General features: G+C 69.7%; 61 protein-coding genes (2 of these 61 only partly in view). 12 read left to right on the forward strand and 49 right to left on the reverse strand.

The window, feature by feature from the left end:
* Nucleotides 1–338, forward strand: partial view of a GNAT family N-acetyltransferase gene (locus tag HNR02_RS02205; RefSeq protein WP_179771558.1) — the 3' portion only. It extends 172 nt beyond the left edge of the window; only the last 338 of its 510 coding nucleotides appear in the window; its start codon lies beyond the left edge, outside the window; its stop codon occupies nucleotides 336–338.
* Here HNR02_RS02205 and HNR02_RS35230 read toward each other — a convergent pair.
* On the reverse strand, nucleotides 335–634 hold the full coding sequence (locus HNR02_RS35230) for an Rv1322 family protein (RefSeq protein WP_312860878.1): 300 nt from the start codon (nucleotides 632–634) through the stop codon (nucleotides 335–337). The genes HNR02_RS02205 and HNR02_RS35230 overlap by 4 nt on opposite strands.
* A 77-nt stretch (nucleotides 635–711) precedes the next feature.
* Between HNR02_RS35230 and HNR02_RS35235 the strand changes: the two genes are divergently transcribed.
* The gene (locus tag HNR02_RS35235; protein ID WP_246338480.1) at nucleotides 712–984 is read left to right on the forward strand and encodes a hypothetical protein; all 273 of its coding nucleotides are present in this window, start codon (nucleotides 712–714) and stop codon (nucleotides 982–984) included.
* A 410-nt stretch (nucleotides 985–1,394) separates the two neighbouring features.
* A complete protein-coding gene (locus tag HNR02_RS02215) occupies nucleotides 1,395–1,598 on the forward strand; it encodes an SbtR family transcriptional regulator (protein ID WP_179771172.1) in 204 nt (67 codons plus the stop codon).
* Nucleotides 1,599–1,606: 8 nt separating this feature from the next.
* Here the strand turns inward: HNR02_RS02215 and HNR02_RS02220 are convergent, their stop codons facing one another.
* Nucleotides 1,607–2,731 carry an alkaline phosphatase family protein gene (locus HNR02_RS02220; RefSeq protein WP_179771559.1) on the reverse strand — a complete coding sequence of 375 codons (1,125 nt, stop codon included), beginning with the start codon at nucleotides 2,729–2,731 and terminating at the stop codon, nucleotides 1,607–1,609.
* A gap of 57 nt (nucleotides 2,732–2,788) precedes the next feature.
* Between HNR02_RS02220 and HNR02_RS02225 the strand changes: the two genes are divergently transcribed.
* Complete coding sequence (locus tag HNR02_RS02225) at nucleotides 2,789–3,004, forward strand: FmdB family zinc ribbon protein (RefSeq protein WP_179771560.1); 216 nt, start codon at nucleotides 2,789–2,791, stop codon at nucleotides 3,002–3,004.
* Here HNR02_RS02225 and HNR02_RS02230 read toward each other — a convergent pair.
* From HNR02_RS02230 to nucS, 9 genes are all read right to left on the reverse strand, one after another.
* Entirely contained in the window at nucleotides 2,989–4,767 is a 1,779-nt protein-coding gene (locus HNR02_RS02230; RefSeq protein ID WP_179771561.1) for a 3-hydroxyacyl-CoA dehydrogenase family protein, read from the reverse strand. The genes HNR02_RS02225 and HNR02_RS02230 overlap by 16 nt on opposite strands.
* 260 nt (nucleotides 4,768–5,027) lie before the next feature.
* On the reverse strand, nucleotides 5,028–5,702 hold the full coding sequence (gene dhaM / locus HNR02_RS02235; RefSeq protein WP_179771562.1) for a dihydroxyacetone kinase phosphoryl donor subunit DhaM: 675 nt from the start codon (nucleotides 5,700–5,702) through the stop codon (nucleotides 5,028–5,030).
* On the reverse strand, nucleotides 5,699–6,322 hold the full coding sequence (dhaL, locus tag HNR02_RS02240; RefSeq protein WP_179771563.1) for a dihydroxyacetone kinase subunit DhaL: 624 nt from the start codon (nucleotides 6,320–6,322) through the stop codon (nucleotides 5,699–5,701). The genes dhaM and dhaL overlap by 4 nt, the downstream gene beginning before the upstream one ends.
* Nucleotides 6,323–6,326: 4 nt before the next feature.
* The gene (gene dhaK / locus HNR02_RS02245; protein ID WP_179771564.1) at nucleotides 6,327–7,328 is read right to left on the reverse strand and encodes a dihydroxyacetone kinase subunit DhaK; all 1,002 of its coding nucleotides are present in this window, start codon (nucleotides 7,326–7,328) and stop codon (nucleotides 6,327–6,329) included.
* A gap of 36 nt (nucleotides 7,329–7,364) precedes the next feature.
* Nucleotides 7,365–8,318, reverse strand: coding sequence for a RodZ family helix-turn-helix domain-containing protein (locus HNR02_RS02250; protein WP_179771565.1), 954 nt, complete (start codon nucleotides 8,316–8,318; stop codon nucleotides 7,365–7,367).
* Between the two features lie 42 nt (nucleotides 8,319–8,360).
* Complete coding sequence (locus tag HNR02_RS02255; protein WP_312860879.1) at nucleotides 8,361–9,344, reverse strand: DUF3558 domain-containing protein; 984 nt, start codon at nucleotides 9,342–9,344, stop codon at nucleotides 8,361–8,363.
* A gap of 47 nt (nucleotides 9,345–9,391) precedes the next feature.
* A complete protein-coding gene (locus HNR02_RS02260) occupies nucleotides 9,392–9,664 on the reverse strand; it encodes a hypothetical protein (RefSeq protein WP_179771566.1) in 273 nt (90 codons plus the stop codon).
* Between the two features lie 13 nt (nucleotides 9,665–9,677).
* On the reverse strand, nucleotides 9,678–11,378 hold the full coding sequence (locus HNR02_RS02265; protein WP_179771567.1) for a sodium:solute symporter family protein: 1,701 nt from the start codon (nucleotides 11,376–11,378) through the stop codon (nucleotides 9,678–9,680).
* A gap of 238 nt (nucleotides 11,379–11,616) precedes the next feature.
* Nucleotides 11,617–12,276 (reverse strand): endonuclease NucS, encoded by a 660-nt coding sequence (gene nucS / locus HNR02_RS02270; protein ID WP_179771568.1) that lies wholly within the window; start codon nucleotides 12,274–12,276, stop codon nucleotides 11,617–11,619.
* Nucleotides 12,277–12,313: 37 nt separating this feature from the next.
* On the opposite strand from nucS, the gene HNR02_RS02275 reads away from it, so the two are divergent.
* Nucleotides 12,314–12,850: an NUDIX domain-containing protein gene (locus tag HNR02_RS02275; RefSeq protein WP_179771569.1), complete on the forward strand. Its 537-nt coding sequence runs from the start codon at nucleotides 12,314–12,316 to the stop codon at nucleotides 12,848–12,850.
* A gap of 407 nt (nucleotides 12,851–13,257) precedes the next feature.
* Here HNR02_RS02275 and HNR02_RS02280 read toward each other — a convergent pair whose 3' ends face one another.
* Entirely contained in the window at nucleotides 13,258–14,031 is a 774-nt protein-coding gene (locus HNR02_RS02280; protein WP_179771570.1) for an enoyl-CoA hydratase-related protein, read from the reverse strand.
* Between the two features lie 10 nt (nucleotides 14,032–14,041).
* Nucleotides 14,042–14,665: a hypothetical protein gene (locus HNR02_RS02285; protein WP_179771571.1), complete on the reverse strand. Its 624-nt coding sequence runs from the start codon at nucleotides 14,663–14,665 to the stop codon at nucleotides 14,042–14,044.
* Between the two features lie 65 nt (nucleotides 14,666–14,730).
* Here HNR02_RS02285 and HNR02_RS02290 point away from each other — a divergent pair, with 65 nt between their 5' ends.
* The gene (locus HNR02_RS02290; RefSeq protein WP_179771572.1) at nucleotides 14,731–15,501 is read left to right on the forward strand and encodes an IclR family transcriptional regulator domain-containing protein; all 771 of its coding nucleotides are present in this window, start codon (nucleotides 14,731–14,733) and stop codon (nucleotides 15,499–15,501) included.
* On the opposite strand, the gene HNR02_RS02295 is transcribed toward HNR02_RS02290, so the two are convergent.
* From HNR02_RS02295 to HNR02_RS02335, 9 genes are all read right to left on the reverse strand, one after another.
* Nucleotides 15,498–16,361, reverse strand: coding sequence for an amidohydrolase family protein (locus HNR02_RS02295; RefSeq protein WP_179771573.1), 864 nt, complete (start codon nucleotides 16,359–16,361; stop codon nucleotides 15,498–15,500). The two genes, HNR02_RS02290 and HNR02_RS02295, sit on opposite strands and share 4 nt — an antisense overlap.
* On the reverse strand, nucleotides 16,361–17,161 hold the full coding sequence (locus tag HNR02_RS02300; protein WP_179771574.1) for an SDR family NAD(P)-dependent oxidoreductase: 801 nt from the start codon (nucleotides 17,159–17,161) through the stop codon (nucleotides 16,361–16,363). The genes HNR02_RS02295 and HNR02_RS02300 overlap by 1 nt, the downstream gene beginning before the upstream one ends.
* Nucleotides 17,158–17,661: a carboxymuconolactone decarboxylase family protein gene (locus tag HNR02_RS02305; protein ID WP_179771575.1), complete on the reverse strand. Its 504-nt coding sequence runs from the start codon at nucleotides 17,659–17,661 to the stop codon at nucleotides 17,158–17,160. The genes HNR02_RS02300 and HNR02_RS02305 overlap by 4 nt, the downstream gene beginning before the upstream one ends.
* Before the next feature lie 11 nt (nucleotides 17,662–17,672).
* Nucleotides 17,673–18,977, reverse strand: a complete 1,305-nt coding sequence (locus HNR02_RS02310; RefSeq protein WP_179771576.1) for a cation:dicarboxylate symporter family transporter — start codon at nucleotides 18,975–18,977, stop codon at nucleotides 17,673–17,675.
* A 512-nt stretch (nucleotides 18,978–19,489) separates the two neighbouring features.
* Nucleotides 19,490–20,254 carry an ectoine/hydroxyectoine ABC transporter ATP-binding protein EhuA gene (gene ehuA, locus HNR02_RS02315; RefSeq protein ID WP_179775659.1) on the reverse strand — a complete coding sequence of 255 codons (765 nt, stop codon included), beginning with the start codon at nucleotides 20,252–20,254 and terminating at the stop codon, nucleotides 19,490–19,492.
* A 1-nt stretch (nucleotide 20,255) separates the two neighbouring features.
* Nucleotides 20,256–20,912 (reverse strand): ectoine/hydroxyectoine ABC transporter permease subunit EhuD, encoded by a 657-nt coding sequence (gene ehuD / locus HNR02_RS02320; RefSeq protein ID WP_179775660.1) that lies wholly within the window; start codon nucleotides 20,910–20,912, stop codon nucleotides 20,256–20,258.
* Entirely contained in the window at nucleotides 20,912–21,619 is a 708-nt protein-coding gene (gene ehuC / locus HNR02_RS02325) for an ectoine/hydroxyectoine ABC transporter permease subunit EhuC (protein WP_179771577.1), read from the reverse strand. The genes ehuD and ehuC overlap by 1 nt, the downstream gene beginning before the upstream one ends.
* Nucleotides 21,620–21,641: 22 nt before the next feature.
* Nucleotides 21,642–22,535 carry an ectoine/hydroxyectoine ABC transporter substrate-binding protein EhuB gene (gene ehuB, locus HNR02_RS02330; protein ID WP_179771578.1) on the reverse strand — a complete coding sequence of 298 codons (894 nt, stop codon included), beginning with the start codon at nucleotides 22,533–22,535 and terminating at the stop codon, nucleotides 21,642–21,644.
* Between the two features lie 141 nt (nucleotides 22,536–22,676).
* Nucleotides 22,677–24,698, reverse strand: a complete 2,022-nt coding sequence (locus HNR02_RS02335) for an ethylmalonyl-CoA mutase (protein WP_179771579.1) — start codon at nucleotides 24,696–24,698, stop codon at nucleotides 22,677–22,679.
* Between the two features lie 115 nt (nucleotides 24,699–24,813).
* On the opposite strand from HNR02_RS02335, the gene HNR02_RS02340 reads away from it, so the two are divergent.
* The gene (locus HNR02_RS02340) at nucleotides 24,814–25,443 is read left to right on the forward strand and encodes a LysE family translocator (RefSeq protein ID WP_179771580.1); all 630 of its coding nucleotides are present in this window, start codon (nucleotides 24,814–24,816) and stop codon (nucleotides 25,441–25,443) included.
* A gap of 1 nt (nucleotide 25,444) precedes the next feature.
* On the opposite strand, the gene HNR02_RS02345 is transcribed toward HNR02_RS02340, so the two are convergent.
* The 3 genes from HNR02_RS02345 to murA form a co-directional block, all read right to left on the reverse strand.
* On the reverse strand, nucleotides 25,445–26,014 hold the full coding sequence (locus HNR02_RS02345; RefSeq protein ID WP_179771581.1) for a Uma2 family endonuclease: 570 nt from the start codon (nucleotides 26,012–26,014) through the stop codon (nucleotides 25,445–25,447).
* A gap of 89 nt (nucleotides 26,015–26,103) precedes the next feature.
* Nucleotides 26,104–26,469 (reverse strand): Uma2 family endonuclease, encoded by a 366-nt coding sequence (locus HNR02_RS02350; RefSeq protein ID WP_312860880.1) that lies wholly within the window; start codon nucleotides 26,467–26,469, stop codon nucleotides 26,104–26,106.
* 39 nt (nucleotides 26,470–26,508) lie between these two features.
* Nucleotides 26,509–27,783 carry a UDP-N-acetylglucosamine 1-carboxyvinyltransferase gene (murA, locus tag HNR02_RS02355; RefSeq protein ID WP_179771582.1) on the reverse strand — a complete coding sequence of 425 codons (1,275 nt, stop codon included), beginning with the start codon at nucleotides 27,781–27,783 and terminating at the stop codon, nucleotides 26,509–26,511.
* Between the two features lie 153 nt (nucleotides 27,784–27,936).
* Here murA and HNR02_RS02360 point away from each other — a divergent pair, with 153 nt between their 5' ends.
* Nucleotides 27,937–29,442, forward strand: a complete 1,506-nt coding sequence (locus HNR02_RS02360) for a M16 family metallopeptidase (protein WP_179771583.1) — start codon at nucleotides 27,937–27,939, stop codon at nucleotides 29,440–29,442.
* Between the two features lie 10 nt (nucleotides 29,443–29,452).
* Nucleotides 29,453–30,028 (forward strand): cob(I)yrinic acid a,c-diamide adenosyltransferase, encoded by a 576-nt coding sequence (locus HNR02_RS02365; RefSeq protein ID WP_179771584.1) that lies wholly within the window; start codon nucleotides 29,453–29,455, stop codon nucleotides 30,026–30,028.
* A 64-nt stretch (nucleotides 30,029–30,092) separates the two neighbouring features.
* Here HNR02_RS02365 and HNR02_RS02370 read toward each other — a convergent pair whose 3' ends face one another.
* The 16 genes from HNR02_RS02370 to HNR02_RS02445 all read right to left on the reverse strand — a co-directional run bounded on the left by HNR02_RS02370 (nucleotide 30,093) and on the right by HNR02_RS02445 (nucleotide 42,301).
* Nucleotides 30,093–30,545, reverse strand: a complete 453-nt coding sequence (locus HNR02_RS02370) for a type II toxin-antitoxin system VapC family toxin (protein ID WP_179771585.1) — start codon at nucleotides 30,543–30,545, stop codon at nucleotides 30,093–30,095.
* Nucleotides 30,532–30,798: a DUF2191 domain-containing protein gene (locus HNR02_RS02375; RefSeq protein WP_179771586.1), complete on the reverse strand. Its 267-nt coding sequence runs from the start codon at nucleotides 30,796–30,798 to the stop codon at nucleotides 30,532–30,534. The genes HNR02_RS02370 and HNR02_RS02375 overlap by 14 nt, the downstream gene beginning before the upstream one ends.
* Nucleotides 30,799–30,874: 76 nt before the next feature.
* Nucleotides 30,875–31,309 carry a DUF2550 domain-containing protein gene (locus tag HNR02_RS02380; RefSeq protein WP_179771587.1) on the reverse strand — a complete coding sequence of 145 codons (435 nt, stop codon included), beginning with the start codon at nucleotides 31,307–31,309 and terminating at the stop codon, nucleotides 30,875–30,877.
* Nucleotides 31,310–31,333: 24 nt separating this feature from the next.
* Nucleotides 31,334–31,699, reverse strand: coding sequence for a F0F1 ATP synthase subunit epsilon (locus HNR02_RS02385; RefSeq protein WP_179771588.1), 366 nt, complete (start codon nucleotides 31,697–31,699; stop codon nucleotides 31,334–31,336).
* 115 nt (nucleotides 31,700–31,814) lie between these two features.
* Nucleotides 31,815–33,239: a F0F1 ATP synthase subunit beta gene (gene atpD / locus HNR02_RS02390; RefSeq protein ID WP_179771589.1), complete on the reverse strand. Its 1,425-nt coding sequence runs from the start codon at nucleotides 33,237–33,239 to the stop codon at nucleotides 31,815–31,817.
* Entirely contained in the window at nucleotides 33,240–34,196 is a 957-nt protein-coding gene (locus HNR02_RS02395; protein WP_179775662.1) for a F0F1 ATP synthase subunit gamma, read from the reverse strand.
* An 8-nt stretch (nucleotides 34,197–34,204) separates the two neighbouring features.
* The gene (gene atpA / locus HNR02_RS02400) at nucleotides 34,205–35,848 is read right to left on the reverse strand and encodes a F0F1 ATP synthase subunit alpha (protein ID WP_179771590.1); all 1,644 of its coding nucleotides are present in this window, start codon (nucleotides 35,846–35,848) and stop codon (nucleotides 34,205–34,207) included.
* A 52-nt stretch (nucleotides 35,849–35,900) separates the two neighbouring features.
* Complete coding sequence (locus HNR02_RS02405; RefSeq protein ID WP_179775663.1) at nucleotides 35,901–36,719, reverse strand: F0F1 ATP synthase subunit delta; 819 nt, start codon at nucleotides 36,717–36,719, stop codon at nucleotides 35,901–35,903.
* 20 nt (nucleotides 36,720–36,739) lie between these two features.
* A complete protein-coding gene (locus tag HNR02_RS02410) occupies nucleotides 36,740–37,294 on the reverse strand; it encodes a F0F1 ATP synthase subunit B (protein ID WP_179771591.1) in 555 nt (184 codons plus the stop codon).
* A gap of 28 nt (nucleotides 37,295–37,322) precedes the next feature.
* Entirely contained in the window at nucleotides 37,323–37,574 is a 252-nt protein-coding gene (locus HNR02_RS02415; protein ID WP_179771592.1) for an ATP synthase subunit C-like protein, read from the reverse strand.
* A gap of 64 nt (nucleotides 37,575–37,638) precedes the next feature.
* Nucleotides 37,639–38,406, reverse strand: coding sequence for a F0F1 ATP synthase subunit A (atpB, locus tag HNR02_RS02420; RefSeq protein ID WP_179775664.1), 768 nt, complete (start codon nucleotides 38,404–38,406; stop codon nucleotides 37,639–37,641).
* 362 nt (nucleotides 38,407–38,768) lie between these two features.
* The gene (locus tag HNR02_RS02425) at nucleotides 38,769–39,200 is read right to left on the reverse strand and encodes a Cg1360 family ATP-synthase-associated protein (RefSeq protein ID WP_179771593.1); all 432 of its coding nucleotides are present in this window, start codon (nucleotides 39,198–39,200) and stop codon (nucleotides 38,769–38,771) included.
* Nucleotides 39,197–40,357: a glycosyltransferase family 4 protein gene (locus HNR02_RS02430; protein WP_179771594.1), complete on the reverse strand. Its 1,161-nt coding sequence runs from the start codon at nucleotides 40,355–40,357 to the stop codon at nucleotides 39,197–39,199. The genes HNR02_RS02425 and HNR02_RS02430 overlap by 4 nt, the downstream gene beginning before the upstream one ends.
* On the reverse strand, nucleotides 40,357–41,007 hold the full coding sequence (locus HNR02_RS02435; protein ID WP_179771595.1) for an L-threonylcarbamoyladenylate synthase: 651 nt from the start codon (nucleotides 41,005–41,007) through the stop codon (nucleotides 40,357–40,359). Before HNR02_RS02435 ends, HNR02_RS02430 begins: the two co-directional genes overlap by 1 nt.
* Nucleotides 41,008–41,067: 60 nt before the next feature.
* Nucleotides 41,068–41,931 (reverse strand): peptide chain release factor N(5)-glutamine methyltransferase, encoded by an 864-nt coding sequence (prmC, locus tag HNR02_RS02440; RefSeq protein WP_179771596.1) that lies wholly within the window; start codon nucleotides 41,929–41,931, stop codon nucleotides 41,068–41,070.
* 22 nt (nucleotides 41,932–41,953) lie between these two features.
* Nucleotides 41,954–42,301, reverse strand: coding sequence for a MerR family transcriptional regulator (locus HNR02_RS02445; RefSeq protein ID WP_179771597.1), 348 nt, complete (start codon nucleotides 42,299–42,301; stop codon nucleotides 41,954–41,956).
* 58 nt (nucleotides 42,302–42,359) lie between these two features.
* Here HNR02_RS02445 and HNR02_RS02450 point away from each other — a divergent pair, with 58 nt between their 5' ends.
* The gene (locus HNR02_RS02450) at nucleotides 42,360–43,127 is read left to right on the forward strand and encodes an alpha/beta fold hydrolase (RefSeq protein ID WP_179771598.1); all 768 of its coding nucleotides are present in this window, start codon (nucleotides 42,360–42,362) and stop codon (nucleotides 43,125–43,127) included.
* 91 nt (nucleotides 43,128–43,218) lie between these two features.
* Here HNR02_RS02450 and prfA read toward each other — a convergent pair whose 3' ends face one another.
* Both prfA and rpmE read right to left on the reverse strand, forming a co-directional pair.
* Complete coding sequence (gene prfA / locus HNR02_RS02455; RefSeq protein ID WP_179771599.1) at nucleotides 43,219–44,289, reverse strand: peptide chain release factor 1; 1,071 nt, start codon at nucleotides 44,287–44,289, stop codon at nucleotides 43,219–43,221.
* A gap of 80 nt (nucleotides 44,290–44,369) precedes the next feature.
* Nucleotides 44,370–44,597, reverse strand: a complete 228-nt coding sequence (gene rpmE / locus HNR02_RS02460; RefSeq protein ID WP_179771600.1) for a 50S ribosomal protein L31 — start codon at nucleotides 44,595–44,597, stop codon at nucleotides 44,370–44,372.
* A 206-nt stretch (nucleotides 44,598–44,803) separates the two neighbouring features.
* On the opposite strand from rpmE, the gene HNR02_RS02465 reads away from it, so the two are divergent.
* The gene (locus HNR02_RS02465; protein ID WP_179771601.1) at nucleotides 44,804–45,301 is read left to right on the forward strand and encodes a CHAP domain-containing protein; all 498 of its coding nucleotides are present in this window, start codon (nucleotides 44,804–44,806) and stop codon (nucleotides 45,299–45,301) included.
* A gap of 63 nt (nucleotides 45,302–45,364) precedes the next feature.
* Here HNR02_RS02465 and rho read toward each other — a convergent pair whose 3' ends face one another.
* From rho to argS, 6 genes are all read right to left on the reverse strand, one after another.
* Nucleotides 45,365–47,296: a transcription termination factor Rho gene (gene rho / locus HNR02_RS02470; protein WP_179771602.1), complete on the reverse strand. Its 1,932-nt coding sequence runs from the start codon at nucleotides 47,294–47,296 to the stop codon at nucleotides 45,365–45,367.
* A gap of 390 nt (nucleotides 47,297–47,686) precedes the next feature.
* Complete coding sequence (gene thrB, locus HNR02_RS02475) at nucleotides 47,687–48,568, reverse strand: homoserine kinase (protein WP_179771603.1); 882 nt, start codon at nucleotides 48,566–48,568, stop codon at nucleotides 47,687–47,689.
* Nucleotides 48,565–49,629, reverse strand: a complete 1,065-nt coding sequence (thrC, locus tag HNR02_RS02480; RefSeq protein WP_179771604.1) for a threonine synthase — start codon at nucleotides 49,627–49,629, stop codon at nucleotides 48,565–48,567. Before thrC ends, thrB begins: the two co-directional genes overlap by 4 nt.
* The gene (locus HNR02_RS02485) at nucleotides 49,626–50,933 is read right to left on the reverse strand and encodes a homoserine dehydrogenase (protein ID WP_179771605.1); all 1,308 of its coding nucleotides are present in this window, start codon (nucleotides 50,931–50,933) and stop codon (nucleotides 49,626–49,628) included. The genes thrC and HNR02_RS02485 overlap by 4 nt, the downstream gene beginning before the upstream one ends.
* Before the next feature lie 5 nt (nucleotides 50,934–50,938).
* On the reverse strand, nucleotides 50,939–52,375 hold the full coding sequence (gene lysA, locus HNR02_RS02490; protein WP_179771606.1) for a diaminopimelate decarboxylase: 1,437 nt from the start codon (nucleotides 52,373–52,375) through the stop codon (nucleotides 50,939–50,941).
* A gap of 6 nt (nucleotides 52,376–52,381) precedes the next feature.
* Nucleotides 52,382–54,037 (reverse strand): arginine--tRNA ligase, encoded by a 1,656-nt coding sequence (gene argS / locus HNR02_RS02495; protein ID WP_179771607.1) that lies wholly within the window; start codon nucleotides 54,035–54,037, stop codon nucleotides 52,382–52,384.
* A gap of 102 nt (nucleotides 54,038–54,139) precedes the next feature.
* Here argS and HNR02_RS02500 point away from each other — a divergent pair, with 102 nt between their 5' ends.
* On the forward strand, nucleotides 54,140–54,943 hold the 5' portion of the coding sequence (locus HNR02_RS02500) for a thioredoxin-like domain-containing protein (RefSeq protein WP_179771608.1). 3 nt of this gene lie beyond the right edge of the window; only the first 804 of its 807 coding nucleotides appear in the window; it begins with the start codon at nucleotides 54,140–54,142; the stop codon falls past the right edge of the window.

A 54,943-nucleotide genomic window follows, 5' to 3' on the forward strand; every position in this document is an offset into this window, starting at 1 on the left:
ACTGGAAGGCGCACGGGTTCGGCTACGTCGCCGTCGTGGCACTGGACTCGCGCGAGGTGGTGGGCATCGGCGGGCTGCAGCACCTGGAGTTCGGCGGGGTGCGGTTGCTCAACCTCTACTACCGCTTCCGGCCGGAGGCGTGGGGACGCGGCTACGCGACCGAGATGGCGACGGCCGTCGTGGAGTGGGCCGAGCGCGAGATGCCCGAGTTGCCGGTGCAGATCAGTGTGAACATCGCGAACGCGCCGTCGCTGCGGGTCGCCGAACGGCTCGGGTTCACCGCCTACACCGAAACCTTCTACGACGGCGCCGTGTCACGCCACTTCCGTCGGCTCTAGAAGCGCTTGCGGGTGGGGCCGCGGCGAGTGCGGGCCTGCCAGCACGCCCGATGCCAGTGCCTGCGGTCCGACACCGAGCCCAGTTCGTCGGCGGGCCAGGCGACCACGTGCGGTACGCCGGGCTGGATCTCGTGGTCGCAGCCGGGGCAGCGGTAGACCTTCGTCGCCTGGCTGCCGGGCACGCTGCGCACCAGCCAGTCGCCGTCCGTACCGGACTCGGCGTGCGCCCAGCCGGCAGCCGCCCCGGTGCGGTCGGCGCCGGGGCGGCCACGGTCCGGTCGGTTGCGGCGGGGCACCCGGCCACGGTATCGCCTGCGCGGCGCGGTCCGCGTCGCGCCGGAAGGTGAGTGCCACCACGAAGGTGAGGCACGCGATGACGACCGAACCGGTGAAGGCTGCGGTCATCCCCCAGACCAGCACGTCGTGCGGCGAGCCGGTGAGATCGCGGGTGACGGTGCCGAAGATCGTCACCAGGATGGCCAGCCCGAGCGTCGCGCCGGTCTGCTGCATCGTCTGCAGCACGCCACCGGCGGCACCGGCGTCCGACGCGGGCACGCTGCCCATGATGATCACGTTCAGCGGCGCGAACGCCAGTCCCATGCCCAGTCCCGTCAGGACCATCGGGCCGAAGAAGAAGTTCGCATAGGCAGCGGCCCGGTTGCGGTCGGCGAACAGGCGCAACGGCAGCAGTGGTTGCGCGCTGCGGGTTTCGACGACGAGGAATACCCCAATCAGGACGGCACCGGCGATCAGCGAGGTCAGCGTCAGCGCGCCCGTCCAGCCCGGATCGGCGGCGCGGATGAAGCCGTAGACCAGCGCGGCGACACCGACCGTCCCGGTCACGGCACCGGGCAGGTCGAGCCGGGCACGCGGGTCGGTGATGGTCGTGGTGAGCAGGGCGAGCGTGCTCGGTCCGGCCGCGGCCGCGCCGAGGCCCTGCACGATCCGGCCGACGATCAACCAGGTCGCCGGCGCGTCCGCCGAGCAGCAGCAGGCCACCGAAGACCAGGGGCTAGCCAGCTCAGCGAGGCCGCGGTGAACCCGAGGTCGGCCTGAATGCGGGGCGGCGCGACGTTCACGACGGTGATGAACAACGCCGCCGAGGTGCTCACCCGCGCGCAGGAGGCGGGCTCCGTGCGCCGGGACCTGCGGCCGCGCGACCTGCTCCTGCTCGGGCGCGGGGTGGGCGTCGCCGCGGAGGGCGACGACGAAACGGCCGAACGGCTGATCGCCGTGATGCTGCACGGGCTCCGCGCCTGACCGCGGCCTCAGCCGCGGGCGACGGCCAACGGGACCAGCAACTCGGCCGACGTCAGCGAACCGTGCTGACCGATCAGCGCCGACTCCAACGGCTCCGCCGTCCGGCGCAGCACCCCGAACTCACCCCGCGCCGCGGCCACCACATCACCGAACCGGGGGCGCACGCGGTCACTGACCCGCGGCCCGAACCAGCCCGCGGCGATCGCCTCGTCGCGGCTGGCCACCCAGGCCCGCTCCCCCAGGGTCGCGCGCCACGCGGCCAGCACGTCGGCCTCCGCACCGTCCTCCGTGTAGACGTGGCGCACCCGCGGATCGCCGCCCAGGGCCCGTACTCCGGACCGCAGCTCCGGTGCGCCGTCGAAGTCGATCACGGTGTCGTCGAGCGCCACCATGCCGTGATCGGCCACCACCGCCAGCACCCGCCCGGGCGGCAGACCGTCCACAAGCGACTCCACCATCCGGTCGACCTGCCGCAGCTGCATCACCCACGCCGTCGATCCCGGCCCGTAACGGTGACCGAGTTCGTCGAGCTGGCTGTGGTAGGCGAAGCAGAACCCCGGCGAGGAGGTCAGCGCCCGCAACGTCTCCGCGACCAGGTCGCCCATCGCGTGGACCCCGCGGTAGTCCCCGCCCCGCTGCACCGCCTTCGTCAGCGGCGTTGTGGCGAACCTGGCGTCGTTCACCACGACCGCCGCGACCCCGGCCGCGGCCGCGCGCTCGAAGGTCGTCGGCAGCGGCTGGACCACCTCCGGGTCCAGGTCCAGCTCGCCCCGGCCGGGGTGGCTGCGCCAGGTCAGCGCGTTGAGCACCCCGCATCCGGGCACCTCGAAGGTGTAGCCCGCCATGCCGTGCTCACCCGACGCCAGCCCGGTGCCGATCGCGCCCAGTCCGGCGGCGGTGGTCGACGGGCAGCCGACCGTGAGCGTCGACTTCGCGAGCGCGGCCAGCACCGGTGCGTCGTCGGCGTGGGCGCGCAACAGCTCCGCGCCAAGACCGTCGATCAGCAGCACGCACGCACCCGCGTTGTCCGGCAGGCCGAGGGTGTTCACACAGCCGGGCACCCCCAAGGTGGCGAGAACGGAGGGGACGACTTCGGCGAGGTGCCCCTGACCGGGCAGCGCTGGCAGCTCCACGGGGCCAGCTTGGCAGGGAACTGGCTCCGCGTGCACTCCGTGCCGGATAATGACGACATGCCGACCTACGCCTACCGCTGCCGCGAATGCACCGGCACCTTCGAGGTCAACCGGCCGATGAGCGAGTCGAGCGCGCCCGCGACCTGCCCGGACGGGCACTCGGACACGGTCAAGCTGCTCACCACGGTGGCGTTGACCGGCTCGGCACCGGGCGCGCCCTCGGGCGGCGGCTGCTGCGGCGGCGCCTGCGGTTGTGGTCACCCAGCGGTGTAGTCCGCGAAGCCCTTCCCGGTCTTGCGGCCCAGCCGCCCGGCCGTGACGAGGTGCTCCAGCAGCGGCGCGGGCGCGAAACCCTCCTCGCGGAACTCGTCGAACAGGGTCCGCTGGATCGCCAGCGACACGTCGAGGCCGACGACGTCGAGCAGCTCGAACGGGCCCATCGGCAGGGAGCAGCCGACCTTCATGGCGGTGTCGATGTCGGCCGCCTGCGCGTAGTGGCCCTCCAGCATCTTCACGGCGTCGTTGAGGTAGGGGAACAGCAGCGCGTTCACGATGAACCCGGCCCGGTCGGCGCAGTGCACGGGGTGTTTCCCGATCGCGGCGCAGACGGCGTGCGCGGTCGCGACGACGTCGGACGCGGTGGCGATCGTGCGCACCACCTCGACCAGTTTCATGACCGGCGCCGGGTTGAAGAAGTGCAGGCCCACGACATCGGCGGGCCGGCCGGTGGCCGCCGCGCACTCGATCACCGGCAGCGATGACGTGGTGGTCGCGAGGATCGCGCCGGGCTTCACGACGGCGTCGAGCGCGGCGAACACGTCCTGCTTGACCGCGAGGTCCTCGGCCACCGCTTCGACGACCAGATCGGCGTCCGCGAGCGCGGCGAAGTCCGGCACCGGCGTGATCCGGTCGAGGGCGGCTGCGCCGTCGGCCTCGGTCAGCTTGCCCTTGGCGACCGCGCGGTCGAGGGATTTCCCGATCCGCGCCACGGCCGCCCCGGCCTTCTCCGGTGTGCGGGCGCGGAGCACGACGTCGTATCCGCTCTTGGCGAAGACCTCCGCGATCCCGGTCGCCATCGTGCCGGTGCCGATCACGCCGACCACGCGCACCGGCCGGACCTCCGCGGAATCGGCCGGGACGAGGCTGGGCGTGGAGCCGATGACGACCGGCGAGTCGGGCGCCTCGTAGGTGTAGAAGCCACGCCCGGACTTCCGGCCGAGCAGGCCCGCGGTGATCATCTGCTTGAGCAGCGGCGCGGGCGCGTGCAAGCGGTTGCGCGACTGGCGGTACATCGATTCGAGGATCTCGTAGGCGGTGTCGAGGCCGATGAGGTCGAGCAGCGCCAGCGGGCCCATCGGGTAGCCGCAGCCCAGGCGCATCGCGGCGTCGAGGTCCTCGCGGGTGGCGTAGCGCTGCTCGAACATCCGCACCGCGTGGTTGAGGTAGCCGAACAGCAGGGCGTTGGCGATGAACCCGGCGCGGTCCCCGATGACGACCGGCGTCTTGCCGAGACGCTCGGCGAACGCGGTCACGTCGGCGATCACGTCCGGCTCGGTGACGACGGTCCGGACGATTTCCACCAGCTTCAGCACGGGCGCCGGGTTGAAGAAGTGCATCCCGACGACCTTGCCGGGCCGCGAGGTGTGCACGCCGATCTCGGTGACCGACAGCGAGGACGTGTTGGACACGAGGATCGTGTCCGGCGCGACGATCTTGTCCAGCTGGGCGAAGATCTCCGCCTTGAGGCCGAGGCTCTCCGGAACGGCCTCGACGACCAGGTCGGCGTCGGCCAGGTCGGTCAGGGCGGTCGTGTAGCTGATGCGGCCGAGCAGTTCGGTGCGGGCCTCGTCGTCGAGCTTGCCACCGCTCAGCGCACGGGCGGTGGACTGCTCGACGTGCCCGCTGGCGCGCTCCACGGCGGCGGCGTCCACCTCGACGCCGATCACCCGGATCCCGCTGCGCGCCAGGACTTCCGCGATCCCGGAGCCCATCGTGCCGAGCCCGACCACGCCTGCCGTGCCGATCGTCCGCGCCATAGGAGCCCTCCGGAGTTACTCGCCGGTAAGCCCTCGATGGTGCCACGCGCGCGGCCCCCGCGGGAGATGAATCGAATCAGCCACCCGCGAGTCCCAACTCCCCGCGCGCGAGTCCCACGTTCCCGCACGCGAGTTCTGCATTCAGGTGAGTGAGTTCCGCATTCGGCGGCGTGGCGGCCCCACCCGCGCCGCGGTGTGAGGGTGGAACTCGCCGTCCCGAACGTGGGACTCGCGCGCCGGAGCGTGGGACTCGCCCCGCGTCAGGTGGGTTCGTGGAAGTTGTCGTGCACCAGGTCCTGGACCACGCGGAGGGCTTCGGCCGCCTGGGGGCCACCGGCGCGGACCTGGATGCGGTCGCCCTGCCGGGCGCCGAGTGCCATCAGGGCCAGCACGCTGTGCGCGTCGGCCTCCTGATCGCCCAGCCGGATGCTCACCTCGGCCTCGATGCCCGCCAGGCTGCGCGCCACGACCGCCGCGGGACGGGCATGCAGGCCGATCTCGTTGGTCAGCGTCAGCTCGACGCAGTCCGACAGCGGTTCCGTGGCGGGCCCGAGGTCCGCCGGGGCGCCCGCCGCGGCCGCGGCCTCCAGCACCGCCGCGCGGTCCGCCCCGCCCTGGGCGGCGACGGCGGCCGCGACCGTGCCTTCGACCAGCGGCGCGTCGGCGACCACGACCGCCTCCGGATCGGCCAGTGACTCGACCGCCAGTTCCGCCGTCATCTGCGCGCTGCCCAGGTCGTAGAGCAGGACGACCCCGGCTCCCGAGTCGGCGCGCTGGACCGCGGCGACGACCGAGTCGTAGTCCGTGCCGATCCCGCCGTCGGGCAGGCCCCCCGACGGCACGATCGTCACGTCCGGCGCCATCTGCGCGGCGACCTCGGCAAGCCCTTCGGCGAGTTTGGCGCTGTGCGACACCAGGACCAGGCCGACGCTCATCGGGCCGCCTTCGCGAACGCGTCCAGCAGCAGGGCCGTCGACCGCGCGCCCGGATCGAGGTGCCCGGCGCTGCGCTCACCGAGGTAGGACGCGCGGCCCTTGCGCGCGACCAGGTCCACAGTGGACTCCGCGCCCGTCGCGGCCCCCTCGGCGGCCGCGGTCAGGACGGCCGCGACATCCGCGCCACTCGCCTTCTCCGCGGCGGCGACCGCGGGCAGCAGGGCATCGACCATCGTCTTGTCGCCCTCGACCGCCTTCCCGCGCGCCTGCACGCCTTCCAGCCCGGCCCGCAGCGCGGCCGTCACCTCCGCCGGGCCCAGCTCCGGCTCGTTCGACACCACCGTCGACGCGCGCAGGAAAGCGGTTCCGTACAACGGCCCCGCCGCGCCACCGACCTTCGAGATCAGGGTGGTCGCGGCGAGTTTCAGCACCGCTCCCGGCGTCTCGGGCACGGTGCCCTCCAGCGCGGCGACCACGGCCTGGAAGCCGCGGTTCAGGTTCTCGCCGTGGTCACCGTCCCCGATCGCCCGGTCCAGTTCGACCAGCTCGGCGCGGTGCTCGGCGATCACGGCCGCGGCGTCCCGCAACGCGTTCGCGACGCCCTCCGGCGTGCATCCCATATTCTCAGGCCTTCCAGCGCAGTGCGGCGGTGTTGACCGGCGCGTCCCACAGTTCCGTCAGCTCGTCGTCGAGCCTGAGCAGGGTCAGGCTCATGCCCTGCATCTCCAGGCTGGTGATGTAGGGGCCCACCAGGCGGCGCTCGACCATGATGCCGCGATCGGCCAGCAGCCGCTCGGCGATGCCGTGCGCGAGGTACAGCTCGACCAGCGGGGTGGCGCCCATCGAGTTGGTGAACAGCAGAACCCGGTCGCCGCGCTCGAACGGCAGGTCCTCCACCACCGCCTGGACCAGCCGCGCGACCAGCGCGTCGGCGGGTTCGGCCGGGATCCGCTCACGGCCCGGTTCGCCGTGGATGCCGATGCCGAACTCGATCTCACCGGGGCCGAGGGCGAAGCTGGGCTCGCCGACGTGCGGCACCGTCGGCGCGGTGAGCGCGACGCCGATCGAGCGGACCTGCCCGATCACCTTGCGGGCGAGCGCTTCCACGGCGTCCAGCGAGTCGCCGCGCTCGGCCGCCGCGCCGGTGATCTTCTCCAGCAGCACGGTGCCGCCGACGCCCCGGCGCCCCGCGGTGAACGTCGAGTCGGCGACCGCCACGTCGTCGTCGATCACCACGCTGCGCACGTCGAGGTCCTCGGCCGCGGCCAGCTCGCCCGCGGTCTCGAAGTTCAGCACGTCACCGGTGTAGTTCTTGACGATCAGCAGCGCGCCCGCCTCGCCCGTGGTGGCCCGGATCGCGGCCTGCACGGCGTCCGGGGTCGGTGAGGTGAACACCGCGCCGGGCACCGCCGCGTCGAGCATCCCGAGGCCGACGAACCCGCCGTGCAGCGGTTCGTGCCCGGAACCCCCGCCGGAGATCACCGCGACCTTGCCCGCGACCGGCGCGTCCGCCCGCACCACCACGGCCGGGTCCTCCTGGACGCGCAGGATGTCGGCGTGCGCGGCGGCCAGCCCGCGCAGTGACTCGGTGACCACGTCCGCCGGCTCGTTGATGATCTTCTTCATGCCCGCTTCCTGACTCCGCTGTCGCCCCTTTTCCTATCAGGACTTCGGCAGCTTGGGCAGGATCGTGCCGACGAGACGGCGGGCCTTGCCACAGGGATCGTCCGGTCCGGCGTCCTCGTGGTAGTTGTCGTACTCGACCGAGGCGGCTTCGCCCTGGTCAGGCGACACGGGCAGGTGCGTCCAGGTGATTTCGCACCGCTGCCCGCCACTGGTGTCCAGCTCCTGGTAGCCGGTGACGCCTCCGCCGAGGTCGATCCTGACGCCCGAATCGGGTTCCCGCGGCAGGTACGTGTTGTCCAGTCGCACGGTGCCGTCCGCGGTGCTCCCGTGCCAGGCGCAGCTGTGCAGTCCGGATGGCCGTTCCTCGCCGCCCCGCCCGAACACCTCCACGGTGACGGCGGCGTCCACGGTCGCGCAGGGGTCGACGGTGACGAGCGAGCCGTCCAGGCGGGAAAGCTGTGCCGGGGAGTCGTGGATCTGCTCGATCACGTCATGCGCCACACGATCCGCGGGATCACAGGCGTCGCTGTCCTCGTAGGAGGCTTGGACCTCGATGGCGGTGAGGTCCGTCCGCGAGGTGATCACCCGTGCGTAGCAGGTCTCGTCGACCTCCTCGACGATCAGCGGCAGGCCCTCGACGGCGCTGCCCGGCGCGGTTTCGGTCAGCAGGCTCGCGGCCAGCCGCAGGTTGAGGCGGATCGTCTTGCCGCCGGCGTCGGTGACCTCGGCCCCGCACTCACCGAACCCCTCCACGCTCCCCCAGCCGGCCGCCGGGGTTCCGACCGTCGCCGCGGCACCGCGAAGCACCGCGCAGGTGTCGACCGTGCGCAACGCCGCCGGGCTGACCGCCGGGTCGTCGACCTCGCCCGCGGGCACCGGTTCGGGCACCGTGGCGCGCGGGAAGTTCTGCCTGTCGAGGCCGGAGGCGCACGCGGTCGCGGTCAGGACGAGCAGGACCAGCAGCGCGCACCGGCGGAAGATCACGAACATCCCTCGCACCGTAGCCGCGCACCCGCGTGCAGCGGGCCGTTTTCAGGTCTTCGGCAGCTTGGGCAGGATCGTGTCGACAATGCGGCGGGCCTTGCCGCACGCGTCGTCGCCGCCGGCGTCGTCGTGGTAGTTGGTGTACTCGAACTTCACGATCTCGCCTTCGCCGTCGGCCGTCGGCAGATGCTTCCAAACGATCGTGCAGCTCTTCGAGGAGCGGTTCTCCTCCTTCTGGTAGCCGGTGAGCCCGCCGCCGAGGTCGACGCGGGTGCCGTCGTCACCTTCGGTCGGGTCGACGGTTTCGGTGATGCGGAGATCGCCCTGGGCGTTGCCGCCGTACCAGTTGCAGTCGTGCAGTCCCGTTGGCTTCTTCGTGGTGCCGCGGCCGAGCACTTCGGTCGCCACGGCGTCGTCGGCCAGTGTGCACGGGTCGAGGGGCACCACCGAGTTCGCCGGACGGGTCTGCTTCGGCGGTCCGTCGTGCATCTTCACGACGATCTCGCGCAGCGCGGTCATCCCGGCTCCACACGGGTCGCCGCCCTCGTAGGTGGTCTGCAGGCCGATGCTCAGTGACGACTCACGGTCCGTCATCGCCGCGAGGAAGCACATCGGGGTGCCGTCGTCCGGCTTCGACTCGTAGACGGGCAGACCTTCGATCGCGCCGATCGCGTCCATCAGGCTCACGATGTAGCCGAACTGGAGCCTGAGCCGGACCTTCTTGCCGCCCGCGTCGGTCACCTCGATGCTGCACTCGTCCAGACCGCTCGCGCTGAGGCCGTCCTCGACCGGGGTGCCGATGCTGGAGACGGTGTCGCCGTCGAGGATCGCGCACGGGTCGACCATCCGCTGGGCGTCGAGGCTGACGGCGTCGTCGTCGATCGGCCCGTCCGGCGCGGTCGCGCCGCTGGTCTGGGTGACGGTCGTGCGGGGGAAGTTCTGCTTGCCGAGGTCCGGGCCGCCGCACGCGGACAGCGTCATTGCCAGCAGGACCACGGGGACGAAACGGCGAGGCCGGGCGACGAGGGGCACGCGGTGCACCATAATCGCCCGGCCTCACCGGGGTGTTCGTCACCTGCCTATTCGGCCGGCGTCTCGTCGCCTTCCGGCACCGGGACCCGGATCGGACGCACGATCGCCCACAGCACCATCAGCGCGGTGAAGATCAGCAGGCCGATGCCCGCCCACAGGTTGATGTTGACGCCCGCCGCCTTGTCCAGCTCGGCGTCGTCGGTGAAGCCGATGCCCATGACCGTCAGGACGATGCCGTAGACGCCGGTCAGCAGCGAGATGATCAGCCGGATGTCGAACGCGCCTGCCCGGCGCGTGCGCGCGGGGGTTTCGCTAGCCATGTGTGCCAACCTCCTAGAAGGCGATGTTCAGCGCGATCGTGATGACCAGGACGATGCCCGCGAGCAGGCCCGGGTTGCGGTACCAGCCCGCGTCCTCGCCGGTGGTGGAGTGCTGTCGCGTCTCCTTCGGCGTCAGCGAGTACACCAGGCCGGTCAGCTCGGCGGCCGCACGCGGCTTCGACACCATGGTGACCGCGACGCTGACCACGATGTCGACCACGAAGGCCGCGCCGGCGCCGATGAAGCTCGCGCCCTGGCCGGGCAGGTCCCACACGCCGGTCTCGGCGAGCAGGAACACCACGATGGCCGACGCCGTACCGGACAGCAGACCGATCCAGGCGGCGGCCGGCGACATGCGCTTCCAGAACATGCCCAGGATGAACGTGGCGAACAGCGGCGCGTTGAAGAACGAGAACAGCTGCTGCAGGTAGTCCATCAGGTTCGAGTACTGCGAGGCGATGCCCGCCGTGCCGATGGCGAGGATCGTGGCGCCGGCGGTGACCCAGCGGCCCATGTTCAGGTAGTACGAGTCCGGCTTGTCCTTCTTGATGTAGGCCTGCCAGATGTCGTACGTGAACACGGTGTTGAACGAGCTCAGGTTCGCCGCCATCCCGGCCATGAACGAGGCCAGCAGACCGGCGATCGCGACACCGAGGACACCGTTGGGCAGCAGGTCGCGCATGAGCAGCAGCAGCGCGTCGTTGAAGGTCGCGCCGCTGGGCGCCGATCCGCCGTCGATGAGGGCCTGCTTGTTCTCGCCCTGCAACTCGGTGACGGTGACCGCGGCGATCATGCCCGGGATGATCACGATGAACGGGATCAGCATCTTCGGGAACGCGCCGATGATCGGGGTGCGGCGGGCCGCCGACATGCTCTTCGACGCCATCGCGCGCTGGACCTCGACGAAGTTCGTGGTCCAGTACCCGAACGACAGCACGAAGCCCAGACCGAACACCAGGCCCAGCACGGACAGGAAGTTGCTGCCGAAGCCGGTCAGCTGGTTGCCCGGCCAGGAGTTCAGCTGCTCCGCGCCGCCGGGACCGCCTGAGACCTTCTCGACCAGGCCGTTCCAGCCGCCGACCTTGTAGAGGCCGACGATCGTCAGCGGCACCAGCGCGGCGACGATGACGAAGAACTGCAGCACCTCGTTGTAGATCGCGGCGGAGAGGCCACCGAGCGCGGTGTAGGCGAGCACGATGACGGCGGCGACGACGATCGACACCCAGATCGGCCACCCGAGCAGCAGGTTCACCACGCTGGCCAGCAGGTACAGGTTCGCGCCCGCGATGAGGATCTGCGCCAGGGCGAAGCTGATGCCGTTGGTCAGGTGGGCGCCGGTGCCGAAGCGGCGTTTCATGAACTCCGGCACGCTGCGGACCTTGGACCCGTAGTAGAACGGCATCATCACGATGCCGAGGAACAGCATCGCCGGGATGGCGCCGATCCAGAAGTAGTGGGCCGTGGGCAGGCCGTACTGCGCGCCGTTGGCCGACATCCCCATCACTTCGATGGCGCCGAGGTTGGCGGAGATGAAGGCGAGCCCGGTGACCCAGGCAGGCAGCGAACGACCGGACAGGAAGAAGTCGATACTGCTCGACACCTGTTTCCGGGCCAGGTAGCCGATGCCGAGCACCAGCACGAAGTAGAACGCGAGCAACACGTAGTCGATCGCGTGCGCATCAAGTCGCAGGTTCGCTGCGGCTAGGACGGGCACCGATGCCACCTCCGGGAGTCCAACATCTTTGAACAAAAATCACCACGATCGAGTGACGAGCGCACATTACTACGCGGTAAGACACCTGTGCACGCCAGCGGGCGCGCCTTGACCGTGTCGAGATCAAACCGGTGACAAATCAACCGTGGGTCGTCACGCAGCGCAACTCGCGGCGCCGGTGGAAACGCGGAACGCCACCCGTCCGGCGCGTGCCGGGCGGGTGGCGTCGCGGGCCCGGTCAGAACAGGCGGAGGTCGTCCGATTCGGTACCGCGGAGGGCGTCGTAGTCGAGGGTGAGGCAGCGGATGCCCCGGTCCTCGGCGAGGGTGCGGGCCTGCGGCTTGATCAGCTGCGCGGCGAACACGCCCTGGACCGGCGCGAGCAGCGGATCGCGGTTGAGCAGTTCCAGGTACCTGGTCAGCTGCTCGACGCCGTCGATCTCGCCGCGCCGTTTGATCTCGACCGCCACCGAAGCGCCGTCGGCGTCGCGGGCCATGATGTCGACCGGGCCGATCGCCGTCGGGTACTCGCGGCGGACCAGCGTGTAACCCGCGCCGAGTGTGGTGATGTGCTCGGCCAGCAGCTCCTGCAGATGCGCCTCGACGCCGTCCTTCTGCAGCCCCGGCTCGGCGCCGAGATCGTGGCTGATCTCGTCGATCCGCTCGTCGATGGTGATGACGAGTTTCTCGCCCGCCTTGTTCTGCACCGTCCAGATGTCGCCGTCCTCGATGAGCCAGCACGGCGGGCTCATCCAGTTCAGCGGCTTGTAGGCCCGGTCGTCGGAGTGCACCGACACGGACCCGTCCGCCTTGATGAGCAGCAACCGGGTGGCCATCGGCAGGTGTGCCGTCAGCCGGCCGGCATAGTCCACTTGGCATCGAGCGATCACGAGACGCACCCGGCGAGGGTAGACAATGGTTCGGCAGACTGGTCGCGTGGATCCCATCGAACGGCTCAGCACGCGTGAGGTGTACCGGAACAACTGGATGACGGTCCGCGAGGACGGCATCCGGCGGCCGGACGGCTCGCACGGCATCTACGGCGTCGTCGACAAGCCCGCCTACGCGCTCGTGATCCCCCTCGACGGCGATCGCCTGCACCTCGTCGAGCAGTACCGCTACCCGCTCGGCCTGCGACGATGGGAGTTCCCGCAGGGCACCGCACCGGACCTGGCCGAACTGGACCCGCTCGACCTGGCGGCACGGGAACTGCGCGAGGAGACCGGACTGGTGGCGGGGAGCCTGGTCGACCTCGGCCTGCTGGACGTCGCCCCCGGGTTGTCCAGCCAGCGGGGACGCGTCTACCTGGCCACCGACCTGGTCGAAGGCCCCCACCAGCGGGAACACGAGGAACAGGACATGCGCACGGCCTGGTTCAGCCGGTCGGACTTCGAGAAGCTGGTCCGGCGCGGGGAGATCACGGACGCGCAGTCGATCGCCGCGTACGGCCTGCTGTTGCTCCGCGAACGCTGATTTTTCGCCCGATCGGACGTTGCTACTCCCGCAACAACAACGTCGACTTCTCTCTCGGCGGAGCCACCACACCCCGCAAGCCGAACCAGGACCGGCCCGGACCTCCCCCACCCCTCATCCCCAGCCCGCTTTGGTCGCGGACGAGCCGACCGACTAGCGGCCGCCCACGCCACCAGCGGTAACGCCGCCAGCCGAAGGCGCGGCTCTAAAGATCAAAAGCGTCCTCGCCGGACAGGCAGGCTCCGGGGTGACCAGGAGTTTTCGAGGCCGCCTCACCTTGGCAGGGTGGTCGCTGTGCGGTCATCCCGTCGCCTTCTGTTTGGGCATATCATCTTGAGGTGATCGTCCGGTTTCAGGCGACGGGATAACCACCCAGCTCTGGGGTACGGCAGCTCGCTGGCGCTCGCCTAGTGTGGCCACTCTGGTTTGCGCTTCTCCAGGAACGAGGCCATGCCTTCCTTGGCCGCGGGGGTCTGGGAGGCAGCCGCCATCACCTCGACCGCGATCGCATAGGCGTCGGCCTCGGGGCGGTCCAGCTGGGCATACAGGGTTTGCTTGCCGAGTGCCTTGCTGGCCCTGCTGCCCCGGGTGGCGCGGGCGAGCAGATCCGAGACCGCCGTGTCCAGGTCGGCGTCCGGGACGACTCGGTTGACCAGTCCCCAGGCCAATGCCGTGTCGGCGTCGATGACGTCTCCGGTCAGGGCCAGTTCCATCAGCCGTTTGCGGCCCACGGCCCGCGCCACCGGCACGGCGGGGGTGTGGCAGAACCAGCCACCCTTGCCGCCGGGCAACGCGAAACCGGCCGAAGATGCCGCCACAGCCAGATCACATGAGGCGACGAGCTGGCAGCCCGCCGCGGTGGCCAGTCCGTGCACCCGCGCGATCACCACCTGGGGCACCGACTCCATCGTCCGCATCAACCGCGTGCACAGCTCCAGCAGCCGACGGACACCGGCGTGGTCACGGGCCGCCACATCACCGAAATCGTGGCCCGCCGAGAACACCGGACCGGCGCCGGCCAGCACGACGCCCGTCGCGTCGGTTTCGGCCGTCTCCTCGAACGCGGACAGCAGCTCGGCGAGATGAGCCTCGGACAGGGAGTTTCTCCGCGCGGCACGGTTCATCGTGATCGTGACCGTCGCGTCGTCGCGTTTGACCAGGATGTGCTCGTACTCGGCCATGCCACCGACGCTACCTGCCACGAGCGGTGTTGTGGAACCCGAAGACCCGCCGCTCCCGCGCGGTGACCGTGCCCATCACCCGCTCCCGCCACGGCGTGCTGGTCGCGTGCAGGTAGAGCGGATCGTCGAAGAGGTCCACGCCCGCGATCTCGTGGAAGGCCAGTACGTCCGGGCCGGAACCCTCGACCCGACGGTAGCGCCTGATCCGGTGCCAGCCGGGCAGGCCGAGCAGGAGCGGGGCGTGCTCGTCGCGGTACCACTCGCCCAGCGCGTCCGCGTCACCGGACAACGCCACCGACACCACCACCGGGGCGGGCCCCTCGACCGAACCCCACGAATCGGTCAGCTCGTACACCCGCCGGTCCAGCGTCTCCAGTCGCGAGACGACCGACTGCTCACGCGGGCTCCGTCGTCGCACGATGTCGTACTCCGGGCTCGTCAGCGCCGCGAGGTCCAGCTCGTACCAGGCCAGCCACGACGGGCGCGCGCCGTCGAGCGCCCGGTACCGGTGACCGCTGTGGATCCGGGGCACCCGGACGCGCGCGGGGGCGTGCTCGGTGTCGTACCAGTCGTGGAACTCCTCCTCCGCGACGCCGCCCGGCTCGGACAGCACGTACAGCAGTCCCTCCGTCATCCGCGACTCCTCCCCCGCGCTCGGGTACCGTTTCCGTGAAGCGGCGACCACGGCGAGGAGCGGCAGTGTCGAGAGAGGACCCCGACGTCATCGACTCGGTGGAGAAAGCCTTCCGGCTGCTGCAGGCGTTTTCCGCGGACCACCCGGCGATGACGGTGAGCGAGGCGGCCGCGGCCACCGGGTTCACCCGCGCCACCGCGCGCCGCATCCTGCTGACCCTGGAACGCCTCGGGTTCGCCGAGGTCGACGATCGCCGCTTCCGCCTCACCGCGGGTGTCCTGCGGCTGGGCTACGGCTACCTGGCCGCGTTGCCGTTCTGGGAACACGCCCAGCCGCACATGCGCACGCTGGCCGACGAGCTTCGCGAATCCTGCTCGATGGCCACTTTGGACGGATCCGAGATCGTCTACGTGGTGCGCGTGCCCGCGTCCCGGTCCATGACCATCACGCTCAACGTCGGCTCGCGCCTGCCCGCCTACCCGACGTCGATGGGACGGGTACTGCTCGCCGCATTGCCCGAGACCGAGCTCGCGTCCTATCTGGACCGCACCGAGCTGCGGAAGCTGACCCCCAACACCATCACCGATCCCGCCCAGCTGCGCGCGGAGCTGAACCGGGTCGTGGAGCGGGGCTACGCCGTGGTCGACGGTGAGCGCGAGGAGGGCATCCGCTCCGCCGCGGCGCCCGTGCGCGGTGCGGGCGGACGCACGCTGGCCGCGCTGAACGTGTCGGTCAACGCGGCCCGCGTCTCGCTCGACGAACTGCGCGAGCGGTTCGTGCCCCGCCTGCTGGAAACCGCGGCGGCCATCAGCCGCGACATCGAGGGCCTGCATTAGTCCTCCGTGAAGAAGCACCGCGTGGGGTTGGTGACGAGCAGCGCCTCCGGATCGGGCGTGATCTCCGCGATCAGATCGGCCAGGTCGCCGTCGTTGGGCACGAAATCGGTGTTCGGGTGCGGAAAATCGGTCCCCCACACCACGCGCTCCGGCGCCTCGGTGGCCAGCAGCCGCGCCAGCGCGGCGGAGTCGGCCCAGCTGGGCGGCGCCGTCGCGATCCGGTCCGCGCCGCTGAGCTTCACCCACACGTCGCCGTCGTCCAGCAGCCGCAACAAGCTCTGGACCGCCTCGCTGTTCAGCCCCTGCCGCAGGTCGACGCGGGCCATGTGGTCGATCACCACCCGCACGCCCAGCGACCGCACCAGGTCCGCGTGCTCGGCGATACCGTTACCCGCGACGTGCAGCGCGATGTGCCACCCGAACGGCCGGATCAGCCCGACGACGGCGTCGATGGTCTCCTGCGTCGGCGCCGGCCCGAGGTGCGGGGTGAAGTGCAGGCGGGCGCCACGGACACCGGCCTCATGCAGGCGTTTCACCTCGTCCACGGGCGTGGTCGGCCGGATCAGCGCGACCCCGCGATACCGGCCCTCGCCGGCATCGAGCGCGTCGAGCAGCGCCGCGTGATCGGTGCCGTGACAGGCGGACTGCACGATCACCGCGCGGTCGAGGCCGAGTAGCCGGTGCAGCGCCAGCAGGTCCTCCTTCGGCACCTCGGGCGGTGTGAAGGTGCGCTCCGGCGCGTAGGGGAACTTCGCGGTCGGCCCGAAGATGTGGCAGTGCGCGTCGCACGCGCCGGAGGGCAACGCGACGGCGGGTGCGTGCGGGTTCGGGTCCGGGCCGGGGTTGCGGGGGTCGGTCATCAGTCACACCTCGCGGTCATCCCGCCATCGACGACGATTTCGGTACCGGTGACGAAGCGTGCTTCGTCGGAGGCCAGGAACAACGCGGCGTACGCGGTGTCACGGCCGTCGCCCGCGAAGCCCAGCGGAATGCGTGCCTGACGCTGGGCCAGCAGCGCGTCCACGTCACCGCCCGCGCGTTGCCCGGCCAGGCGCGCCTCGACCATCGGGGTGTGGAGTTGACCCGGCACCACGGTGTTGACGCGGATGCCGTCCGGCGCGTGCTGCACGGCGATCACCTTGGACAGCTGGATCACCCCGGCCTTCGCCGAGGCGTATCCGGCCTGGGCGGAGCCGGTCCAGCGGGTGCCGGACGTGGAAGCGGTGTTGACGATCGCGCCCCCACCCTGGGCCTTCATCACCGGGATGACGTGTTTGCAGGTGAGGAACACGCTGGTCAGGTTGTAGTCCAGCTGACTGTGCCAGTCCTGTTCAGCCAGTTCCACGGGCCCGCCCTTGCGCGAGCCGCCGACGTTGTTGACCAGCACGTCCACACGCCCGAACCCGGTCCGGCACGCCTCGACCATCGTCGTCACCGCCGCGCTGTCGGTCACGTCGCACAGGTGGGTGCGGATCGTGCCGCCCTCGGACTCGACGGTCCGGACGGTTTCCGCCAGTGCCTCCTCTTTCAGGTCCACGGCGAAGATCTTCGCGCCTTCGCGGGCGAACAGCACGGCGGCGGCCCTGCCGTTGCCCCATCCGGGGCCGACGCTGCCCGCGCCGGTGACGATCGCGACCTTGCCGTCGAGCCGCCCGGTCACGATCCGACTTCCAGTGCGACGAGGAACCGCGACACCATGTTGTAGGCGGCGACGGTGACGGTCAGCTCCACGATCTCGCGCGGGTCGAGGTGCTCGTGCAGCGCCGCGAACAGCTCGTCCGGAACGGTGACCTGCCCGGTCATCGCATCGGTGTAGTCGAGGACGACGCGCTGCCGCTCGGTCAGCACGCCGCGGTCGCCGCCGTCGCGCAGGGCCGCGATCTGCTCGACCGTCATGCCCTCCTCCTTGGCGACCGGTTCGTGAGCCGCCCATTCGTACTCGGCACCGTTCAGCTCGGCGACGCGCAGCACCGCCAGTTCACGCAGGTCACCGGATAGCTCGCCCTGTCCGCGGATGGCGCCCAGCAGGCTGTTCCAGCCGTCGGCGAACGGCGGGCTGTGCAACAGCATGCCGTCCAGCGGCCTCAGGCGCCCCCCGCGGCGCGCGCGGATCCGGTCGGCGATCTCGCTGCCCGAGTCCACGTACTCCAGCCTTGCCATGTGTTTCCCTTCTAGTGCACTGCAACAGGTTCGGCGATCGGTCCCTGACCGTTGAGGACCCGTCGCGCGCGGTCGCGGTCGAAGACGCCCTCCCAGCGGCTGACGACGATGCTGCCCAGCATCTGGCCGCACAGACTGACCAGTCCGCGCATGGTGGAGAGGAACCGGTCGATGCCCAGGACCAGCATGATCCCGGCGACCGGGACGACGCCCGTGGTGGACAGGGTCGCGGCGAGGATGACGAACCCGGCGCCCGCCACGCCCGCGCTGCCCTTCGAAGTGATCATGAAGACGGCGAGCAGGCCGACCTGCTGCCAGATGGTCAGGTTCACGTCGAACGCCTCGGCGATGTAGAGCGAGGCGAAACCGAGGTAGAGGCACACGCCGTCGCCGTTGAAGGCATACCCCGACGGCACCACGAGTCCGACGATCCTCTTCGGACAACCGAGGTGTTCCAGCTTGCGCATCAGCTGCGGCATCACGACTTCGTAGTTCGCCGTGCCCAGCGTGATCAGCAGCTCGTCCTTGAAGTAACGGTAAAGTTTGAGGATGCGGATGCCGCAGAGGCGGGCCACCGCCCCGAACACCAGCAGGCAGAACGCGATCCCGGTCCCCCAGAACAGCAGCACGACACCGCCGAGGCTGGCCAACGTGGACGCGCCGAACTTCCCGGTGGTGTAGGCCATCGCCGCGAACGCCCCGACGGGCGCCAGGTACATGATGAGCTTGACGATCCCGAACACCACTTCACCGATCCGCTCGATGCCGCGGATGACGGGCGCGCCCCGTTCGCCCAGCGCCTTGACCGCGACGGCGAACAGGATCGACACCAGCAGCACCTGAAGGACGTTGCCACCGGTGAACGCGCTGACCACGGTGTCGGGAATGATGTTGATCAGGAAGTCGTACCAGTGCTGGGTTTCGCCGGTCTGCGCGTACTCCTGGGCACTGCCGGACAGGTGCAGCGTGGACGGGTCGGCGTGGATGCCGCCGCCCGGGTTGAACACGTCCATCACGATGAGCCCCACGATCAGCGCGATCGTGGTCAGGACCTCGAAGTACACCAGCGCCTTCACGCCGATGCGCCCCACACTGGTCAGTTCACCGGCCGACGCGATGCCGGTGACGATCGTGCAGAACACCACCGGAGCGATGAGCATCTGGATGAGCTCGATGAACCCGGTGCCCACGGGTTGCAGCGCCGCGCCCACCCCGGGCGCGACGAACCCCAGTGCCGCTCCCAGGACGATCGCCACCAGGACGGTCACGTAGAGCTTCGTGGTGAAGGCGGTGCGCAAGAACGATCCGGCCGACATCTTCGTCTCCCTTGTGTACGCCTGACGTACAGCTGCACGTCTGACGAACAGGAGTATGCCCAGAGAGACGCACCCGGTCAACCCACCCGCGAGTCCTCCCTTCCCGCGCGCGAGTCCCACTCAGCGGACCCCGCACCCCGGCACCGGCACCCACGCCCTAAACCGGCAGCCTGACGCACAACGGAACCACCACCTCACCCACACCCTCCCCGCCCCCGATACAAAGCCGCCCTAACGGTCGAGACACCGGGTCAAGCCACGCTTTCCCGGCTTGACGCGGTGTCTCGACCGTTAGACACTCACGGCTCGGGGGGACAACCCAGGCCAGGGTTCTTTTGCGCGCAGCGCCTGTCTTTTCGCCGTGCGAAGCGCGGGTTCAAAGATCAAAAGAGTCCTCGCCGGACGGGCTGGCTCCGGGATGACCAGGGGTTTTGCAGTCCGGCTCACCTTGGCGAGGTGGTCGCTGGGTGGTCATCCCGTCTCGTTTTGGGGCAGTGCCGCTCGCCGGCGCCTCAGCCCCGGTCCAGTACCGCCTGCAGGAACTCCCGTGTCCGTTGGTGGTCCGGGTCGGTGAAGAGCTTCTCCGGCGCCGCGTCCTCGATGATCTGACCCTGGTCGAACATCAGGACGCGATCGGAGACGTCCCTGGCGAACTGCATTTCGTGTGTGACGCAGAGGAACGTGATGTCCGTGGTGGCGGCGATCTCCTTGAGCACCTTCAAGACGCCGGCCACCAGTTCCGGGTCCAGTGCGGAGGTGACCTCGTCCAGGAGCAGCACCTCGGGCCGCATCGCGAGTGCGCGGGCGATCGCGACCCGTTGCTGCTGCCCGCCGGAGAGCTGGGACGGGTGGGCGTCCGCCTTCTCGCCCAGCCCGACCATGTCCAGCAGCTCACGGCCCCGCTCTTCGGCCTCGGCGCGGGGCAGGCCCAGCGCGCGGATCGGGGCCTCGGTGATGTTCTGCAGCACCTTCATGTTCGGGAACAGGTTGAACTGCTGGAACACCATGCCGATCCGCTTGCGCATGCGCCGCTGGTGCTTCTCGTTCGCGGGCGCCATCTTCCCGCCACGGTCCACATGCGACAGGCATTCGCCGTCCACGTAGATCCGGCCCGCGTTCACCTGCTCCAGCGTCATCAGCAGCCGCAGGATCGTCGTCTTGCCCGAACCGCTCGGGCCGATCAGCGTGACGAACTCGCCCGGCTTGACGCTGAAGTCCAGCTCCCGCAACACGACGTGGTCGCCGAACTTCTTGACGACCCCCTCGAACCTGATCATCTCAGAGCTGTCCGACACGGCGTTCCAACCTTCGTACCAGGATCGACGACGGGAAACTGATCAGCAGGAACAGGATGCCCGCCAGGGTGTAGGGCTCAAGCACCTGGAACGTCTCCGCACCCTGTTCCTTGGCCTGGTTCAGCACCTCGAAGATGCCGATGCTGATCAGCAACGGAGTTTCTTTGAACATCGAGATCATGTAGTTGCCCAGCGCGGGCGTCACCCGGGGCACCGCCTGCGGCAGGATGATGCCCGTCCACACCCGCGAACGCGGTATGCTCAGCGCCGTCGCGGCCTCCCACTGTCCCTTCGGGATCGCCTCGATACCCGCTCGGTACACCTCGGCGGTATAGGTTCCGTAATGGATCCCGAGGGCGATCACGCCGGTCAGGAACGCCGATGGCCGGATATCCAGCGCCGGCCACAGCAGGTAGAAGATGACGAACACCTGGATGAGCAGGGGCGTGCTGCGCACCAACTCGATGAACAGGTACATCAACTGGCTCACGACCGGAATCCGCGCCCGCCGCACCAAGGCGAACACCAAGCCCAGCACGTAGGCCAGCAACGAGCCGAGCACCGTCAGCTCGACGGTGACGAGCAGACCCTCCAGCAGCAGCGGGACGGAATCCCAGAAGTACTCCCAGCTCCACTCCATCAGGCGTTCGCCCCCGCCCGCGCCCACGCGCTCTGCCGCTTCGGCACCTCACGCCCGAGCCGCCTGGCCAGCACACGTTCCAGCAACCGCATGCCGAACGTGATCACCAGCGCGATCAGCAGGTAACACACCAGCTCGACGCCGTAGATCAGCACCAGCTGGCTGCCGTACACCGGTCGCAGCAGCTCGCCCTTTTCGGTGATCTCCCCGGCCGAGATGAAGTACAGCAACGCGGTGCTCTTCATCAACTGGATGAAGAGGTTGTTGAACGACGGCAGCATTTCCACCACCGCCTGCGGCAGGATCACGCGGAACATGCGCTGCGCGGGGCTGAACGACAGCGCCAGCGCACCTTCCCGTTGCGCACGCGGCACGGACTGCACCGCGCCACGCACGATCTCCGCGCCGTAGGCGCCGTGGTTCAGGCCCAGCACGATGATGCCGGCGAACAGCGGGACCAGCTTGAACCCCACCAGCGCGGGCAGGACGAAGAAGATCCAGAACAGCTGGACCACTTCGGACGTCCCGCGGAAGCCTTCGACGTAGATCCGGCTGATGAACCGCACCGTCCGGGACCGCGACAGCATCGCGAGCCCGGCGATGAAGGACAGCGCGATGGTCAGCGCGATACCGCCGACCGTCGCGTACACCGTGGTTCCGAGTCCACTGAGGATGGTCGAGATGATGTTGGATGTCGAGTCGGACACGACGCGCCCCCGGAACCTGTCGTCAGGCCGCGCAGAGCTTGTCGGTCGTCAGGTCGGCCTTCGGCAGGTTGCTCTGGTCGAACCCGAACGGAGACGCGATCCGCAGCCACTCCCCGTTGTCGTGCAACGTCTTCAACTGCTGGTTGAAGGCGTCCCGCAGGGACGTGTCGTCCTTGCGGAACACGAATCCGCCCGCGGTCTCCACCAGCTGGCCGTTCTCCATCGGCTGGAAGCCGGGGGTCACCTCGACACCGGAGTTCGGGTTCTGCTTCACCAGCCACTTCAACGAGATGTCGGTCAGCGCGGCGCAGTACACGCGCCCGGCCGTCACCGACCGCAGCAGGTTGTCCTGCGTGTCCAGCGTCTCGATCTGGTCCTCGGCGACACCGGCGGAGGTGGCGAAACCCTTCTCCACGGCGGCGGAGAGCACGGCGACCTTGACCTTCTTGGCGGCGACGTCGGCGAGCGTGTTGATGCCCTGCGGGTTCCCCGCGGGCACCAGCAACGCGGTCAGCGCCGAGTAGTCGGGGTCGGAGAACAGCGCGGCGTTGCAGCGGGCGGAGGTGATGTTCATGCCCGCGGCCACCACATCGAACTGCTTGGCGTTGAGGGCCGGGATGAGCTGGTCGAACGGGACCACGCTCGCCTGCACCGTGTCGATCCCCAGACCCTTGAACACCGCGCGAGCCACCTCGGGCGCCTCACCGGTGGTGGTGCCGGACGCGTCCGCGAACCCGTACGGAGACTCGTTGGCGATGCCGATCTTGATCGTCTTGGCACTGCGCGCCGCTTCGAGGGTGTCCCCGCTTTCCGTGCTCTGGCAGGCTGCCAGCAAGGCTGGTCCCGCCACCGCCGCGGCGCCCACGACCGCCGACGTCCGGAAGAAGTCCCGTCGCGTCCATTGTCCGTGCGTCATCTTCGCACCCCTTGTTCGGTTCAGGTGGTTAACCGAACGTAGGCGGTTCACCCGAAGATGCGACGAGATCACCACTCGCTGTTATGGGAAAGAGATCGACCTTCTGTGTGGACAGTGAATACGGAAAGTGACAGAACTGGCTCAGTCCTGCGACAACTCGTGACGCTCCCGCACCACCGAGACGATCTCGTCCATGATTTCCGTGAGTTCGTAGTCCTTCGGGGTGAACACGCGAGCGATGCCGCGTTCGGTGAGTAACCGGGCGTCGTCGGGCGGAATGATGCCGCCGACGATCACCGGGATGTCACCGGCTCCCGCCGCTCGCAGCCCGTCGACCACCTGCGGCACGACCTCCAGGTGTGAACCGGAAAGCACCGACAGACCGACGACGTGCACGCCCTCCTGCACCGCGGCCGCGACGATCTGTTCCGGTGTCAGCCGGATGCCCTGGTAGACGACCTCGAACCCGACGTCCCGCGCGCGGACCGCGACCTGTTCGGCGCCGTTGGAATGCCCGTCCAGCCCCGGTTTGCCGACCAGGATGCGCAACCGTTCGCCCAGTTCCTCACCGGTGGACCGCACGCGGTCGCGCACGCGGGACAACTCGCGGGCGTCGCCGGACATGGCTGCCGCGGACACGCCCGTCGGCGCCCGGTACTCGCCGAACGCCTCGCGCAGCGCGCCCGCCCACTCGCCGGTGGTCACGCCCGCGGTCACGCAAGCCAGTGTCGCCTCGAACAAGTTCTCCGACGTCTTCGCCGCCTCACGCAGCCGCGCCAGCGACTCGTCGACGGCTTTCTGGTCGCGACGGGACCGCCATTCTTCGAGCGCGCTGATCGCCTGCTTCTCCACCGCCGGGTCGACGGTTTCGATCGCCTTGGCGCCCTCGGCCTGCAACGGGCTGGGCTCGGTGGTGTCGAACTTGTTGACCCCGACGATGACCCGTCCGCCGGACTCCATGTCGCGCCGGTAGTCGGCCAGCGACGCAACCAGCTGCGACTTCATGTAACCGCTTTCCACCGCGGCCACGGCACCGCCGAAGTCCTGCACCTGCTCGATCTCCGCGCGCGCACCGGTCACAATCTCGTCCACTTTGGACTCGATGACGTGCGATCCGGCGAAGATGTCCTCGTATTCCAGCAGGTCCGTCTCGTAGGCGAGCACCTGCTGCATGCGCAGCGCCCACTGCTGGTCCCACGGCCGCGGCAGGCCCAGTGCCTCGTTCCAGGCAGGCAGCTGGATCGCGCGCGCACGGGCGTCGCGCGAGAGGGCCACGCCGAGCATCTCCAGCACGATCCGCTGGGCGTTGTTCTCCGGCTGCGCCTCGGTCAGCCCCAGCGAGTTGACCTGCACGCCGTAACGCAGGCGACGCGCCTTCGGGTCCTCGACGCCGTAGCGTTCCCGCGTGATCTCGTCCCAGAGACGACCGAACGCCCGCATCTTGCACATTTCTTCGACGAACCGCACACCGGCGTTGACGAAGAACGAGATCCGGCCGACGACCTTCGCCATGTCCGCGGGCTCGACCTGACCGGAGTCCCGGACCGCGTCGAGCACCGCGATGGCGGTGGACAACGCGTAGGCGACCTCCTGCGTCGGCGTCGCGCCCGCCTCCTGCAGGTGATAGCTGCAGATGTTGATCGGGTTCCACTTCGGGATGTGGTGCACCGTCCACGCGATCACATCCGTGATCAGCCGCAGACTCGGCGCGGGCGGGAAGATGTAGGTCCCGCGGGAGAGGTACTCCTTGATGATGTCGTTCTGGGTGGTGCCGGTGAGCTTGGCGAGCACCTCGTCGCGGTCGCGGCCCTCGGCGTCGGCCTGCTCCCGCGCGACGGTGACGTAGAGCGCGAGCAGCCACATGGCCGGCGCGTTGATCGTCATCGAGGTGTTGGCCTCGGCCAGCGGGATGCCGTCGAAGAGGCGGCGCATGTCGCCGATGTGCGAGACGGGCACGCCGACCTTGCCGACCTCACCCTTGGACAGCGGGTGGTCCGGGTCGTAGCCGGTCTGGGTGGGCAGATCGAAGGCGACCGAAAGGCCGGTCTGGCCCTTGGCGAGGTTTCGGCGGTACAGCTCGTTGGACGCCGCGGCCGACGAATGCCCCGCGTACGTGCGCATCACCCAGGGCCGGTCCCGTTCGCGATCCGTGGGGTAGGGCATCGGTGCACCTCCTGATGACGACATGCCGAGCGTACTCGGCGGTAACTTGTTGTGCAGCACCACAAGGACGCACGTCACTGGGCGCCTGACTCATTCTGGGCCGCGAGTTAGCCTCGTGGGTGTGACGTGGAGCCTGTACGTGAGCTATCTGGTCTTTGCCCTGCTGATCGCGGTGGTGCCGGGGCCGGACACGATGGTGGTGCTCAAGAACGCCCTGTCCGGTGGGGCGCGCGGGGGGCTGTTCACCTGCTCCGGCATCGCGCTGGGCAACCTCGTGCAGGCCACCGCGGTCGGTCTCGGGCTGGGGACCGTGATCGTGCAGGTGCGGCCGCTGTTCGAGACCGTGCGCTGGGCGGGTGTCGCCTACCTGTGCTGGCTGGGGTTCCAGGCACTGCGCGGCGCGCGACGCGGCGACTACGAGGCGCTCGACGCACTGGACCGGCACCGGGCGGGCGACTTCCGCCGGTTCCGCGAAGGGTTCCTGTCCAACATCACCAACCCGAAGGTGATCGCCTTCTACCTGTCCGTCCTGCCCCAGTTCCTCGACCCGGCGACCACCGGTGTCGGCGAGGCCCTGCTGCTGGCCTACACCGTGCTGGTGGTGGGCACGGTGTGGCAGCTGACGCTGCTGTTCCTGATCCGCTGGGCGAAGACCTGGCTCAACCGCCGCCGCGTGCGCCGCACGATGGACGCCGTGACCGGCACGGCGCTGGTCGGCTTCGGGATCGGGCTGGCGGTGGAGTGAGTCAGAGCAGCTCGGCGAGGTCGATACCGGCTGCGAACGGCTCGGCGACGGTCACCTTGCCGGTGTTCACTCCGTCAGTCGCGTAGAGGCCGGTGGTGGGGTCGAGGCGGTAGCGGAACAGCGAGATGGCGCCACGGTCCAAGCCCTCCACCCGCCAGAAGTGCGGGATCCGGGCATGTGCGTACTCGGCAGGCTTGTCGGTCTGGTCCGCGGTGATCGACCCCGGCGACATCACCTCGACGACCAGGACGCAGTGCTCCGGCCGCAGCACGGCGTCCTCGTCCAGAGATGCGTCGTAGACGACGAGGTCCGGCCTGCGGTTGAGGAGCGGCACATCCCGCAGCCGAAGGTCGACGTCGGTCGCGACCTCCCATTCCTCCGGCGCGGCGTCCTCGAGCGCGTTGGCGAGGCGACGAGCGAAGATCTGGTGCGCCCTACGCGGGGCCGGGTTCACTACAATGGCTCCGTCGACGATTTCCAGACTGCGGCACACTTCTTCCGGAAGGGCTTCGTAGTCCGCCGCCGTCAAGCCGTCGGGCGGGAGCACCATCCACTCGGGCAACGCGGTCATCCGACCCCCAACCGTGAGAGTTCCTGCTTGCAGGTTACGTGACCTCGGGGAACGCCGGGAAGTAAGGACGCGCTCTGCCGCGGCGCGGATCAGAGCAGTTCGGCAAGGTCGAACGTCACCTCGATCGGCTCGCTGATCGTCACCTTGCCCGTGTCCGCCCCCGCCGACCGGTAGGCGCGCGCCTCCGGGTCCAGGCGGTAGCGGAACAACTGGATCAGCCGTGGGTCGTCGTTGACGTTCTCGATGCGCCAGAAGTGCGGGATGCGCGCGTCCGCGTACTCGCCGGGTTTGTCGATCCGGTCCGCGGTCATCGAGCCGGGTGACATCACCTCGACCACCAGCAGGCAGTGCTCCAAACGGAGCACGGCGTCCCCGTCCAGCGCCGCGTCGTAGACCACCGGGTCCGGCCTCCGGTTGAACAGCGGCACGTCCGGGCGGCACACCTCGGCCAGCACGAACGACAGGTTCCTTGACCTCGGTGAACCCGGGAAAGCTCAGCAGCGCTCCGCCGCGCCCACGACCCGTTCCACCCGCGCGCCCAGCCGGTTCAGGTTCTCGACGAAGTACGGGTACCCGCGGTCGATGTGGAAGACGTCCCAGATCTCGGTGACGCCGTCGGCGCACAGGCCGGCCAGCACCAGGCCCGCGCCGGCCCGGATGTCGGACGCCCAGACCGGCGCGCTGGACAGCCTGCCGACCCCGCGGACGACCGCGTGGTGGCCGTCGGTACGGGCGTCGGCGCCCAGGCGGACCATCTCCTCGATGAACCGGAACCGCGCCTCGTACACGTTCTCCGTGATCATCGAGGTGCCCTCGGACACCGCGGACAGCGCGACGGCGAATGGCTGCAGGTCGGTGGCGAACCCCGGGTAGGGCAGCGTCACGAAGTCGACGGCCTTCGGCTGGTCGTTCTGCACGACCCGGAAACCGCTCTCGTCGAACGTGGTCACCTCGGCGCCCGCGGTGCGCAGCTTCTCCAGCACCAGGTCCAGGTGGTGCGGGTTGACGCCCTTGACGGTCAGGTCGCCCCGCGTCATCGCCGCCGCGAAGGCCCAGGTCGCACCCACGATCCGGTCACCGATGACGCGGTGCTCGGTCGGGTGCAGCTCGGGCACGCCGTGCACGGTCAGCGTCGACGTGCCCGCGCCCTCGATCTGGGCGCCCATCTGGTTCAGCATCACGCAGATGTCGACGATCTCCGGCTCGCGCGCGGCGTTGTCGATCACCGTCGTGCCGTGCGCCAGCACCGCGGCCATCAGGATGTTCTCGGTCGCGCCGACGCTCGGGAAGTCCAGCCAGATCTGCGCGCCCTTGAGCTCGTCGGCCTTGGCGACGACGCAGCCGTGCTCGATCGTGCTCGTCGCGCCCAGCGCGCGCAGCCCGTTCTGGTGCATGTCCAGCGGCCGCGACCCGATCGCGTCACCGCCCGGCAGCGCGACGACGGCCCGCTTGAGCCGCCCGACCAGCGGCCCGAGCACGCAGACCGACGCGCGCAGCTTGCCCATCGCGGGCGAGTCGGCGCGGTGGGACAGCTCGGACGGGGTGGTGATCTTCGCGGTGTCGCCGTCCAGCACGACCTCGCACCCGACACTGCGCAGCACGTCCGCCATCAGCGGGACGTCGAGGATCTGCGGGCAGTTGGTGATGGTGGTGGTGCCCTCGGCGAGCAGGGCGGCGGCCATCAGCTTCAGGACACTGTTCTTGGCGCCGACGACCTCGACCTCGCCCACCAGCCGCGCACCACCGTGCACGTCGAAGTGCTCGCTCATGAGCGCCATCATGCCTGCCGGTTCAGGCACCCGAACGGAGGGGCGGGACATAACAGAGGGCGACGGAGTTCGCACTATCGTGTGAAACACTGTGCGCTCTCGCGGCGATTACGCGCCCGTGTGTCCCACTCGACTGGGGGAACCTTGAGCGAAATGTTGACTCCACCGGCGTCTCCCTCGCTGCCCGAGGTGCACCGGACGGAGATCGACGGCGTCCCGGTGTTCTGGACCGACCAGCCCGGCAGGCTGACCGCGAGCCTGCTGTTCGGCGTGGGACTCGCCCGCGAGACGTTCCTGGAGACCGGGATCACGCACCTCGTCGAACACCTCGCGATGCGGGGCGTGCGCACCAGCCGGTACGAGAACAACGCCACCACCGAGGTTCTCCACACGAGCTTCGACGTCACCAGCACCCCGGAGGCCGTCGCCGAGCACCTGCGCCGCGTGTGCGACTCGCTGGCCCACCTGGACACCGGGCCGCTCAAGCTGGAACGCGGCGTGCTGCTGGCCGAGGAACGCGGCAGCCAGGGCCCTGGCGTGACCGCGTGGCTGCCCTCCGCGCTCTGGTTCGGCAACCGCGCGTTCGGCCTGACCGGCAACGTCCAACTCGCCGCCGTCAACGCCGGCCCGGCCCAGGTGCACGCGTGGGGCGCGCGCTGGTTCCACCGCCGCAACGCCGCCCTCGTGCTGTCCGGCCCGCCCCCGGCCGGGCTGCGGCTGCCCCTGCCGGACGGCCCGCCCCGGCAGCCGGTGGCCGCCGAGCCGTTCGATCTGCCCACCCCGGCGCACGCGGTCATCCCCAACGGCGTGGTCGGCTGCGCGCTGGTGGAATGGACCGCGGAGATGGCGTGCGCGGCAGGCGTCCTCATCCACCGGCTCACCGACCGGCTGCGGCATCTGGAAGGTCTGGTCTACGACGTCGCCTTCGACCACCAGATCGTCGATGCGCGACGGGCCGTCCTCGGATTCGGCACCGACGTGCCGGACAAGCACGCCGGACGGGTCGTCGAGGCGATCCGGGCGGAGCTGGCCGAGCTGGGCCGTGGCGGGCCGACCCGTGAGGAGCTGGCAGCCGACCGCGCCGGGCTCGCCGAGGAGGTCGCGGAGCGGGAGTTCGCGCAGTACCGGGCGTTCGACGCGGCGATGAGCGAGCTGACCGGCTGGCCGTCGGCCGCCGCGCACCAGCGGCGGGTGCTGGCCGGGCTCGATCCGGCGGTGGTCGCCGCGGCCGCACGCGACCTGGCCGGGCGGCTGGTGCTGTGCGCCCCGGAGCGGCATGTGCCCCGTGACCTGCCGGAACTGCCCGGCAGCCCGCTGCCCGCGCCGCCGGGGCGTGAGGTCAAGCGCGCGCTGGTCGGGTCGACGTCGCCGCGGGCGCACCGGCTCGTCGTCGGCGACGACGGCTTGTCCACCTACTTCGGTCAGAACGGCTCCCCCGCCGCGGTCGTCCGGTTCGACGACCTCGCCGGCGTCGGCATCGAGCACACCGACGGCCGGCTGCCGATCCTGCACCTGTTCGGCGGGCACGGCGGGGCGATCACCGTCCGGCCCGGCGACTGGCGCGGCGGGCGGACGCTGGTGCGGGATCTGCGGGCGCGCGTCGATCCGGCGGTGTGTTTCGAAACGCCGGAGTCGATGCGGATGTTCGAACAGTCGTAGAGTTCGGGGCATGCCCGTACGGATCAACCGCGTGTACACCAGGGTCGGCGACAACGGCACGACCGCGCTCGGGGACGGCTCACGGGTGCCGAAGACCGACCCGCGGCTGGCCGCCTACGCCGACGTCGACGAGACGAACTCGGTGGTCGGGCTGGCCGTCGCGATGGGCGGGCTGACCGAGGAGATCGCGGTGGTGCTGCGCCGCGTCCAGAACGATTTGTTCGACGTGGGCGCCGACCTGTGCGCTCCGGTGGTGCCCGACCCCGAATTCCCTCCGTTGCGCATCACCGAGCCCTACATCGAACGGCTCGAAGGCTGGTGCGACGAGTTCAACGAGCGCCTGCCGAAGCTGACGTCGTTCATCCTGCCCGGCGGCACGCCCGGCGCCGCGTTCCTGCACCAGGCCCGCACGGTGAGCCGCCGCGCCGAACGAGCAGGCTGGGCACTGGTCGAGGCGGACCCGGACCGCACGAACGCGCTGGCGGTCAAGTACCTCAACCGGCTCTCCGATCTGCTCTTCATCCTGGCCCGGCTGGCCAACCCGGACGGCGACGTGCTGTGGCAGCCCGGCGGCGCGGAGGCCTGAGAGCTGGGAACGGGGGAGGTCCGGGTAGGTCGGTCCCCTGCCCGCGTTGCCGGGCGGCGGTTCCTCATTCCGACCCGGTATCCACCTGCTCGGCGAGTGGCCGAGCCCAGCGCAGCCCGGGGAACTTCGCGAAGTCGAGGTCGTCGCTGACCCACGTCGCGCCCAGTTCGATGGCCAATGCGGCGTGGTAGGCGTCCGGGACGAGGTTCGCCCGTGCACCCACGGAGCGGCACAGACCGGCGAAGATGTCCCAGTGCCGCGGCCCCGGGCGAGCCGCGATCGCAGCCGGGGCCTGACGGACCGCCTCGCAGAACCCGAAAGCCTTCTCGGGCGAACTCGGCTCCCGGAAGACTCGGTGGTTGGTCACCAGCCGGACGACCCCGGACAGCACCAGCTCACTGATCGCGACCGGCTCGGCACCCACGAGGCGCGACTCCAGCCAGGCACGGAACTCATCGTGCCGGGGAAGATCGGCCCGGAACGCCTGGACCAGCACGTTGACGTCAACGAGCAGCATCGGCCCAGGCGTGCTCGTCCTCCAGCAGGGCAGCGACCGCGTCCTTGTCCGCCAGGTCCACCCCGGGGCGCAGTCCGCCCGAGCCGTCCGTGGGCAACGCGAACTCCGGCGCCGCCCGCTGCGCCTTCTCGTGCTCGGCCAGCAGCACCCGCAACGCGTCCTCGACCACCGAGCCCAGCGACCTGCCGGTGCGGGCCGCGAGACCTTTCGCGTCACGCAGCAGCGCGTCTTCGATATTGACCGTGGTCCTCATCCAAGCATCATAGCATCAGGAGCACGCATCAAGATGCGCCGACGAAAAGGCGCACCTCGGAAGGCGCGCCCCAGGGTCAGGAAGCGCGTGGCACCTGGCGCCCGGGCGGGGCGGACTCCAGCCACGACAGGAAGCCGGTCAGGGCGTCCGGGCCCATCGCGATCTCGATGGGCTCCCGTTCGGCGGACTCGCAACGCAGAACCGTCGCGTCCGAGGGCACCGCGTAAGCCTCGGTGCCGATCGGATCGCGACGGTCGGCGATCATCAGCGTCTCGCGTTCGAAAACCCGGTCGGCGCGGTTGCGCAGGCTCCACACCCGGTACCAGGCGAACACCTCACCCTCGTATCTGCCCATGCCGAGATGCCATCCCGCACGGGCATTGTCCGGATCCCACCGCAGCGCGACGCTCACGCCACCGTTGCGGCGCATCCGGACCCACCGCAGGCCGTACCAGACCGCGATGACGGCAAGACCGAGCAGGACGACCAGGACAACGAGGGCGATTTCCACGGCCGGCTCCCGCTCGACGCCGAATCAGACCGACTGACCGGCCGCGCGCAGCTGGGCCGCGGCCCTGGCACGCTCGGCCTCGTCGTCACCGCCGAGCGCGGACCGGGCGGCCTCGACGTCGATCTCGTCGGCCAGCTCGGCCGTCTCGGCCAGGATGCTGATCCGCTCGGCGGTCACGGACAGGAAGCCGCCATGGACGGCCGCGCGGACGGTCTCACCGTCCGTGGTCGTCACCTTGACGACGCCACCCTCGACGAGCTGGCCGAGTACCGGTTCGTGACCCGGCATCAGGCCGATCTCACCCTCGGTGGTCTGGGCGACCACGAACGTCGCCTGACCGGACCAGAGACGGCGTTCCACGGCGACAAGCTCGACGGTCATCTCAGCCACGTGGTTCTCCTTCGTTCCCGCGCCGGTGAGCGCAGTCTAATAGGTTCGCGACCGGTTACGACAACGGCGGGGTGGAAGTCCACAAAGGACACCCAACCCCGCCGTGGTCCCGACATCACTTGCCGGTGAGTTCCTTGTACTTCTTCTCGAGGTCCTCGAGGCCACCGATGCCCAGGAACGCCTGCTCCGGGTAGTGGTCGAACTCGCCCTTCGAGATCTTGTCGAACGCCTCGACGGTCTCCGACCGCGGCACGGTCGAACCCGGCTGACCGGTGAAGGTCTCCGCGACCAGCATGTTCTGCGACAGGAACCGCTCGATCCGGCGCGCCCGCTGCACGGTCAGCTTGTCCTCTTCGGACAGCTCGTCCATACCGAGGATCGCGATGATGTCCTGCAGCTCCTTGTACTTCTGCAGGATCCGGATGACCTCGGAAGCGACACGGTAGTGGTCGTCACCGACGATCGCCGGGTCGAGGATCGTCGACGTCGACGCCAGCGGGTCGACCGCCGGGAAGATGCCCTTCTGGAACACCGACCGGGAGAGCTCGGTGGTGGCGTCCAGGTGGGCGAACGTCGTCGCCGGGGCCGGGTCGGTGTAGTCGTCCGCGGGCACGTAGATCGCCTGCATCGAGGTGATCGACCGGCCCTTGGTCGAGGTGATCCGCTCCTGCAGCTCACCCATCTCGTCGGCCAGCGTCGGCTGGTAACCCACGGCCGAAGGCATGCGGCCCAGCAGGGTCGACACCTCGGAACCGGCCTGGGTGAACCGGAAGATGTTGTCGATGAACAGCAGCACGTCCTGGTTCTGCACGTCGCGGAAGTACTCCGCCATCGTCAGCGCGGACAGCGCGACCCGCATACGGGTGCCCGGCGGCTCGTCCATCTGGCCGAACACGAGCGCGGTGTCGTTGATGACGCCGTCCTCGCTCATCTCCAGGAACAGGTCGGTGCCCTCACGGGTGCGCTCGCCGACACCGGCGAACACCGAGGTGCCACCGAAGTTCTTGGCGACACGGGTGATCATTTCCTTGATCAGCACCGTCTTGCCGACGCCGGCACCACCGAACAGGCCGATCTTGCCACCCTGCACGTACGGGGTGAGCAGGTCGATGACCTTGAGGCCGGTCTCCAGCATCTGGGTGCGACCCTCGAGCTGGTCGAACGCGGGCGGCTTGCGGTGGATGCTCCAGCGCTCCAGGTCCGAGCCGTAGCCCGGCTGGTCGAGGCAGTCACCGAGGGCGTTGTAGACGTGGCCCTTGACCGCGTCGCCGACCGGCACCGAGATCGGCGCGCCGGTGTCGGTGACCTCGGCACCGCGGACGAGACCGTCCTGCGGGGCCAGCGAAATGGTGCGGACCAGGTTGTCGCCGAGGTGCTGGGCGACCTCGAGCGTCACGGTCTTGCGCAGCTCCGCGAACTCGATCTCGACCTTGAGCGCGTTGTAGAGGTCGGGCACCGCGCCCCGCGGGAACTCGACGTCGACGACGGGACCCGCAACGGAGACGATCCGCCCCTTGGTCCGGGTTTCAGTGGTGGTCATCTACTCATCACTTCCTACAGCGGCGAGCGCATCGGCCCCACCGACGATTTCGCTGATCTCCTGCGTGATCTGGGCCTGCCGGGCCTGGTTGGCCAGCCGGGTGTAGGTCTCCACCAGCTCGCTGGCGTTGTCCGACGCCGACTTCATGGCGGTGCGGCGGGCGGCCAGCTCGGAAGCGGCCGACTCCAGCAGGGCCGAAAAGATCCGCGTGTTGATGTACTTCGGCAGCAGGGCCGACAGCAGGCGGTCGGCGCTGGGCTCGAACTCGTACGCGGGCGTGATCTCGCCGCCCTGCTGGGGCTGCGCCTCCTCGCCCTCGGCCAGGTACTCGACCTCCAGCGGGGCCATCCGCTTGGCGACCGGGGTCTGGGTCAGCATCGAGCGGAACTCGGTGTACACGATGTGCACCTCGTCCACGCCGAGGATCCCGTCCTCGCCGGGACCGTTCGCATCGTCGTCCGCACCGGCGAGGAACGCCTTGGTCAGGGTCTCCCCCGCCGTGGCGGCGTTCTCGTAGTGCGGCTGGTCCGAGAAGCCGGTCCAGCTGTCGACGACGTCGCGGTTGCGGAACCGGTAGTAGTTCAGGCCCTTGCCGCCGATGACGTAGACCTGCGGCTCCTTGCCCTCGGAGCGCAGCAGCGACAGCAGCTCCTCGGTGGCTCGCAGCACGTTGGTGTTGTAACCACCGCACAGGCCCTTGTCACTGGTCACCACCAGAACGGCCGCCCGCTTGGGGTCGGGCCGCTCGACGAGGAACGGGTCGTCGAGGCTCGCGGCCCCGCCCGCCAGTGCGGAGAGCACCTTGGTGATCTCCGTGGCGTACGGGCGCGAAGCCTCGACCCGTGCCTGGGCACGGCCGATCCGCGAGGTGGCGATCAGCTCCATCGCCTTGGTGATCTTGCCGATCGATTTCGTCGCCCGGATCTTTGCCCGGAGCTCGCGAAGTTGCGCCATCAGCTATCCGGTCACTTCGTCGGGGCGGGCTTGTTGACCTTGACGGTCTCCTGCCCGACCTTGTCGGCGTCCATCGCGTCGGCCTCGGCCTCGTTCACGAGCTGCTCACCGGAGGAGGTGGTGAAGCCCTTCTTGAACTCGGCCGCCGCCGCGGCGACGCGCTCGGCCAGCTCGTCGGTCCACTTACCCTTGTCGCGGATCTCGGCGAGGATGTCGTCGTGCTTGTGGCGGATGTTCTCGAGCAGCTCGTGGTTGAAGCGAGCCACGTCCTCCACCGGCACGTCGTCGAAGTGGCCCTTGGTGCCGAGCCACACGGTCAGGACCTGCTGCTCGACCGGGACCGGCGAGTACTGCGGCTGCTTGAGCACCTCGTACAGGCGGGCACCGCGGTCCAGCTGGGCGCGCGAGGTCGGGTCCAGGTCGGAGGCGAAGGCGGCGAACGCCTGCAGCTCCTGGTACTGGGACAGGTCGATCCGCAGCGAACCGGACACCGTCTTCATCGCCTTGATCTGCGCGTCACCACCGACGCGGGAGACCGAGGTGGTGACGTCGACCGCGGGGCGCTGACCCGAGTTGAACAGGTCCGACTGGAAGAAGCACTGGCCGTCGGTGATCGAGATGACGTTCGTCGGGATGTAGGCCGAGATGTCGTTGGCCTTCGTCTCGATGATCGGCAGACCGGTCAGCGAACCGCCGCCCAGCTCGTCGCTCAGCTTCGCGCACCGCTCGAGCAGCCGCGAGTGCAAGTAGAAGACGTCGCCGGGGAACGCCTCGCGGCCCGGCGGGCGGCGCAGCAGCAGCGAGATGGCGCGGTAGGCGTCGGCCTGCTTCGACAGGTCGTCGAACACGATCAGAACGTGCTTGCCCTGGTACATCCAGTGCTGGCCCAGCGCCGAACCGGTGTAGGGCGCCAGCCACTTGAAGCCGGCCGAGTCCGAGGCGGGGGCCGCGACGATCGTCGTGTACTCCAGCGCGCCCGCGTCCTCGAGGGACTTGCGGACACCCGCGATGGTCGAGCCCTTCTGGCCGATCGCCACGTAGATGCAGCGGACCTGCTTCGACGGGTCGCCGCTCGCCCAGTTGGCCTTCTGGTTGATGATCGTGTCGACGCAGACCGCGGTCTTGCCGGTCTTGCGGTCGCCGATGATCAGCTGGCGCTGACCGCGGCCGATCGGGGTCATCGCGTCGATCGCGGTGATACCGGTCTGCAGCGGCTCGGACACCGGCTGCCGCTGGACGACCGAGGCCGCCTGCAGCTCCAGCGCCCGGCGCTCGTCCGAGGAGATGTCACCGAGGCCGTCGATCGGCTTGCCGAGCGGGTCGATGACGCGGCCGAGGAAGCCCTCGCCGACCGGGATCGACAGGATCTGCCCGGTGCGCTTGACCTCCTGGCCTTCCTCGATGTTCTCGTAGTTACCGAGGATGACGACACCGATCTGGCGCGGCTCCAGGTTCTGGGCCACGCCGAGGATGCCGCCGGGGAACTCCAGCAGCTCGTTGGCCATGGTCGAGGGCAGGCCCTCGACGTGGGCAACGCCGTCGCCGGTGTCCACGACGACGCCGACCTCTTCCCGGTTCACTTCCGGTGAGTAACTCGAGACGTAGTTCTCGATCGCGCTACGGATCTCGTCCGAGGAGATCGTCAGCTCCGCCATGTCGTTCCCGCTCTCGCTTCGTTCCTGCAGGTGTGCAAAGTCTTGTGTGGCGTCACGCCAGCTGCCGGCGCAGCGCGGCGATGCGGCCCGCGGTGCTGCCGTCGATGACCTCGTCGCCCACCCGGACGACGAGCCCGCCGCCGAGGCGGGGGTCGACCTCGACGTGCAGACCGATCGGCCGCCCGTAGATCCGGTGCAGCTGCTCGGCCAGCCGCTCCCGCTGCTCCGCGGACAGCTCGCTCGCGCTCGTGACGTACGCGACCGAACGCTCGCGGCGCTGGGCGGCCAGCTGGACCAGCTGGTCCAGGTTGAACCCGACGCTGCGGCCCGCCGACCGGCCGACGACCTGCTCGACCAGCGCGAGGGTGACGTCGTCAACCTTGCTCTGCAGCAGGTCCCGGACCAGGCGGCGCTTCGCTTCGCCGGGCGCTGTCTGGTCGGACAGCGTCTGCTCCAGCTCCGGGTTGCTCACCACGATACGGGCGATCCGGAACAACTGGTCCTCGACCGAGTCCAGCTTCCCGGCCTTCTCCGCGCTGGTCAGCAGGGCGTTGCGGCCGAGCGACTCCAGTCCGTCGACCAGTTCACGCGGACTGGACCACCGGGCCGCGACCACGGCGTCGAGCACGCGCAGGGCCTGCTCGGACACCTTGCCGGACAGCAGCGAGCGGACCAGCCGCGTGCGGGCGTCCGGATCGGACGAGGCGTCGGCGACCGCGCGGCGCAGCCCGATCTCCCTGCCGAGCAGGTCGACCACGGCCAGCAGCTCGTTGCCGAGGGCAGCCGGGTCGGCGCCTGCCCCGCCGGTGACCTCGGACAACCGGGTCTCGGCGGCGGCGAGCGCTTCCCGGCTCGCGGCGTGCAGCGTCAGCGTCTGTGTAGTCATCGGCGTTACTTCCGAGCCCCGTTACCCGCGCTCGAACCGAGCTCGGTGAGGAACCGGTCGACCGTGCCACGGCGACGGACCTCGTCCTCGAGGTGCTCCCCGACGATCCGGCTCGCCAGCTCGATCGAGTTGCGGCCCAGCTCGTTGCGCAGCTCCGTGACGATCTGTGCCTTCTCGGCCTGCAGGGCGGCGTGGCCCTGCGCGACGATCCGGGCCGACTCGTCCTGCGCCTCGGCCCGCAGCTCCTCCTTGATCCGCTCCGCCTCGAGGCGGGCGTCGTCGCGGATCTTGGCGGCCTCGGAGTAGGCGTCCTTCAGCTGGGCCTGGTACTTCGCGAGCGCCTCTTCGGCCTCGGCCTGCGCCTTCTCCGCCTTGGCGATGCCACCCTCGATGGCCGCCGTGCGCTCTTCGTACATCTTCTCGAAGCGCGGCACGGCGAACTTCTTGAGCAGCCACAGCAGGATCAGGAAGGCCACCAGGCCGAGGATGAGCTCGCTCAGGTGCGGGATCACCGGGTTCGGCGCCGCTTCCTGGGCCAGCACGATCTGGGTCTTCACCACAACGTCTCCCAACGCGTCAGGCGGACGATCAGGCAGAAGCGATGAAGTACACGACCAGGCCGATCAGGGCGAGCACCTCGGTCAGCACGAAGGTGGTCCAGGCGATACCCATGAGCTTGCCCTGGGCCTCCGGCTGACGGGCGGTGCCGTTGATGACGGCGGCCCAGATCAGACCCACACCGATACCCGGGCCGATGGCGCCCAGACCGTAACCGATGGCCGCCAGGCCCTGGTTCAGGTTGATGGTCTCAGCGGCCTGGGCGAGAACGATGCTGCTCACTTGCGTTTCCCTTTCACTCGGTCCGCTACCACGCGGATCGGGGGCTTGCGGTTGGTTTTCTTTCCTAGTGGTCCGAGGCCAGCGCCTGGCCGATGTAGTTCGCCGACAGCACGGCGAACACGTAGGCCTGGATCACCTGGATCAGCGCTTCCACGAAAGTCATCAGAATGGCGAACGCCCACGAGACCACCGAGATCGGCTTGAACACGCCACCCGCGTGCAGCAGCAGGAACTCGCCCGCGACGGTGAACACCAGCAGGATCAGGTGGCCGGCGAACATCGCGGCGAACACCCGGACCGCCAGCGTGAGCGGGTTGAGGACGAACTTCTGCAGGAACTCGATCGGCGTCAGCAGGATGTAGATCGGGCCGGGAGCGCCCGGCGGCACGGTCGCGTGCTTGAGGTAGCCGACGAAACCGTGCCGCTTGAACCCGACGTAGTGGTAGACCGGGTAAACCACCAGCAGCGAAAGCGCGAGTGGGAAACCGATGTGCGAGAAGGTCGGGAACTGGAAGACCGGGATGATCCCGAAGATGTTGTTGATCAGCACGAAGCTGAACAGTGCGAGGACCAGGGGGACGAAGGGCCGGAAGTCCTTGGACCCGATCTGTTCGCGGGCGATGCCGTTGCGCGCGAAGTCGTAGGCGTACTCGGCGACGAACTGCACCTTGCCCGGCACGATCTTGAGCTTGCGCGAGGACAGCATGAAGAAGGCCGCGATGATGATCACCGACAGCACGACCATGATCATCGGCTTCGTCACGCCGAGGAAAATCGCCGGCAGCTCGAAGTCTCCGGCACCCGGGGGCATGAAGGTGTCGCCCTCGGCCATAACCAGCGCGCCCAACTGGGCTCCTTCCGGTTCTCCCGGCCGGCGTTCACTCCGCCGGGGGAATCGTCACGATCTGGACTTAACGTACCCGATACGTTTCGGGTAGTTGGAGGCGGATCCCCTGAGTGAACACCGCGTGTACGGTCAGCCACTTGAGGGTTTCGGCGGTACGATCTCCGACGGCAGAACCGGCACACCGTGCTCAGCGGCCATCCGTCACGATCGCCACATTGCTGGTCGGTTCCCGCATCGCAGAGCGTGGCCGAAGGCCCACCTCCACACTCGCGGACGATACCAGCCGGTAAAACGCCACCGTACGGGCGTACTTCTAACGGCGGGAAAGCGCCTGCGACCAGCGCGGATCAGCTGGGGATGATGGTGGGGATCTTCGTCCTGCGGAAGGCGAGGAACTCCGCGGCCGCCCAGACCAGGATCACGGCCAGCGTGGTGAAGGCCAGCGAGTAGCGGTTGAACGCGTCGACACCCTTGAGTGCGGTCATCACGCCGAACAGGACCAGCACCTTGAGGATGTAGCCGCCGATGGCCACGGCCATCACGGCGAACGGCTCCATGGCCGCCGACTTGCGCATCATGAACAGCGTCACCAGCGAGGACGCGAACGCGACCACGCCACCGACCAGTGACCCCAGCAGGCCGGGCACGCCGGCCAGCACCGTGGAGACGACCGCCCCGATGACGACCGTGGCCAGCGCGGGCCAGAGCGCGAAACGCAGCATCGCGTCGGCCAGCTTGAGCACCGACTGCGCGTGCGGGTTCTCGGTCTTGTCGGTCATGACACTCCCTGGTTCCGCGACCTCAGGCGCGGAATGACGGACACGATCCCGGCGAGCACGAGGCCCGCACCGACGATCCAGAGTACAGCCGTCGTGTCGAACAGCGTCATCGAGACCGCACCGAAGCCGAGCAGGCCCGCCCACAGGTAGATCAGCAGCACCGCGCGGCGCTGCGAGTGACCGATCTCCAGCAGGCGGTGGTGCAGGTGCATCTTGTCCGCGGCGAACGGGCTCTCCCCGCGCCGCGTGCGCCGGATGACCGCCATCAGCAGGTCCAGCACCGGCAGGAACAGGACCGCGACGACGACCAGCAGCGGCGAGAGCAGCGCCAGCGCGTCCGAGCCGCCGAAGCGGGTGTAGTTGATCTTCCCGGACGCCGAGGTGGTGGCACCGGCCAGCATCAGCCCGATCATCATCGAGCCGGAGTCGCCCATGAAGATCTTCGCGGGCTGGAAGTTGTGCGGCAGGAAACCCAGACAGGCCCCGGCGAGGGTGGCGGCGATCAGCGCGGGCGGGTAGACGCCGACGTCCCCGCCCTGCGAGTTGAGCAGCCCCAGCGAGAACGCGCAGGTCGCGGCCGCCGCGATGAACCCGAGCCCGGCGGCGAGACCGTCCAGGCCGTCCACGAAGTTGACGGCGTTGACCAGCACCACCACGAGCAGCACCATCAGCAGCCCGCCCTGGTTGTTGTCCAGGGTGACGACCGAGCCGAGCGCGTCGCCGTTGCCGCCCCACGGCACCCAGAAAACGTTCCACTGGACGCCGAAGATGACCAGGATCCCGGCGCACATGACCTGCCCGGCGAGCTTGGTCCACGCGTCGATCTCGAACCGGTCGTCCAGTGCGCCGATCAGGACGATCACGCCACCGCCGATCAGCACACCGACCGGGTCGAGCGAGAAGTCGAACGCGCGGCGCAGCACCGGCAGCTGGTGGGCCATCGCCATGCCGCCGACGACGCCCAGGTACATGCCGACACCGCCCATGCGCGGGATCGGGATGACGTGCACGTCGCGGGCACGCGGGTTGGCGATCGCGCCGAGGCGGATGGCCAGGCGGCGGATGACGCCGGTGAGCAGGAACGTCAGGGTCGCGGCGATGAGGCCGACGAGGATGTACTCCCGGATCGGGAGCCCGGCTGTCGTGACGGGGGTCATCAGGACGGGGTCTTCACCGGCGCGCCGAGAACCTCGCTCACCGCTTCGGCTGTGACCGCGCCCGCGCGCAGCAGCACGGGCTCGTCGCCGGTCAGATCGATGATGGACGAGGGCACCGGCTCGCCGCTGGGCCCGCCGTCGAGGTAGACCGAGACGGACTCGCCGAGCTGGTCCTGCGCTTCCTGCGCGTTGGACGCGGGCGGCTGGCCGGAGACGTTGGCGCTGGAGACGGCCATCGGGCCGACCTCGCGCAGCAGCTCCAGCGCGACCGGGTGCAGCGGCATCCGCAGCATGACCGTGCCGCGCGTGGTGCCCAGGTCCCAGCGCAGGCTGGGCGCGTGCGGGAGCACAATGGACAGATCACCGGGCCAGAACGCCTCGATCAGGGCCCGCGCCTGCGGCGGAACCCCGAGCACCAGACCGTCTATTGTGGACCAGGAGCCGACCAGGACGCCGACGGGCATGTCGGGGCCGCGGTTCTTCGCCCGCAGCAGGGCGCGCACGGCGTTCGAGTCGAACGCGTCCGCGCCGATGCCGTACACCGTGTCCGTGGGCAGCACGACCAGGCGCCCCGAACGCACCGCGCTCGCCGCCGCCGCCAGCCCTTCCGCCCGCGACTCCGGACGGCTGCAGTCGTACACCGCGCTCATGGGGTGAAGACTATTCCCGCGTGTGTGATGCCTTCGTCCGAGGGTCGTGGTGCGCGTCTCTCAGGCACGCAGGGCGGTGACGAAGCGGGGGCGGCCGGCGAGGTCGCGGTGGTCCCGCACGTCGGTGAGCACCTTGCGGCCCGCGACCAGGGCCGGGGCGGCCGAGCCGTGCGTGTCGTCGTGCTCGATGGCCACTCCCCCGCCGCGCTTGAGCAGGCGGCAGGCGGTCGCGACGGCCTGACGGACCACCGCCAAGCCGCCGTCATGGGCGAAGACGGCCTGGGGCGGGTCGAAGTCGACGACCTCGGGGGGCAGGTCACCACCCGGCGGGACGTACGGCGGATTGCACACCACCAGGTCCACCAGGCCGTCCAGCTCGGCGAAGATCGTCGTGTCGCCGACGTCGCCGGAGTACAGCCGGATCGGCGTGTCACCGGCCGCGGCCTGCTTCTCCGCGTTGTGCCGGGCCCAGGCCAGCGCGTTCGAGTCGACGTCGACCGCGTAGACCACGGCGTCCGGCCGCTCGTGCGCGATCGCCAGCGCCAGCGCACCCGAACCGGTGCACAGGTCGACCACCACCGGGTACTCGCGGCCGTGGATGTGCCGCAGCCCCCACTCGACCAGCAGCTCGGTCTCCGGACGCGGGATGAACACGCCAGGTCCGACGTCCAGCGTGATACCGGCGAACCCGGCCCACCCGGTCAGGTGCTGCAGCGGCACCCGCTTCGCCCGCTGCGCGACCAGCTTGCCGATCGCCTCGATCACCGGCGGATCCACCAGCGGCACCAGCGGCAGCCGCCCGCGGTCCACACCCAGGACGTGCGCGGCGATCGACTCGGCATCGGCACGGGGCGAGGCCACCCCGGCCTCTTCCAGGATGCGCATCGCCTCGAGGATCGCCAGACGCAACGGTTGCCGCTTCACGGACCTAACTGTTCCACAGCGGTCATCCGGTCGCGGGCACATATGCCGCGAGCGCTCCGCGCGTCTGCCGCAGATCGTCGATGCGCGAGTCCAGCGCCGCCAACTGCTCACGCAGCGTGCTCACCAGCGACGGGCACAGCTCCAGCTCCGGCTTCTCACCACGGGCGCACGGCAGCACCTTCCGGATCACGCAGGTCGACAGGCCCGCGGCCAGCAAGGCCCTGATCTGCCTGACCGTGACCACGGCGCCCTCGTCGTAGACGCGGTAGCCGTTGCCGTCCCGGTCCGGCACCAGGAGCTCCTGCTCCTCGTAGTAGCGCAGCAACCGCTGGCTGACGCCGGTCCGGGCGGAAAGCTCACCGATCAGCATGCGACCTCGCTCACTCGGGTTTGACCTTCACACCGGTGTCAGTTCCTAACGTCGCCGCATGACCGAACATTTCTCGCACATCGTCCGCGGTTCCGGGCCGGGTCTGCTGCTCGCGCACGGCGGTGGCGGCAGTATCGAGGCCAACTACGGCCCGATCCTCGACGACCTCGCCCGCACACACACCGTGGTCGGACCGGACTACCCCGGTTCGGGCGCGACACCCCGCCGGGGCCCACTGGACCTGGACGACCTGGCCGACGGCCTCGTGGCGACCGCGGTGTCCGCCGGAGTGGAGCGCTTCACGATCCTCGGGTACTCGCTCGGGACGGCGGTCGCGGTCCGGGCGACCACGCGTCATCCGTCGCGGGTCACTGGGCTGGTGCTGACCGCGGGGTTCGCGTATCCGTCCCATCAGATGCGGTTGGCGGTTTCGGTGTGGCGGCGGTTGTTGTCCCTCGGGGAACGGGAGCTGCTGGCTCGATTCGTGACTTACGCGGCGATGGGCGGAGGGTATTTGAACGCGCTCTTGGCGTCCGAAGTGGACGCTGTGCTCGACGGGCTGGTGGTGCCGGAGGGGACGCCGGAGCAGGTCGATCTGGTGGAGTCGGTGGATACGCGGGCGGAGTTGGGGGGTGTCGCGGTGCCTGCGCTGGTGATCGGGACGCGGCAGGACCTGCTGGCGCCGGTGGGGTTGTCGCGGGAGCTGGCTGACGGGATTCCCGGGGCCGGGTATGTGGAGATCGAGGCCGGGCATTTGATGCAGGTGGAGGCTCGGGATGCCTGGCTGGGGGAGATTCGGAAGTTCCTGGCGGGGGTGGGTGGGTAGGTAGGTTCGGGGGTGGGCGCGTTCCGTTGCCGGGTGGCGGTTGCGAGCGTGGGGTTCCACGTTCGGGCACGTGAGTTCCGCGTTCGCGGGGTCAGTTGCCTGCGGAGGCGAGGCGTTCTTCGCGGTCCGCGTTGGCCAGGGCGTCCAGCACCGAGTCGAGGTCGCCGTCGAGGACCTGGTCCAGGTTGTACGCCTTGTAGTTCACCCGGTGGTCGGAAATGCGGTTCTCGGGGAAGTTGTAGGTGCGGACCCGCTCCGAGCGGTCCACCGTCCGGACCTGCGACTTCCGTGCGTCGGAGGCCTTGGCGGCCGCTTCTTCCTCCGCGATGGCCTGCAGACGAGCCTGCAGGACCTGGATGGCGCGGGCGCGGTTCTGGATCTGCGACTTCTCGTTCTGGCACGACACGACGATCCCGGTGGGCAGGTGCGTGACCCGCACGGCCGAGTCGGTCGTGTTCACGCTCTGACCGCCGGGGCCGGACGAGCGGAAGACGTCGATGCGCAGGTCGTTCGGGTCGATTTCGACCTCGACCTCTTCGGGTTCGGGGTAGATCAACACACCGGCCGCCGAGGTGTGGATCCGGCCCTGGGACTCGGTCGCGGGCACGCGCTGCACCCGGTGCACGCCGCCCTCGAACTTGAACCGTGCCCAGACCCCGTCGGCATCCGTGCCTTTGCCTTTGACCGCGACGGTCACGTCCTTGTAGCCACCCAGGTCGGAGTGCGTGGCGTCCAGTACCTCGGCCTTCCAGCCGTGCCGCTCGGCGTAGCGCAGGTACATGCGCAGCAGGTCACCGGCGAACAGGGCCGACTCCTCGCCGCCCTCACCGGACTTGATCTCCATCAGGACATCCGAGGAGTCGTACGGGTCACGCGGCAGCAGCAGCTCGGTGAGCCGGGATTCCAGCTCCGGGATGCGACCGGTGATCTCCTCGGCCTCCGCGGCGAACGCCGGGTCCTCGGCGGCCAGCTCCCGCGCCGCCGTCAGGTCCTCGCGGGCCTGGTCGAGCTCGTTGATGACCTTGACCACCGGGCTCAGCTCGGCGTAACGGCGGCCCAGCTTGCGGGCGCGGCCCTGGTCGGCGTGCACGGCCGGGTCCGCAAGCTGCTTCTCCAGCTCGGCGTACTCGTCGAGCAGCCCGTGCAGGGAAGACGAATCCACGGCCGTTCCTCTCCTCTTCGTTCAACCAGGACACAAAAGCGGCGCCCACCCCCGGTCGGGAGTGGGCGCCGCGAGTGGAGCTACTTGGCGTCGGCCTTCTTGGCCCGCTTGCCGTAGCGCGCCTCGAAGCGCGCCACCCGGCCACCGGTGTCCATGATCTTCTGCTTGCCGGTGTAGAAGGGGTGGCAGTTCGAGCAGATTTCGACCGTGATCGCACCGGAGGTCTTGGTGCTGCGGGTCGTGAAGGTGTTGCCGCAACCACAGGTGACCGTGGTCGGCACGTACTCGGGGTGAATACCGCTCTTCATGGGGTCCTCTCTCAGTGGCCGCCGGGTCCCCGTGAGCGGGGTGAACCGGAGCCGGACGTTAGCGGATCGATTCTGCCAGATGCGCTGACACGCAGGTCAACGCCCCCCGCGAGGCGCATATTCCGGGTACGGGACGTGTACGGGTTTTGTACGGGCCCGCGAGAACCTGCACGCGGAACCCGGACCCGCCGGGTGAGGAGGAGCCGATGTCCCTTTCCCGCACCGCCAAGTCCGCCGCCGTCGCCGCGCTCGCCGCCACGGCACTCGCCCTCGTCCCGGCCACCAGCCAGGCCGCCACCCTCGCCGCCGCCCCGAACAGCGACATCTCGATCCTCGCCGCCGGTGACGGCACCCCGACCGGAGCCGTCCAGTGGTTCCAGGCCCGCATCGGCAGCACCGCCTACCAGGGCTACTGCGAGAAGGCCGTCGAGAACGCCTACGGCACCACCGGCGTGTGGGCCTCGGCCAACGCGCACTGGAACGGCGCCAGCCCCAAGCACGCCGGTGACCGCAACCCGCCGAAGGGCGCGTTCGTGTACTGGAACATCAGCTCCTGGGGCCACGTCGGCATCTCCGACGGCGCCGGCGGCTTCTACGCCACCAGCGTCGGCGGCAAGATCGGCCACGTGACCAAGGCACAGGGCGGCTACAGCTACTTCAACAACTACCGCGGCTGGACCCCCGCCGCGGTCCCCCACCAGTAGGAACGCGACGAAAAACGGCCACCCTCCGCAGCGGGAGGGTGGCCGTTTCGTCTGCTACGGAACTCAGTCGTCGTCCGAGGCCAGTGCCGTCTTCGAGACCTGCATCAGGAACTCGATGTTGGTCTTGGTCTTGCGCAGCCGGGACAGCAGCAGGTCGATGGCCTGCTGCGAGTCCAGCGCGTGCAGGACCCGGTGCAGCTTGTGCGTCACCGCGAGCTCGTCCGGCGAGAGCAGCAGCTCCTCCTTGCGGGTACCGGACGGGTTGACGTCCACCGCCGGGAAGACGCGCCGCTCGGCGATCTTGCGGTCGAGCTTGAGCTCGGCGTTGCCGGTGCCCTTGAACTCTTCGAAGATCACCGTGTCACCGGTGGACCCGGTCTCGACCATCGCCGTGGCGAAGATCGTCAGCGAGCCGCCGTTCTCGATGTTGCGCGCCGCGCCGAGGAAACGCTTCGGCGGGAACAACGCGGTCGAGTCGACACCACCGGAGAGGATCCGGCCGGACGCCGGGGCCGCCAGGTTGTAGGCGCGGCCCAGACGGGTGATCGAGTCGAGCAGGACCACCACGTCCATGCCCATCTCGACGAGCCGCTTGGCCCGCTCGATGGACAGCTCGGCGACCGAGGTGTGGTCTGACGGCGGGCGGTCGAAGGTCGAGGCGATGACCTCACCCTTCACCGACCGCTGCATGTCGGTGACCTCTTCCGGACGCTCGTCGACGAGGACGACCATCAGGTGGCACTCGGGGTTGTTCGTGGTGATCGCGTTCGCGATGTCCTGCATGATCGTGGTCTTACCGGCCTTCGGCGGCGACACGATCAGGGCACGCTGCCCCTTGCCGACCGGCATGACCAGGTCGATCACACGGGTGGTCAGCTTGTGCGACTCGGTCTCCAGGCGCAGCCGCTCGTTCGGGTAGAGCGGGGTCAGCTTGGTGAACTCCGGACGGCGCTTGGCCTCGTCCGAGTCCAGGCCGTTGACCGTGTCGACCCGCACCAGCGGGTTGAACTTCTGGCGCTGCTGCTCGCCCTCGCGCGGCTGCTTGACCACACCGGTGATCGCGTCACCGCGGCGCAGGCCGTGCTTGCGGACCAGCGACAGCGACACGTACACGTCGTTCGGCCCCGGCAGGTAGCCCGAGGTGCGCACGAACGCGTAGTTGTCGAGGACGTCGAGGATGCCGGCGACCGGCAACAGGACGTCGTCCTCGCGGATCTCGGTGTCGGCGCCGCCCTCACCGCGGTTGCCGCGGCGGCGGCGGTCCCGGAACCGGCGGCCGCGACGGCCACCCTCGTCGTCGTCCTGGCCGCCACCGGAGTTCTGCCCACCGGAGTTCTGCTTGGGCTGGCCGCCACCGGCGTTGTCACGCTGGTCGTTGCGCTTGCGCTGGTCGCCGCCGCCCTGCTGGGACTGGTCGCCACCGCGCTCGTTGCCACCGCGCTGGCCCTGGTCGCCGCGGTTGTCGCCACCGCGGTTGTCCGGGCTGCCCGCGGCGCGGTTCGCGCCACGGCGACGGCGGGCGCCGCCCTCGCGACGGGGGCCGTCCTCGCCCTGCTGCTGCGGCGCTTCGGCGCCGTTCACCGGCTTCTCCGCCTTTTCGGGCTTGCCGGACCGTTCGGCCTTCTCCGCGGGCGCCGGCTTGTCGGCCGGGGCCTCGGCGGGCTGCCGGGTCTTCTCCACGGGCTTGGTCTGCACCGGAGCCTCCACCTTCGCGGCGATGCCGTCGAGGGGCAGGGTTTCGTCGGCAGCACCGGCGCGCTTGCGCGGGGCCTTGCCCTGACGCTCGCGGATCGCGGCGATCAGATCGCCCTTGCGCATCCCCTTGGTGTCGCCGATGCCCAGCTGGCCGGCGAGTTCCCGCAGGTCGGCGATCACCATGCCGGACAGGCCGCCACTGCGGCGCTTCGGCGCGGCCGTACCGTTCTGCTCCCCTGGCTCAGCGGCGGACGCAGCCGTTGCCGCCACGTCACCGCTCAAAAGATCGGTGTTGCTCACACATGTCCTTCCTGACCGATCCACGCCTCCAGGTGGATCAGCGGACTACCGCCCGCGTCCGATCGCGAAACGGTCTGCTCCTGCCCTCCTGTGGCTTCCCCGGCCGGGACACACGGGTCACAGCGGCGGAGCCGCCACACGGGGTCTTGCGTGTTCCAGGTGGAACGCGCCGAATTCGTGTCACCGTGGCTACCGGAAACCCGCCTAGGTCAATCCCTGCACCAGCTATGCGGAATTATCGACTCAACAAGAGAATGCGATCCGGGTAGATCCCCCGGGACCGACACCGGGTGCGATTGCGCGCGGTGATCGAACGCCCCCGAGGGTAGACCGACGGGGGACGAGGTGCAACAACCACCCCCCGGCGCGCCGGAAATCTCCGCACGGACGCTATCGACCCGTGACCTGAACCCCGGTCCGGTCGACCGGCAGCTCGATGACTTCGAACCCCTCAACGTCCACGCCAGCGGGAATTATTCCGTCGACGGTCAGCGCCAGCACGGTCGGGCCGGCGCCGGACACGGTGGCCGCGACCCCGGCCGCGCGCAGTTCGTGCACGAGACGGGCGGTCGCGGGGTAGGCGGAGGCACGGTAGTGCTGGTGCAACCGGTCCTCAGTGGCCGGCAGCAGCAGCGCGGGCCTGCTGGTCAGCGCGTGCACCGCCAGCGCCGCGCGGCCGGTGGACAACGCCGCGTCCGTGTGCGGGACCTCGGCGGGCAGCAGACCACGCGTGGCCTCGGTAGACGACTGCACCGACGGCACCGCGACGACCGGGCGGATCGACGGATGCGGGTTGAGCCGCTCCGCGTGAAAGCGGCCGTTGTCGCACCAGGCCAGAACGAAACCACCCAAGAGGCTGGCGGCCGCGTTGTCCGCGTGGCCCTCGAACCCGGCCGACAACTGGACGGCGTCACCGTCGAGCGGCTTGTCCGCCAGCGCGTACCCCGCGGCGATCCCCGACACCACCGCGGCGGCCGAGGAACCCAGCCCCCGCGCGTGCGGGATCTTGTTGAAGCAGCGCAGATGCAGCCCCGGCGGCTTGACCCCGAGGTGCTCGCACGCGCGCCGCAGCGCCCGCACCACGAGATGCCGCTCGTCGGTGGGCACGTCCTCGATCCCGCCTGCCCCCGCGTCGAACACCTCGACCTTGAGACCGGCGTCGGTGACCTGCACCTCGACGACGTCGTGCAGCGCGAGCGCCAGCCCGAGCGCGTCGAAGCCCGGGCCGAGGTTCGCGCTCGACGCCGGAACGGTCACCTGCAGGGACGTCACGTGAGCTCCAGCGCGGAGGCGACCGCACGCGGGTCCACGGCCAGCGGCTCGACCTCGACGTTGCCCTCCAGTGCCGTGCCAGGGTCCTTGAGGCCGTGACCGGTGACGGTGCACACGACCGTCGAGCCCTTCGGGAGGCGGCCGTCGGCGGCCGTGGCGAGCAGTCCCGCGACGCTCGTCGCCGACGCCGGCTCGACGAAAACGCCTTCCCTGCTGGCCAGCAGCCGGTACGCGGCGAGGATCTTCTCGTCGGTCACGGCCTCGAACAGGCCACCGGAGGCGTTTTTCGCCTTGACCGCGCCCTCCCACGAGGCCGGGCTGCCGACGCGGATCGCGGTGGCGATCGTCTCCGGCTCGGCCACCGGCTCGCCCTTGACGAGCGGCGCGGCGCCCGCGGCCTGGAATCCGAACATGCGCGGTGTGGACTTCACCACACCGTCCGCGGCGTACTCGGAGTACCCGGCCCAGTAGGCGGTGATGTTGCCCGCGTTGCCGACCGGGAGGCAGTGGATGTCCGGGGCCCGGCCGAGGACGTCGCAGATCTCCCACGCGGCGGTCTTCTGACCGATCAGGCGCACCGGGTTGACCGAGTTGACCAGCGTCACCGGATGGTCGATCGCGGTCTTGCGGGCCAGTTCGAGGCAGTCGTCGAAGTTGCCGTCGATCTGCAGGATGCGCGCGCCGTGCAGGATCGCCTGCGCGAGCTTGCCCATCGCGATCTTGCCCTGCGGGATGAGAACCGCGCAGGTCAGGCCCGCGCGAGCGGCGTAGGCGGCGGCGGAGGCCGAGGTGTTGCCGGTGGAGGCGCAGATGACCGCCTGCAGGCCGCTGGCCTTGGCGTGCGTGATCGCCACCGTCATGCCGCGGTCCTTGAAGGACCCGGTCGGGTTCGCGCCCTCGACCTTGAGGTAGACGGTCGACCCGGTCAGCTCCGACAGGTGCGGCGCGGGCATCAGCGGTGTGTTGCCCTCGCCGAGGGTGATGACCTCCGCTCCGGCCGGAACCGGTACCCGGTCGGCGTACGCCTCGATGATCCCGGGCCAGCCGGCCTTCGCAGTCATGAATCCTCGCCTTCCACCCGCATCACGCTGACGACCTCGTTCACGACGTCCATTTTCCCGATGGCCTCGACCGTCGCCGCCAGCGCCGCGTCCGGTGCGAGGTGCGTCACGATGACCAGGCTCGCGGTGTTGGTCCGGTCACGTTGCCGGACCGCCGCGATGCTCACGCCCTGCGCCGCGAACTCCTGCGCCACCTGGGCGAGCACACCCGGCTTGTCGGCGACGTCGAGGCTGACGTGGTACCGCGTCGGCGTCTGGCCCATCGGCCGCACCGGCAGCGCGGCGTGCGCCGACTCGCGCGGACCGCGCCCGCCGACCACCCGGTTGCGGGCGACCGCGACCAGGTCGCCGAGCACCGCGCTGGCCGTGGGCGCGCCACCGGCGCCCTGGCCGTAGAACATCAGGTTCCCCGCCGCGTCCGCCTCGACGAACACCGCGTTGAACGCTCCGCCGACGCTCGCCAGCGGGTGGCTGCGCGGGATCATCACCGGGTGCACGCGCGCCGACACCGACTCGGTGCCGTCCGCGCTCTCGACGCGTTCGCAGATGGAGAGCAGCTTCACCGTGCGCCCCAGCGCCTTCGCGGCCGCGATGTCCGAAGCGGACACGTTCGAGATGCCCTCGCGGTGCACGTCGGAGGCGGTGACGCGGGTGTGGAACGCGAGCGAGGCGAGGATGGCCGCCTTGGACGCCGCGTCGTAACCGTCGACGTCCGCGGTCGGGTCCGCCTCCGCGTAGCCGAGGCGGCTGGCCTCGTCGAGGGTTTCGGCGTATCCGGCGCCCGTGGAGTCCATCGCGTGCAGGATGAAGTTGGTGGTGCCGTTGACGATGCCCATCACCTTGGTGATGCGGTCACCGGCCAGCGACTCGCGCAGCGGGCGCAGCAGCGGGATCGCACCGGCCACCGCGGCCTCGAAGTAGAGGTCGGCGCCGGAGGCGTCGGCCGCTTCGGACAGCTCCGCGGAGTGCTCGGCCAGCAGCGCCTTGTTGGCCGTGACGACCGACTTCCCCTTGCGCAGCGCGGTGAGCAGCCATTCGCGCACCGGGTCGACGCCACCGATCAACTCGACCACGACGTCCACATCGGACTCGACAAGCGCGGCGGCGTCACTGGTCAGCAGGTGCTGGGGCAGCTCGGGATGCTTGTCCGGACGGCGCACCGCGATGCCCGCCAGCTCGACCGGCGCACCGGCGCGGGCGGCCAGCTCGCCGGCCTGCTCGGTGAGCAGCCGGGCGACCTCGGTGCCCACCGTGCCGCAGCCCAGCAGGGCCACGCGCACCGTCTTGCCGTCTACAGTGGACATTGCAGTCACGACACCTCCAGCTGCAGCATGTCGTCGATCGTCTCGCGGCGCAGGAGCAGGCGCGCACTCCCGTTGCGCACCGCCACCACCGCCGGGCGCGGCTGCCGGTTGTAGTTGCTGGCCATGGAGTAGCAGTAGGCGCCCGTCGCCGCCACGGCGAGCAGGTCACCGGGCGCGAGCGTGTCGGGCAGCCAGCAGTCACGCACGACGATGTCGCCGGACTCGCAGTGCTTGCCCACCACACGGGACAACGCGGAGCCGACCTGCTCGTTCGTCCCGTCGTCACTCGCGCGCGAGACCAGCCGGACGTCGTACACCGCGTCGTAGAGCGGCGTGCGGATGTTGTCGCTCATCCCGCCGTCCACGCTGACGTAGCGCCGGGAGTCGTCGTCCCCCAGCGAAACGTCCTTGATGGTGCCCACCTCGTACAGCGTGACCGTGCCCGGTCCGGCGATGGCGCGGCCCGGCTCACCCGCGATCCGCGGCACCGGCAGCCCGGCGAACTCGCACTCCTTGCGCACGATCTCGCGGATCTGCGTGATCATCTGCGCGGGCGGCGGCGGGTTGTCCTTGTCGGTGTAGGCGATGCCGAAACCACCGCCGAGGTCCACCAGCGACAGCTGCTCCAGCAGCTGATCGCCGTGCTCCTTGGCCAGCTCGGCCAGCAGCCCGATCACACGGCGGGCGGCGACCTCGAACCCGTCGGCGTCGAAGATCTGCGAACCGATGTGGCTGTGCAGGCCGACCAGGCGCAGCGACGGCGCGTTGAGCACCCGGCGCACCGCCTCCGCGGCGTCACCAGCGGCGAGCGAGAACCCGAACTTCTGGTCCTCGTGCGCGGTCGCGATGAACTCGTGCGTGTGCGCCTCGACGCCGACCGTGACGCGGATGAGCACCTTCTGCTCGACGTCCAGCCGGGCCGCGACGTCGGCCAGCCGCGCGATCTCGTAGTAGGAGTCGAGCACGACCGTGCCGACCCCGGCACCGACCGCGGTCTCCAGCTCGGCGACCGACTTGTTGTTGCCGTGGAAGGTGATCCGCTCCGGCGGGAACCCGGCGCGCAGCGCGACCGCCAGCTCACCGCCGCTCGCGACGTCCATGCTCAGACCCTGCCCGGCGACCCAGCGGGCCACCTCGGTGCACAGGAACGCCTTGGCGGCGTAGTGCACCAGCGACGGGTCGTCGAACGCCTCGGCGTACTCGGCGCAACGCGACTTGAAGTCCGCCTCGTCCACGACGAACAGCGGCGTGCCGTACGTTTCGGCCAGCTGCCGAACGTCGACACCGGCGATGCGCACGACGCCGTCCGGGGCGCGGTAGGCGTTGCGGGGCCAGACCTTCGGGTAGAGCCGGTCGAGCTCGGCGGAACTGGACGGGGGAAAACCGGAGGCGTCGACATGCGGGTAAACCTCCGCGTGCCGTGGGCCGGCGGGGTGAGCCATCAGTGATTACATCCGTTCCGGGGCTGATACACCGAGCAGGGCGAGGCCGTTGGCGAACACCTGGCGCGCCGCCTCGCACAGGGCGAGGCGGGCGGAGGTGAGCGGGGTCGCCTCCTCGTCGCCCTTGGGGAGCACCTGCGCGACGGCGTAGAACTTGTGGAACGCGCCGGCCAGGCTCTCCAGGTAACGCGCCACGCGGTGCGGTTCACGCAACTCCGCGGCACGCTGGAGCACGTTCGGGAACTCCCCGATCGTGCGGATCAGGTCACCCTCGCGGTCGAGGGTCAGCAGCCCGAAGTCGGCATCGTTGCTGTACTTCAGTCCCAAGTCGGCAGCGTTGCGCTGCAGCGAGGCGAGCCGGGCGTGCGCGTACTGCACGTAGTAGACCGGGTTCTCGTCGCTGTGCTTGCGCAGCAGGTCGAGGTCGATGTCCAAAGACGAGTCGACGGAGTAGCGGGTCAGCTCGTAGCGGGCCGCGTCCACGCCGACGGCCTCGACGAGGTCCTCCATCGTGATGACCGTGCCCGCCCGCTTGCTCATCCGGACCGGCTTGCCCGCGCTGACGAGGTTGACCATCTGGCCGATCAGCACCTCGACGACGTCCGGGTCGTGGCCCATCGCGGACGCGGCGGCCTTGAGGCGGGCGATGTAGCCGTGGTGGTCGGCGCCCAGCATGTAGATGTTGAGGTCGAAGCCGCGCCCGATCTTGTCCTGCAGGTAGGCGATGTCACCGGCGATGTAGGCGGGCGCGCCGTCGCTCTTGATGACCACGCGGTCCTTGTCGTCGCCGAACTCCGTGGAACGCAGCCACCACGCACCGTCGGCGTGGTAGAGGCTGCCGTCGTCCTTGAGGCTCTGCACGGCCTTCTCGACCGCGCCGGACTGGTGCAGCGAGTCCTCGTGGAAGAAGACGTCGAAGTCCGTGCCGAACTCGTGCAGGCTCTTCTTGATCTCTTCGAACATCAACTCGACGCCGATGCGGCGGAAGGTCTCGTTCCGCTCGTCCTCGGGCAGCGACAGCGCACTGGGCTCCTGCCGCAGCACCTCGGCCGCGATGTCGGTGATGTAGGCGCCGGCGTAGCCGTCCTCCGGCGCGGGCTCGCCCTTCGCACCGGCGATGAGGGACCGGACGAACCGGTCGATCTGCGCACCGGCGTCGTTGAAGTAGTACTCGCGGGTGACGTCGGAGCCCTGCGCGCCGAGGATGCGGCCGAGCGCGTCGCCGACCGCGGCCCAGCGGGTGCCGCCCAGGTGGATCGGTCCGGTCGGGTTGGCCGAGACGAACTCCAGGTTGATCTTGCGGCCCTGGAGCGTCTCACCACGACCGTAGGCGTCGCCGAGCGTGAGCACCTGGCGGATCTGCTCGCCCTGCGCGTCGGCGGCCAGGCGCAGGTTCACGAAACCGGGGCCCGCGATCTCAGCGGAGTCGATGCCGTCGGTGGCCACGAGGGCGTCCGCCAGCTCCTGCGCGAAGTCCCGCGGGGCGAGGCCGGCCTTCTTCGCCACCTGCAGCGCGACGTTGGTGGCGTAGTCTCCGTGTTCCGGGTTGCGCGGACGCTCGACCGTCACCGTCGCGGGCAGCACCGCGGTGTCGGCGCCTCGGGTGGCGAGCACCTGCGCGGCGGACGTACGGACCAGGTCAGCTAGGGCCTCGGGAGTCACCAGCCGAGTGTAAGGGCCACGACCTCGGGCGTTGACAGGGACCGAACACGGGGTCCCTAAACTCTACCCGGGTATATCCACTTGACGGGAGACGCGGGAGCCATGGCCAGCGGCACGAAGAAGAAGGGCGCACCGAAGAAGGGCAGCGTGAAGGCGGCCCGTGGCTCGGTGGTGTCCAAGAAGGGCGTGCCCTGGGGCACCATCGTCGCGGTGGTCGCGGTCGTGGCGCTCGCCGCGGTCGTCGTCGGCTACTACCTGGTCCAGTCGGCGCCCAAGCGCGCGCTGGCGGAGTGGGCGCCCACCGCCGACAACCCGGACCCGTCGCTGACCATCCCGGGGATCGTCACGGCGCAGTACGCGGGCAGTGTGCACGTCCTGCCGACCGAGCGGGTGGCCTACGACCACTCGCCGCCCTTCGGCGGCCCGCACGACGGGTACTGGGCCGCGTGCAACGGCATCGTCTACCCGACCGCGGTGCGCACCGAGAACATGGTGCACGGGCTCGAGCACGGTGCGGTGTGGATCGCGTACAACCCGGACCAGGTCAGCGGTGACGCGCTCAACACGCTCAAGACCAAGGTCGAGGGCAAGCCGTACACGATGATGTCGCCCTACCCCGGCCTCGACAAGCCGATCTCCCTGCAGTCGTGGGGCCACCAGCTCAAGCTGGACTCGGCCACCGACGAGCGGATCGACCAGTTCATCACGGCGCTGCGCACCAACCAGAACGTTTACCCGGAGGTCGGTGCCTCGTGCGACGCGCTCGGCCCCGGCGCGTTCGACCCGGACAACCCGCCGCCCTTCGACCCGACGCCGCCCGGCCCGGACGCCAAGCCCATGGACTACCAGGGCTCGGCCGGCACGCAGCAGGACACGGGCATGGGCTCGACCCCGGCTCCGACGTCC

It is taken from the genome of Amycolatopsis endophytica (assembly GCF_013410405.1).
GTDB lineage: Bacteria > Actinomycetota > Actinomycetes > Mycobacteriales > Pseudonocardiaceae > Amycolatopsis_E > Amycolatopsis_E endophytica.

Bases quoted from the DNA above. Each gene is read 5' to 3' on its own strand.
- lysA (WP_179771606.1), bottom strand. From the start codon at position 52,375: ATGGCTCACCCCGCCGGCCCACGGCACGCGGAGGTTTACCCGCATGTC.
- HNR02_RS02250 (WP_179771565.1), bottom strand. From the start codon at position 8,318: ATGTTCGTGATCTTCCGCCGGTGCGCGCTGCTGGTCCTGCTCGTCCTG.
- murA (WP_179771582.1), bottom strand. From the start codon at position 27,783: ATGAGCGAGCACTTCGACGTGCACGGTGGTGCGCGGCTGGTGGGCGAG.
- thrC (WP_179771604.1), bottom strand. From the start codon at position 49,629: ATGACTGCGAAGGCCGGCTGGCCCGGGATCATCGAGGCGTACGCCGAC.
- HNR02_RS02345 (WP_179771581.1), bottom strand. From the start codon at position 26,014: ATGACCGCGTTGCCCGAGTGGATGGTGCTCCCGCCCGACGGCTTGACG.
- HNR02_RS02365 (WP_179771584.1), top strand. From the start codon at position 29,453: ATGCCCGTACGGATCAACCGCGTGTACACCAGGGTCGGCGACAACGGC.
- HNR02_RS02310 (WP_179771576.1), bottom strand. From the start codon at position 18,977: ATGTCGGCCGGATCGTTCTTGCGCACCGCCTTCACCACGAAGCTCTAC.
- HNR02_RS02225 (WP_179771560.1), top strand. From the start codon at position 2,789: ATGCCGACCTACGCCTACCGCTGCCGCGAATGCACCGGCACCTTCGAG.
- HNR02_RS02295 (WP_179771573.1), bottom strand. From the start codon at position 16,361: ATGACCGACCCCCGCAACCCCGGCCCGGACCCGAACCCGCACGCACCC.
- HNR02_RS02335 (WP_179771579.1), bottom strand. From the start codon at position 24,698: ATGCCCTACCCCACGGATCGCGAACGGGACCGGCCCTGGGTGATGCGC.
- HNR02_RS02435 (WP_179771595.1), bottom strand. From the start codon at position 41,007: ATGAGCGCGGTGTACGACTGCAGCCGTCCGGAGTCGCGGGCGGAAGGG.
- ehuA (WP_179775659.1), bottom strand. From the start codon at position 20,254: ATGATCAGGTTCGAGGGGGTCGTCAAGAAGTTCGGCGACCACGTCGTG.
- atpB (WP_179775664.1), bottom strand. From the start codon at position 38,406: ATGGCCGAGGGCGACACCTTCATGCCCCCGGGTGCCGGAGACTTCGAG.
- HNR02_RS02425 (WP_179771593.1), bottom strand. From the start codon at position 39,200: ATGACCGACAAGACCGAGAACCCGCACGCGCAGTCGGTGCTCAAGCTG.
- HNR02_RS02280 (WP_179771570.1), bottom strand. From the start codon at position 14,031: ATGGCCGAGTACGAGCACATCCTGGTCAAACGCGACGACGCGACGGTC.
- HNR02_RS02465 (WP_179771601.1), top strand. From the start codon at position 44,804: ATGTCCCTTTCCCGCACCGCCAAGTCCGCCGCCGTCGCCGCGCTCGCC.
- atpD (WP_179771589.1), bottom strand. From the start codon at position 33,239: ATGACCACCACTGAAACCCGGACCAAGGGGCGGATCGTCTCCGTTGCG.
- HNR02_RS02260 (WP_179771566.1), bottom strand. From the start codon at position 9,664: ATGGCTAGCGAAACCCCCGCGCGCACGCGCCGGGCAGGCGCGTTCGAC.
- ehuD (WP_179775660.1), bottom strand. From the start codon at position 20,912: ATGGAGTGGAGCTGGGAGTACTTCTGGGATTCCGTCCCGCTGCTGCTG.
- HNR02_RS02375 (WP_179771586.1), bottom strand. From the start codon at position 30,798: ATGAGGACCACGGTCAATATCGAAGACGCGCTGCTGCGTGACGCGAAA.
- dhaK (WP_179771564.1), bottom strand. From the start codon at position 7,328: ATGAAGAAGATCATCAACGAGCCGGCGGACGTGGTCACCGAGTCACTG.
- HNR02_RS02485 (WP_179771605.1), bottom strand. From the start codon at position 50,933: ATGTCCACTGTAGACGGCAAGACGGTGCGCGTGGCCCTGCTGGGCTGC.
- HNR02_RS02230 (WP_179771561.1), bottom strand. From the start codon at position 4,767: ATGGCGCGGACGATCGGCACGGCAGGCGTGGTCGGGCTCGGCACGATG.
- HNR02_RS35235 (WP_246338480.1), top strand. From the start codon at position 712: ATGACGACCGAACCGGTGAAGGCTGCGGTCATCCCCCAGACCAGCACG.
- HNR02_RS02445 (WP_179771597.1), bottom strand. From the start codon at position 42,301: ATGCTGATCGGTGAGCTTTCCGCCCGGACCGGCGTCAGCCAGCGGTTG.
- rpmE (WP_179771600.1), bottom strand. From the start codon at position 44,597: ATGAAGAGCGGTATTCACCCCGAGTACGTGCCGACCACGGTCACCTGT.
- HNR02_RS02370 (WP_179771585.1), bottom strand. From the start codon at position 30,545: ATGCTGCTCGTTGACGTCAACGTGCTGGTCCAGGCGTTCCGGGCCGAT.
- ehuB (WP_179771578.1), bottom strand. From the start codon at position 22,535: ATGACGCACGGACAATGGACGCGACGGGACTTCTTCCGGACGTCGGCG.
- atpA (WP_179771590.1), bottom strand. From the start codon at position 35,848: ATGGCGGAGCTGACGATCTCCTCGGACGAGATCCGTAGCGCGATCGAG.
- HNR02_RS02285 (WP_179771571.1), bottom strand. From the start codon at position 14,665: ATGACGGAGGGACTGCTGTACGTGCTGTCCGAGCCGGGCGGCGTCGCG.
- HNR02_RS02215 (WP_179771172.1), top strand. From the start codon at position 1,395: ATGCGGGGCGGCGCGACGTTCACGACGGTGATGAACAACGCCGCCGAG.
- HNR02_RS02430 (WP_179771594.1), bottom strand. From the start codon at position 40,357: ATGACCCCCGTCACGACAGCCGGGCTCCCGATCCGGGAGTACATCCTC.
- dhaL (WP_179771563.1), bottom strand. From the start codon at position 6,322: ATGGGATGCACGCCGGAGGGCGTCGCGAACGCGTTGCGGGACGCCGCG.
- HNR02_RS02360 (WP_179771583.1), top strand. From the start codon at position 27,937: ATGTTGACTCCACCGGCGTCTCCCTCGCTGCCCGAGGTGCACCGGACG.
- dhaM (WP_179771562.1), bottom strand. From the start codon at position 5,702: ATGAGCGTCGGCCTGGTCCTGGTGTCGCACAGCGCCAAACTCGCCGAA.
- HNR02_RS02305 (WP_179771575.1), bottom strand. From the start codon at position 17,661: ATGGCAAGGCTGGAGTACGTGGACTCGGGCAGCGAGATCGCCGACCGG.
- HNR02_RS02450 (WP_179771598.1), top strand. From the start codon at position 42,360: ATGACCGAACATTTCTCGCACATCGTCCGCGGTTCCGGGCCGGGTCTG.